General features: G+C 69.0%; 49 protein-coding genes and 4 pseudogenes (1 of these 53 only partly in view). 23 read left to right on the top strand and 30 right to left on the bottom strand.

Going from position 1 to position 57,671, the window contains the following annotated elements:
- The first annotated feature begins 163 nt into the window (after positions 1-163).
- From IT882_RS02755 to IT882_RS02745, 3 genes are read left to right on the top strand one after another with little or no spacing between them, the layout of a single operon-like run.
- Positions 164-370 (top strand): heavy-metal-associated domain-containing protein, encoded by a 207-nt coding sequence (locus IT882_RS02755; RefSeq protein WP_195693072.1) that lies wholly within the window; start codon positions 164-166, stop codon positions 368-370.
- A 58-nt stretch (positions 371-428) separates the two neighbouring features.
- A complete protein-coding gene (locus IT882_RS02750; protein WP_229382262.1) occupies positions 429-2,744 on the top strand; it encodes a heavy metal translocating P-type ATPase in 2,316 nt (771 codons plus the stop codon).
- A complete protein-coding gene (locus IT882_RS02745; protein WP_195693070.1) occupies positions 2,741-3,097 on the top strand; it encodes a metal-sensitive transcriptional regulator in 357 nt (118 codons plus the stop codon). The genes IT882_RS02750 and IT882_RS02745 overlap by 4 nt, the downstream gene beginning before the upstream one ends.
- A 169-nt stretch (positions 3,098-3,266) precedes the next feature.
- On the opposite strand, the gene rarD is transcribed toward IT882_RS02745, so the two are convergent.
- Complete coding sequence (gene rarD / locus IT882_RS02740) at positions 3,267-4,232, bottom strand: EamA family transporter RarD (protein WP_195694031.1); 966 nt, start codon at positions 4,230-4,232, stop codon at positions 3,267-3,269.
- Between the two features lie 185 nt (positions 4,233-4,417).
- Positions 4,418-4,714, bottom strand: coding sequence for a co-chaperone GroES (groES, locus tag IT882_RS02735; protein WP_195693069.1), 297 nt, complete (start codon positions 4,712-4,714; stop codon positions 4,418-4,420).
- A 328-nt stretch (positions 4,715-5,042) separates the two neighbouring features.
- Here groES and IT882_RS02730 point away from each other — a divergent pair, with 328 nt between their 5' ends.
- Together IT882_RS02730 and IT882_RS02725 are read left to right on the top strand one after the other, a co-directional pair.
- Positions 5,043-6,389 (top strand): PHB depolymerase family esterase, encoded by a 1,347-nt coding sequence (locus IT882_RS02730; RefSeq protein ID WP_195693068.1) that lies wholly within the window; start codon positions 5,043-5,045, stop codon positions 6,387-6,389.
- Between the two features lie 133 nt (positions 6,390-6,522).
- Positions 6,523-7,716: a class I SAM-dependent methyltransferase gene (locus tag IT882_RS02725; RefSeq protein WP_195693067.1), complete on the top strand. Its 1,194-nt coding sequence runs from the start codon at positions 6,523-6,525 to the stop codon at positions 7,714-7,716.
- A gap of 79 nt (positions 7,717-7,795) precedes the next feature.
- On the opposite strand, the gene IT882_RS02720 is transcribed toward IT882_RS02725, so the two are convergent.
- From IT882_RS02720 to coaA, 11 genes and pseudogenes are all read right to left on the bottom strand, one after another.
- Positions 7,796-8,164: a DUF4190 domain-containing protein gene (locus tag IT882_RS02720; protein ID WP_195693066.1), complete on the bottom strand. Its 369-nt coding sequence runs from the start codon at positions 8,162-8,164 to the stop codon at positions 7,796-7,798.
- Positions 8,161-9,264, bottom strand: a complete 1,104-nt coding sequence (gene tsaD / locus IT882_RS02715) for a tRNA (adenosine(37)-N6)-threonylcarbamoyltransferase complex transferase subunit TsaD (protein ID WP_195693065.1) — start codon at positions 9,262-9,264, stop codon at positions 8,161-8,163. The genes IT882_RS02720 and tsaD overlap by 4 nt, the downstream gene beginning before the upstream one ends.
- Before the next feature lie 181 nt (positions 9,265-9,445).
- Positions 9,446-9,772 (bottom strand): annotated as a pseudogene (gene rimI, locus IT882_RS02710) (ribosomal protein S18-alanine N-acetyltransferase); the annotation flags it as partial.
- 38 nt (positions 9,773-9,810) lie between these two features.
- Positions 9,811-10,506 carry a tRNA (adenosine(37)-N6)-threonylcarbamoyltransferase complex dimerization subunit type 1 TsaB gene (gene tsaB, locus IT882_RS02705; protein ID WP_195693064.1) on the bottom strand — a complete coding sequence of 232 codons (696 nt, stop codon included), beginning with the start codon at positions 10,504-10,506 and terminating at the stop codon, positions 9,811-9,813.
- A 360-nt stretch (positions 10,507-10,866) separates the two neighbouring features.
- A pseudogene (tsaE, locus tag IT882_RS02700) lies at positions 10,867-11,318 on the bottom strand (tRNA (adenosine(37)-N6)-threonylcarbamoyltransferase complex ATPase subunit type 1 TsaE).
- A gap of 50 nt (positions 11,319-11,368) precedes the next feature.
- Complete coding sequence (alr, locus tag IT882_RS02695) at positions 11,369-12,508, bottom strand: alanine racemase (RefSeq protein WP_229382261.1); 1,140 nt, start codon at positions 12,506-12,508, stop codon at positions 11,369-11,371.
- Positions 12,509-12,636: 128 nt separating this feature from the next.
- Positions 12,637-12,984 (bottom strand): annotated as a pseudogene (locus tag IT882_RS02690) (holo-ACP synthase); the annotation flags it as partial.
- A gap of 168 nt (positions 12,985-13,152) precedes the next feature.
- Positions 13,153-15,006, bottom strand: coding sequence for a glutamine--fructose-6-phosphate transaminase (isomerizing) (glmS, locus tag IT882_RS02685; protein ID WP_195693061.1), 1,854 nt, complete (start codon positions 15,004-15,006; stop codon positions 13,153-13,155).
- A gap of 121 nt (positions 15,007-15,127) precedes the next feature.
- Positions 15,128-15,781: a hypothetical protein gene (locus IT882_RS02680; protein WP_195693060.1), complete on the bottom strand. Its 654-nt coding sequence runs from the start codon at positions 15,779-15,781 to the stop codon at positions 15,128-15,130.
- The gene (locus tag IT882_RS02675) at positions 15,733-16,452 is read right to left on the bottom strand and encodes an esterase/lipase family protein (protein WP_195693059.1); all 720 of its coding nucleotides are present in this window, start codon (positions 16,450-16,452) and stop codon (positions 15,733-15,735) included. Before IT882_RS02675 ends, IT882_RS02680 begins: the two co-directional genes overlap by 49 nt.
- A gap of 156 nt (positions 16,453-16,608) precedes the next feature.
- The gene (gene coaA, locus IT882_RS02670; RefSeq protein WP_229382260.1) at positions 16,609-17,571 is read right to left on the bottom strand and encodes a type I pantothenate kinase; all 963 of its coding nucleotides are present in this window, start codon (positions 17,569-17,571) and stop codon (positions 16,609-16,611) included.
- 145 nt (positions 17,572-17,716) lie between these two features.
- Here coaA and IT882_RS02665 point away from each other — a divergent pair, with 145 nt between their 5' ends.
- Together IT882_RS02665 and IT882_RS02660 are read left to right on the top strand one after the other, a co-directional pair.
- Positions 17,717-18,292: a YdcF family protein gene (locus tag IT882_RS02665; RefSeq protein WP_195693058.1), complete on the top strand. Its 576-nt coding sequence runs from the start codon at positions 17,717-17,719 to the stop codon at positions 18,290-18,292.
- Between the two features lie 159 nt (positions 18,293-18,451).
- Positions 18,452-19,384 (top strand): Ppx/GppA phosphatase family protein, encoded by a 933-nt coding sequence (locus IT882_RS02660; protein ID WP_195693057.1) that lies wholly within the window; start codon positions 18,452-18,454, stop codon positions 19,382-19,384.
- Between the two features lie 223 nt (positions 19,385-19,607).
- Here the strand turns inward: IT882_RS02660 and glmM are convergent, their stop codons facing one another.
- From glmM to IT882_RS16850, 4 genes and pseudogenes are all read right to left on the bottom strand, one after another.
- Positions 19,608-20,972: a phosphoglucosamine mutase gene (gene glmM, locus IT882_RS02655; protein ID WP_195693056.1), complete on the bottom strand. Its 1,365-nt coding sequence runs from the start codon at positions 20,970-20,972 to the stop codon at positions 19,608-19,610.
- Between the two features lie 20 nt (positions 20,973-20,992).
- Positions 20,993-21,474, bottom strand: a pseudogene (rpsI, locus tag IT882_RS02650) (30S ribosomal protein S9).
- Positions 21,475-21,502: 28 nt separating this feature from the next.
- Complete coding sequence (gene rplM, locus IT882_RS02645) at positions 21,503-21,949, bottom strand: 50S ribosomal protein L13 (protein WP_195693055.1); 447 nt, start codon at positions 21,947-21,949, stop codon at positions 21,503-21,505.
- Positions 21,950-22,093: 144 nt separating this feature from the next.
- Positions 22,094-22,357 carry a helix-turn-helix domain-containing protein gene (locus IT882_RS16850; protein ID WP_195694025.1) on the bottom strand — a complete coding sequence of 88 codons (264 nt, stop codon included), beginning with the start codon at positions 22,355-22,357 and terminating at the stop codon, positions 22,094-22,096.
- 481 nt (positions 22,358-22,838) lie between these two features.
- Between IT882_RS16850 and IT882_RS02635 the strand changes: the two genes are divergently transcribed.
- On the top strand, positions 22,839-24,122 hold the full coding sequence (locus tag IT882_RS02635) for an MFS transporter (RefSeq protein ID WP_195693054.1): 1,284 nt from the start codon (positions 22,839-22,841) through the stop codon (positions 24,120-24,122).
- On the opposite strand, the gene IT882_RS02630 is transcribed toward IT882_RS02635, so the two are convergent.
- Positions 24,036-24,839, bottom strand: a complete 804-nt coding sequence (locus IT882_RS02630; protein ID WP_229382259.1) for a helix-turn-helix transcriptional regulator — start codon at positions 24,837-24,839, stop codon at positions 24,036-24,038. The two genes, IT882_RS02635 and IT882_RS02630, sit on opposite strands and share 87 nt — an antisense overlap.
- A gap of 98 nt (positions 24,840-24,937) precedes the next feature.
- Complete coding sequence (locus IT882_RS02625) at positions 24,938-26,662, bottom strand: hypothetical protein (RefSeq protein ID WP_195693053.1); 1,725 nt, start codon at positions 26,660-26,662, stop codon at positions 24,938-24,940.
- 472 nt (positions 26,663-27,134) lie between these two features.
- Here IT882_RS02625 and IT882_RS02620 point away from each other — a divergent pair, with 472 nt between their 5' ends.
- Complete coding sequence (locus IT882_RS02620; protein ID WP_195693052.1) at positions 27,135-28,604, top strand: helix-turn-helix domain-containing protein; 1,470 nt, start codon at positions 27,135-27,137, stop codon at positions 28,602-28,604.
- A 78-nt stretch (positions 28,605-28,682) separates the two neighbouring features.
- Here IT882_RS02620 and IT882_RS02615 read toward each other — a convergent pair whose 3' ends face one another.
- Positions 28,683-36,647 carry a DUF5979 domain-containing protein gene (locus tag IT882_RS02615; RefSeq protein WP_195693051.1) on the bottom strand — a complete coding sequence of 2,655 codons (7,965 nt, stop codon included), beginning with the start codon at positions 36,645-36,647 and terminating at the stop codon, positions 28,683-28,685.
- A gap of 910 nt (positions 36,648-37,557) precedes the next feature.
- Between IT882_RS02615 and IT882_RS02610 the strand changes: the two genes are divergently transcribed.
- The 3 genes from IT882_RS02610 to IT882_RS02600 all read left to right on the top strand — a co-directional run bounded on the left by IT882_RS02610 (position 37,558) and on the right by IT882_RS02600 (position 41,133).
- A complete protein-coding gene (locus IT882_RS02610) occupies positions 37,558-38,310 on the top strand; it encodes a sigma-70 family RNA polymerase sigma factor (RefSeq protein WP_195693050.1) in 753 nt (250 codons plus the stop codon).
- Complete coding sequence (locus tag IT882_RS02605) at positions 38,307-39,341, top strand: hypothetical protein (RefSeq protein WP_195693049.1); 1,035 nt, start codon at positions 38,307-38,309, stop codon at positions 39,339-39,341. Before IT882_RS02610 ends, IT882_RS02605 begins: the two co-directional genes overlap by 4 nt.
- A gap of 112 nt (positions 39,342-39,453) precedes the next feature.
- Positions 39,454-41,133 (top strand): LuxR C-terminal-related transcriptional regulator, encoded by a 1,680-nt coding sequence (locus IT882_RS02600; RefSeq protein WP_195693048.1) that lies wholly within the window; start codon positions 39,454-39,456, stop codon positions 41,131-41,133.
- Positions 41,134-41,199: 66 nt separating this feature from the next.
- Here IT882_RS02600 and IT882_RS02595 read toward each other — a convergent pair whose 3' ends face one another.
- Positions 41,200-41,844, bottom strand: a complete 645-nt coding sequence (locus IT882_RS02595) for a CPBP family intramembrane glutamic endopeptidase (RefSeq protein ID WP_195693047.1) — start codon at positions 41,842-41,844, stop codon at positions 41,200-41,202.
- A 418-nt stretch (positions 41,845-42,262) separates the two neighbouring features.
- On the opposite strand from IT882_RS02595, the gene IT882_RS02590 reads away from it, so the two are divergent.
- The 6 genes from IT882_RS02590 to IT882_RS02565 all read left to right on the top strand — a co-directional run bounded on the left by IT882_RS02590 (position 42,263) and on the right by IT882_RS02565 (position 46,218).
- On the top strand, positions 42,263-43,105 hold the full coding sequence (locus IT882_RS02590) for a hypothetical protein (protein ID WP_195693046.1): 843 nt from the start codon (positions 42,263-42,265) through the stop codon (positions 43,103-43,105).
- 153 nt (positions 43,106-43,258) lie between these two features.
- A complete protein-coding gene (locus IT882_RS02585) occupies positions 43,259-43,474 on the top strand; it encodes a helix-turn-helix domain-containing protein (RefSeq protein WP_195693045.1) in 216 nt (71 codons plus the stop codon).
- The gene (locus tag IT882_RS02580) at positions 43,471-44,751 is read left to right on the top strand and encodes a type II toxin-antitoxin system HipA family toxin (RefSeq protein ID WP_195693044.1); all 1,281 of its coding nucleotides are present in this window, start codon (positions 43,471-43,473) and stop codon (positions 44,749-44,751) included. The genes IT882_RS02585 and IT882_RS02580 overlap by 4 nt, the downstream gene beginning before the upstream one ends.
- A 42-nt stretch (positions 44,752-44,793) precedes the next feature.
- Entirely contained in the window at positions 44,794-45,399 is a 606-nt protein-coding gene (locus IT882_RS02575; RefSeq protein ID WP_195693043.1) for a low molecular weight phosphatase family protein, read from the top strand.
- Positions 45,400-45,548: 149 nt separating this feature from the next.
- Positions 45,549-45,812, top strand: coding sequence for a type II toxin-antitoxin system prevent-host-death family antitoxin (locus IT882_RS02570; protein ID WP_195693042.1), 264 nt, complete (start codon positions 45,549-45,551; stop codon positions 45,810-45,812).
- 1 nt (position 45,813) lies between these two features.
- A complete protein-coding gene (locus IT882_RS02565) occupies positions 45,814-46,218 on the top strand; it encodes a type II toxin-antitoxin system VapC family toxin (protein WP_195693041.1) in 405 nt (134 codons plus the stop codon).
- A gap of 126 nt (positions 46,219-46,344) precedes the next feature.
- Here IT882_RS02565 and IT882_RS02560 read toward each other — a convergent pair whose 3' ends face one another.
- From IT882_RS02560 to IT882_RS02525, 8 genes are all read right to left on the bottom strand, one after another.
- Complete coding sequence (locus IT882_RS02560; RefSeq protein ID WP_195693040.1) at positions 46,345-49,629, bottom strand: DEAD/DEAH box helicase; 3,285 nt, start codon at positions 49,627-49,629, stop codon at positions 46,345-46,347.
- 148 nt (positions 49,630-49,777) lie between these two features.
- Entirely contained in the window at positions 49,778-50,110 is a 333-nt protein-coding gene (locus IT882_RS02555) for a hypothetical protein (RefSeq protein WP_195693039.1), read from the bottom strand.
- A 163-nt stretch (positions 50,111-50,273) separates the two neighbouring features.
- A complete protein-coding gene (locus IT882_RS02550; protein ID WP_195693038.1) occupies positions 50,274-51,770 on the bottom strand; it encodes a plasmid pRiA4b ORF-3 family protein in 1,497 nt (498 codons plus the stop codon).
- Between the two features lie 222 nt (positions 51,771-51,992).
- Positions 51,993-52,253: a Txe/YoeB family addiction module toxin gene (locus tag IT882_RS02545; protein WP_195693037.1), complete on the bottom strand. Its 261-nt coding sequence runs from the start codon at positions 52,251-52,253 to the stop codon at positions 51,993-51,995.
- Positions 52,250-52,501, bottom strand: a complete 252-nt coding sequence (locus tag IT882_RS02540; RefSeq protein ID WP_229382258.1) for a type II toxin-antitoxin system Phd/YefM family antitoxin — start codon at positions 52,499-52,501, stop codon at positions 52,250-52,252. The genes IT882_RS02545 and IT882_RS02540 overlap by 4 nt, the downstream gene beginning before the upstream one ends.
- Positions 52,502-52,567: 66 nt before the next feature.
- Positions 52,568-52,855, bottom strand: a complete 288-nt coding sequence (locus IT882_RS02535; protein WP_195693035.1) for a hypothetical protein — start codon at positions 52,853-52,855, stop codon at positions 52,568-52,570.
- 149 nt (positions 52,856-53,004) lie between these two features.
- Entirely contained in the window at positions 53,005-53,442 is a 438-nt protein-coding gene (locus IT882_RS02530) for a type II toxin-antitoxin system VapC family toxin (protein WP_195693034.1), read from the bottom strand.
- Complete coding sequence (locus tag IT882_RS02525) at positions 53,439-53,681, bottom strand: CopG family transcriptional regulator (protein WP_195693033.1); 243 nt, start codon at positions 53,679-53,681, stop codon at positions 53,439-53,441. The genes IT882_RS02530 and IT882_RS02525 overlap by 4 nt, the downstream gene beginning before the upstream one ends.
- A gap of 71 nt (positions 53,682-53,752) precedes the next feature.
- Between IT882_RS02525 and IT882_RS02520 the strand changes: the two genes are divergently transcribed.
- The 3 genes from IT882_RS02520 to IT882_RS02510 all read left to right on the top strand — a co-directional run bounded on the left by IT882_RS02520 (position 53,753) and on the right by IT882_RS02510 (position 54,890).
- Positions 53,753-54,007 carry a type II toxin-antitoxin system VapB family antitoxin gene (locus IT882_RS02520; RefSeq protein ID WP_195693032.1) on the top strand — a complete coding sequence of 85 codons (255 nt, stop codon included), beginning with the start codon at positions 53,753-53,755 and terminating at the stop codon, positions 54,005-54,007.
- Positions 54,004-54,402, top strand: a complete 399-nt coding sequence (locus IT882_RS02515; RefSeq protein ID WP_195693031.1) for a type II toxin-antitoxin system VapC family toxin — start codon at positions 54,004-54,006, stop codon at positions 54,400-54,402. Before IT882_RS02520 ends, IT882_RS02515 begins: the two co-directional genes overlap by 4 nt.
- Before the next feature lie 254 nt (positions 54,403-54,656).
- Complete coding sequence (locus tag IT882_RS02510) at positions 54,657-54,890, top strand: hypothetical protein (RefSeq protein WP_229382439.1); 234 nt, start codon at positions 54,657-54,659, stop codon at positions 54,888-54,890.
- 238 nt (positions 54,891-55,128) lie between these two features.
- On the opposite strand, the gene IT882_RS02505 is transcribed toward IT882_RS02510, so the two are convergent.
- Entirely contained in the window at positions 55,129-56,319 is a 1,191-nt protein-coding gene (locus IT882_RS02505) for an ROK family protein (protein ID WP_229382257.1), read from the bottom strand.
- A gap of 173 nt (positions 56,320-56,492) precedes the next feature.
- Between IT882_RS02505 and IT882_RS02500 the strand changes: the two genes are divergently transcribed.
- Together IT882_RS02500 and IT882_RS02495 are read left to right on the top strand one after the other, a co-directional pair.
- A complete protein-coding gene (locus IT882_RS02500) occupies positions 56,493-57,317 on the top strand; it encodes a sugar phosphate isomerase/epimerase family protein (RefSeq protein ID WP_195693029.1) in 825 nt (274 codons plus the stop codon).
- A 122-nt stretch (positions 57,318-57,439) separates the two neighbouring features.
- Positions 57,440-57,671, top strand: the 5' end (the start) of a protein-coding gene (locus IT882_RS02495; RefSeq protein ID WP_195694021.1) for a substrate-binding domain-containing protein. 932 nt of this gene lie beyond the right edge of the window; 232 of the gene's 1,164 nt are visible here — the first part of the coding sequence; its start codon is at positions 57,440-57,442; its stop codon lies beyond the right edge, outside the window.

The following is a 57,671-nucleotide window of genomic DNA, read 5'->3' as shown; positions in this document are numbered from 1 at the left end:
GCGTGTGTTGCGGTGCGTTAACGATGTGTAACGCTGTCGAATCGTTACCTGGCGCCCGGATCCGTCGTGACCGGCGGTGCGGAAGAGCGCGCGTGGGCGTATCGTTGAGGCGTATACCCCTTGGGGGTATAGATTCGGCTCACGCACACGGAGGAGAACCGCCATGGCACACCACGAGTACCTCGTCACCGGAATGACCTGCGGTCACTGCGAGCACGCCGTGCGCGATGAGGTCTCCCGCATCCCCGGTGTCTCTGCCATCGAGGTCAGCGCGTCGACGGGCCTGCTGACCGTCACTGCCGAGAACCTCGACGACGATGCCGTGTTCAGCGCCGTCGACGAGGCCGGCTATCAGGCCGCGCGACGGTGACCACAGCCGCACCGCTCGGGGAAGCCACCCTGCGCCGATCGAGCTCCAGATCGGCGGGATGACGTGCGCCTCCTGCGCCGCGCGCATCGAGAAGCGCCTGAACCGGATGCCGGGAGTGTCGGCATCCGTCAACTACGCCACGGAGAAGGCCGTCGTCCGCATCGATGACGACGCCACGGCAGAGACGACGGGCGGAAGCGGCACCGACGCGGCGGCCCTGATCGCCGAGGTCGAACGCACCGGGTACACGGCTACCGTGCCCGCGCCGCCGGCCGCGGAGCCCGCCGACCCGTCGACGGCCGCTGATCCCGAACTGGCATCGTTGCGGCAGCGACTCATCGGTGCCGCGGTGCTCTCGGTTCCCGTGATCCTGCTCGCGATGATCCCCGCGCTGCAGTTCACCTCCTGGCAGTGGGCATCGCTGGCGCTGGCATCACCCGTCGTGGTGTGGGCGGCGTGGCCGTTCCACCGAGCGACAGCGATCAACCTTCGTCATGGCGCCGTGACGATGGACACTCTCGTATCGATGGGAGTCTCGGCGGCCTACCTCTGGTCGCTGTACGCACTGTTCCTCGGCGGAGCGGGCATGCCGGGCATGACCCACGGCTTCACGTGGATCGCACAGCCGGGCGAGGCCGGGAACACGATCTACCTGGAGGTCGCGGCCGGGGTCACGACGTTCCTGCTGCTCGGGCGCTACCTCGAGGTGCGCGCGAAGCGGCGGGCGAGCCAGGCAGTTCGCTCGCTGCTCGAGGTCGGCGCCAAGGATGCCGCGCTGCTGCGCGATGGCACCGAGCTGCGCGTCCCCGTGTCCCAGCTGCGGGTCGGCGACGAGTTCGTGGTGCGCCCCGGCGAGCGGATCGCAACCGACGGGGTCGTCGTGTCGGGAACGTCAGCGGTCGACACCTCGACGATCACGGGAGAGTCGGTGCCGGTCGAAGTCCGCGAGGGTGACGCAGTCATCGGCGCGACAGTCAACGTCGGCGGCCGCCTCGTCGTGCGCGCCACCCGCGTGGGCGAGCAGACCCAGCTGGCGCAGATGGCGCGTCTGGTCGAGCAGGCCCAGGCGGGCAAGGCCGAGGTGCAGCGGCTCGCCGACCGGGTAGCTGGCGTGTTCGTCCCGATCGTCATCGTCATCGCGGCCGGCACCCTGGTCACGTGGCTGGTGATCGGCGCCGGCACGGCGATGGCGCTGACCGCGGCGATCGCGGTGCTGATCATCGCCTGCCCATGCGCTCTCGGGCTGGCAACACCGACGGCGCTCCTGGTCGGCAGCGGTCGGGGCGCGCAGCTGGGCATCCTCATCAAAGGACCACAGATCCTGGAGTCGACGAGGCGCGTCGACACTGTCGTGCTCGACAAGACCGGCACCGTCACCGAGGGACAGATGACCCTCGTGGACGTCGCCCCGTCGCCGGGCGAGGATGCTGCCGAGGTGCTGCGCCTGGCGGGCGCGGTGGAGTCGGCATCCGAGCACCCCATCGCGCAGGCGATCGCGGCGGCAGCTCGGCGTACCGAGGACGGCACGGATTCCGCCGTCGCGGCCGACGATGCAACGGCCGCGAATCGGCTTCCCGCGGTCGAGTCGTTCTCGTCGGTTGCGGGGCGAGGCGCGACGGGGGTCGCCGGTCGCGCCGTGGTGGTCGGGTCTCTCGGGCTGCTCGCCGACTGGTCGGTGCGCCAGGATGCCGAGATCACGGCAGCCGTCGAGCGCGCCGGCGAAAACGGGATGACCGCGGTCGTCGTGGCGTGGGATGGGCAGGCTCGCGGAGTCCTGACCGTCGCGGATTCGGTGAAGGCATCCAGCGCGGATGCCGTGTCCCGGCTTCGCACGCTCGGACTGGAGCCGATTCTTCTCACCGGCGACCACGAGGCGGTGGCGCGGCGCGTGGGCGATGAAGTCGGCATCCGTGAGGTGATCGCGGGCGTCCTGCCCGCCGAGAAGTCTGCCCAGATCGAGCAACTTCAGGCCCGCGGCCGGGTCGTGGCGATGGTGGGCGATGGTGTCAATGACGCCGCAGCGCTCGCGCAGGCCGACCTCGGAATCGCGATGGGCACGGGCACGGACGCCGCCATCGAGGCCTCGGACCTCACGCTCGTTCGCGGGGATCTGCTGGGCGCGGTGGACGCGATCCGACTGTCGCGGGCGACGCTGCGCACGATCCGTGGGAACCTCTTCTGGGCGTTCGCGTACAACGTCGCGGCGATCCCGCTCGCGGCGCTCGGGCTGCTGAACCCCATGATCGCTGGGGCGGCGATGGCGGCATCCAGCGTCTTCGTCGTCGGTAACAGCCTGCGACTACGCCGCTTTCAGAGCATCGACCCGGCTGTCGTCGGGTCACGCAGAAGCACGAACGAACGGAGCCCGCGATGAGCGACACTCTCGAGACGACCGCGCACGAGGGTGAGGCGACGGATGCCGACCACAGTGCTCACGACCCGGCGGCGCACCACGGGTACATCGGCGACAAGCAGCGGTATCTGAACCGTCTCAAGCGCATCGAGGGGCAGGCGCGCGGCATCCGTTCGATGGTCGAGGACGAGAAGTACTGCATCGACATCCTCACGCAGATCAGTGCCACGACGGCTGCGCTGGAGTCGGTCGCCCTCGGCCTTCTCGAAGATCACCTGCGCCACTGTGTCGTGGATGCCGCGCGCCAGGGCGACGAGCAGGCCGAGGAGAAGATCCGCGAGGCCTCCGCCGCCATCGCCCGCTTCGTGCGCTGACACCCGCCGACGCGCTGCCGGGGCACCGCTTCGGGCCCTTCGACTGTCACAGACTGTCGCTCACCGGCGACGGATGCGGCAGTTTGTGACAGCGGAACGGTGGTGAGGGCGCGCGAGCGGCGCCGCAGCGCACGGAACGGCTGCGAAGCAGTCGGCCGTGGCAGCGGGGTCAGCTGTATTCGGCGACGTCACTGACTCCGCGCGAGCGGCGCGCGAAGACGAGCGAGTCGACGGTGAGGACGGCGAGCGCGACCCAGACCAGCGCGAACCCGACCCAGCGCTCGGGCGGCATCGGTTCACCGAGGATCCATGCGCCCGTGATGAACTGCATGATCGGCGCAATGAACTGCAGCAGCCCGACGACGGTCAGGGGCACCCGTCGCGCTCCGGCGGCGAACAGCAGCAGCGGGACGGCTGTCGCGGCCCCCGCGAGGCTCACCAGCACGGCGTGCCACACACCGTAGGCACCGACAGTGAGACCACTCGTGAGCGACGTGACCACCAGCAGCACGATCGCAAGGGGCGTGAGCCAGGCCGACTCGAGGGTGAGGCCGCTGACGGCATCCACCGACGGGCCGATGCGCTTCTTGATCAGGCCGTAGATGCTGAAGGATGCCGCGAGGGTGAGAGCTACCCACGGCACCGTGCCGTAGCCGACGATCGTGACGATGACGGCGACACCGGCGATCGCGATGGCAACCCATTGCGTCAGGCGAAGTCGCTCGCGCAGCACGAGGACGCCAAGAAGCACCGTCGCGATCGGATTGATGAAGTACCCGAGGCTTGTCTCGATGACATGGCCCGAGAGGGTGGCGAGGATGAAGACCTGCCAGTTGACGTAGATGACCGCCCCCGCCAGGGCGGTCCAGCCGAGCAGCCGCGGTTGGCGCACGATGGCGAGAAACGGCCGCCACGCCCGCATGACGGTGAGCAGGAAGATGCAGAAGACGAGCGAGAGCAGGATGCGCCATCCGACCAGCTCCCAGCCGCTGATCGGGGCGAGCAGGATGAAATACAGCGGCAGGAAGCCCCAGAGGAAATAGGCCGAGAACGCGAAGATGCCGCCGACGAGTCGCTCGCGCGCGGCATCCGCCGGTGCTTCCTGGGCGAGCTGCGCGGCATCCGCTCCCGCGATCTCTGCCGCGCCGGATGCCGGGACATCGCCCGTCGAGGGCGCTGAGCTCCCATCCCCCGGAGCAGATTCGCGCGTCACCCGTTCAGCCTAGGACCAGGCACGGACCCGCGGCGCCAGCGGCCGCACGCACGAAAAGACGGGGCCCGGATGCCGCAGCATCCGAGCCCCGTCGAAGAGTTGTCGACTCAGCGGACGACGACCGCCAGCACGTCGCGAGCCGAGAGCACAATGTACTCCTCGGCGCCGAACTTCACTTCGGTCCCGCCGTACTTGCTGTAGATGACGCGGTCACCGACGGCGACGTCGAGCGGAACGCGGTTGCCGTTGTCATCGATGCGGCCGGGGCCGACCGCGACGACTTCGCCCTCCTGGGGCTTCTCCTTCGCGGTGTCGGGGATGACGAGACCACTCGAGGTGGTCTGCTCGGCCTCGACCTGCTTGATGACGATGCGGTCCTCGAGCGGCTTGATGGAAACCGACACGGGTCTACCTCTGCTTTCCTTGAGATCCAAGACTCGTTAGCAACCTCACACCGAGAGTGCTAACGCAAGTGTATTGAAGCATTGGCACTCATGCAACGCGAGTGCCAATCAGATTCGGATCGTGGGGCGACAACGCCCCCGCGAGATGAGAGTCGTGCCATGTCCTCCGACTTAACCTGGTATATGAATCATCTTTCAGTTACCGTGAGTCGCGTGCGATGACGCACCTCGGCATCCACTCACTGGAGAGGGATGCCCGTGCTCCGACCGGGACGACCGTGCGATGGCGCCCGGGGCAATGGCCGGGGCAGTGACGAAGGGATGACGCATGCTCTCTCGTGTCCGAAATCGCGCTCTGGGCGCGCTCCTGGCGGCAGGTTTGGCGGTGGCGGGTCTCACCGCTGTCGCACCCGCCGCCCAGGCGATCACCTGTCCCCCGGGATTCGAGACGCTCCCCGGCTGCACCAACGGCGGAGGCGGCTCCGGCGGCGGCTCGGGCGGCTCGACCGGTGGCACCGGAACGTGGACGACCGAGACGATCGCCGGGATGTCGGTGCGGCTCTACACGCCGACGACGGAGGCCGCGCTGCCCGCCGGCCGCGCGCTGATGATCTCGCTCCACGGATGCGTACAGAAGGCGTCCGATCTGCAGTCGGCGGGCAACTGGGCGCAGACGGCAGACGAGTACGGCATGATCGTCGCGCTGCCGGATGCCCCGAACGGCGGGGTGATCCTCGGCTGCTGGGACTACTACGACGCGAATCACTCGCGCACGGCGCCGGCCCGTCACGACGACAACCTCCTGTCGCTGGCCTCGACGCTCACGGCGCGCGGCAGCCTGGGGATCGATGCGGATCAGGTCTACGTCTCGGGGCTATCGTCGGGCGGCGGTCAGACGATGGTCATGGGATGCCTCGCGCCCGACGTCTTCGCCGGGATCGGCATCAACGCCGGACCGACAGTGGGCACGACCTCGGGGCAGATCTCCTCGGTCGCCGTCTCCAAGAACCAGGGCGTATCGACGTGCACGAGCTTTGCCGGCGCAGCATCCGGAGCCTTCGACACGCAGCTGACCTCGGTCGTCTACGGCAGCAACGACTCCACTGTTGCGCCCGGGTACAACACGCTCAACGGGCAGATCATGGCCGACATCTACGATGCTGACCAGACCTCGACGTTCGGCCTCTCGGGCCTTGCCGGAACCAACACGTCCGGCTCGGGAACGCTGTACTCGGATGCCGACGGGCCTCGCGTCTCCGTCATCCAGAACACGGGCCTTGGCCACAACTGGCCGGCCGGCGCGGGATCGGGTGGGTCGTACATCAGCGCGAACAGCATCGACTACCCGGCGTATGTGACGGAGTTCTTCTTCGACAACAACCGCCGCGCCGACCGGTCGGGTGAGCCGACACCGACGCCCACCCCGACACCGACCGGAACACCGTCGCCGACGCCCACCCCAACGGGAACGCCGACGCCCACGCCGAGCGACTGTGTCACCGCCACGAACGCGACCCACAAGGCAGCGGGCCGGGCCACGTCCTACGGCGTGAACCCCTACAACCCGTATTACGCGATCGGCACGCAGGACTACCTCGGCCTCGGCGATGCCACCGTGACCAGCCTGCAGCGCCTCTCGGCATCCTCGTGGGATCTCGTGAGCAGCTGCGGCTGACGCGGACCCGCTGACGCTCTCGCGCGTCGGTAACTCCTCAAGAGTCGGGCATCAGGACCGCAAAACCCGCCCGCGGGCCTCACTCCGCGGGCGGGTTTGAGGAGTTAGCAGCGCCCGCGCCTAGGGTGGATGGATGGACATCGCCGAGGTGCGGGCGCTGCTGACGCCGGCGGGGCTCGACCTTCTGAACAGCCTCGGCCCCATCTCCTCCAGCGATGAGGTCGGGCGCACCGTCTCGCGACTGCGCAGCGCCGGCCACTCCCCCGACCTCGTGTCGGCGGTCGTGACCCAAGCGCGGCTGCGTGAACGGGCGAGGGCGAAGTTCGGTGAGTTCGCGTCACGGATGCTGTTCACCCGCGCCGGCCTGGAGCAGGCGACGCGTCTTCCCGTTGCCGCCCACCACGCGGGGCGGTTCCGTCGCGCCGGACTCGAGCACGTCGCCGACCTCGGATGCGGAATCGGCGGAGATGCGCTGGCTCTTGCCAGTCTCGGCATCCGTGTCGACGCTGTCGATGCCGACGAGGTCACGGCGGCACTCGCGACCGTCAACCTCGCCCCGTTCGGCGCGTCCGTCACGGTGCGCCACGGCCTCGCGGAGGATCAGGACCTGAGCGGGGTTGACGCCGTCTGGCTGGACCCGGCACGACGCGAGACGGGCGAAACGGGCCGTGCGCGCACCGACGACTGGTCGCCGTCTCTGGAGTGGGTGTTCGAGCTCATCGGGCGGATGCCGGGCGGTGTGAAGCTCGGTCCGGGACTCGACCGCGATCGGATCCCCGACGGATGCGAGGCGCAGTGGGTCAGCGCCGACGGATCCACGATCGAGCTGGTGCTATGGTCTGGTCCACTCGCCCGCGAGGGGGTGACGCGATCGGCGCTCGTGCTGCGCGGGCAACACGCGGCCGAGCTCACCGCACCCGCCGACAGCGAGGACGAACCGGTGCGCGCGCTCGGGCAGTTCATCCACGAGCCCGACGGCGCCGTCATCCGTGCCCGGCTCATCGGGCAGGTCGCCCGGTCGCTGCACGCGGGGATGCTGTCGGAGAAGATCGCGTATCTCACCGGCGACAAGCCCGTCACGAGCCCGTTCGTGCAGAGCTTCCGCGTGCGCGAGGTGCTCCCTTCCGACACGAAGAAGCTCGCGCGGGCCCTGCGCGAGCGCGGTATCGGCATCCTCGAGATCAAGAAGCGCGGCGTGGATGTCGACCCCGCGGCGCTCCGTCAGACTCTCAAGCTGAAGGGCGACGAGTCCGCGACCCTCATCATGACCAGGATCGCCGGCACCCGCGTCGCGATCCTCGCCGACCGCGTTCCGCCCGCTCCCTGACGCGCACCGCGTTCCCGTACAGCCCCGCCGATCCCCGCATCCGTCGCCCGAAAGCGCCGGCGCGGCAACCGGCGACGGGTCAGGTCAGAACGGTCCAGGCGTAGAGGAGCCAGCCCGCGCTGTAGAGGATCGACACCGCGCCGAGCACGATCGCCCAGACCGCGACGCGGCGGCTGTCTCGCGGATGCCGCAGCGCCATGATGCCCGACACGATCGCGACGACGCCGATGACAAAGCCCCATCCGACGAACAGCGAGACGGCCAGGCCCACGATCCCGAAGCCGAGCGCCCAGCCTGCGAACCCGCGGTCGAAGCTTGCGGTTTCGACGGGTCCGGCATCCGGTTCCCAGCCGGGGCGGTCCGGCGACGGGTCGGGGCCGCTGAGGGTCGTCGGCACGTCCACCGGGGCGGTGGGAAAGCGCGAGAACCCTCGAGCACGATCAGTCACTGTGCCTCCCCCGCGACCTGGATGTCGGTGATCGGCAGCGTCGAGTCGGCGCCGAACGCCATCGTCGAGGGGCCGTGCCCGGCCATGATCAGTTCCGAGGCGAGGGCCGCGATCATGGCCCCATTATCGGTGCACAGCGACAGCGGCGGAATGCGAACCGTGACACCCGCCGCTGCAGCACGCTCGAGCGCGACCTCGCGCAGCCGCCGGTTGGCGATCACCCCTCCGCCCAGCAGCAGGCGCGGCACGCCGAAGTCCGCGCACGCCGCGAGCGCCTTGGTCACGAGGACGTCGACGACAGCTTCTCGGAAGGATGCCGCGACATCCGCGGTCGAAACCGGATTGCCCGCGGCATCCTGCTGCTCGACCCAGCGCGCGACGGCCGTCTTGAGCCCCGAGAACGAGAAGTCGTAGCGGTGCTCGGCCATGTCGCTGGCGCGGGAGAGGCCGCGCGGAAAGCGGATCGCGTTCGGGTCGCCGGCGCGGGTCCCGCCCAGTCCGTCCGATCCGGATGCCGCGGCGCGGTCGATCTCGGGACCTCCCGGATAGGGCAGGCCCAGGATGCGAGCGATCTTGTCGAAGGCCTCTCCGGCGGCGTCATCCACGGTCTCGCCGAGGAGGTCGACGTCGCCCGTGAGGTCGCGGACGAGCAGGAGGGATGTGTGACCGCCCGAGACCAGTAGCGCGATCGTCGGGTACTCCAGGGGCGGCGCGTCAGCGTCGAGAAGGTCGGCGGCGATGTGGCCGACGAGGTGGTTGACGGCATAGAGCGGTTTGTCGAGCGCGACCGCGAGCGCCTTCGCGGCGCCGACGCCGACCATGAGCGCACCCGCGAGCCCGGGGCCCGACGTGACGGCGACGGCGTCGATATCCGCGAGCTCGACCTGCGCCTCGGCGAGCGCGGCCTCGATCGTTGGCTGCAACGCTTCGAGGTGCGCGCGGGCGGCGACCTCGGGCACGACCCCGCCGTAGCGGGCGTGTTCGTCCATGCTCGAGGCGATCGTGTTCGACAGCAGCGTGCGGCCGCGCACGATGCCGATGCCGGTCTCGTCGCAGCTGGTCTCGATCCCGAGGACGAGGGGTTCGCGGGCGGCGCTCATGTGCACACTCCCCCGATGCCACGGCAGTTCCTCGCGTCCCGCCCGAGGGTTGTTCCGCCGCGAGCGCCGCGTCGCCGCCGACCTCGCGCCGCGCGGCATCCCATCCGACAAGGTCGAGCTGCATGATGATCGCGTCGACGTCGTCGGGCTGGTAATAGCGCGGGCGCCGGCCGGTCTCGAGGAAGCCTTCGCGCTGGTACAGGTTTCGGGCGACCGCGTTGTCGTCGCGGACCTCGAGGAACATGGTCCTTGCCCCGGCCTCGCGGGCGTGCTCGAGAAGCGCGGCGAGCAGTATCCGTCCCCGGCCCGTTCCTCGGGCGGCCGTCTCGAGCGCGATGGTCTGGATGTCGGCATCCGCCGCCCCGCGCACCGCGCGCACTCCGCCGTATCCGACGATGCGCCCCGCCTCCTCGACGACGACGTACGAACCGTGGGGCGACGCAAGCTCGGCGGCCATCATCGTCTCTGACCACGCGTCGGTCGGAAACGACGCCCGCTCGATCGCCATGATCGCGGCGAGGTCGTCGGCGGTCGCGAGGCGGATGCTCATGTTCCCACCTTCTTCGGCCCGGCCGAGAGAGTCACATCCGGCGAGCGCAGGTACAGCGCGTCCCGCGGACCGACCTCACGCCCCGCCGCCACTGCCCGCGCCGCGACCAGCGCCACCATGGCCGCCGAGATGGCAGTCGTGTCGTGCCGACGGGCGTCGAGCTCGGTCAGCACCGCATCGATGTCATCGCGGGGGCTTAGCGCGGGTTCAGCGACACGGATCGGCAGGCCGTCGTCATCCATCCCCTCGTACACCGTGTAGGCGAACTCGCGGCGGCGGGCATCCGTGACGATGGCAAACCGCTCCGGATCGGCATCCGTCTCACCGGCGAGCGCCTCGTCGAGCAGGATGCCGAGCGCTGCAGCATCGTGGCTGACCACCGGGACCACGGGGATGCCGCGCCCCAGCGCGAAGGTTCGGGCGGCAGCGATGCCGACGCGCAGTCCGGTGAACGGCCCAGGACCCATGCCCGCGGCAACCGCAGTGATCTCCGCGGGCGCTCCCGGCGTACCGGCGCCGGCGTGACCGAGGGGGGCGTCGGTGCGCGCCGTGCCGAGCACGGTCTGCAGCAGGTCACCGATGACTTCGGCGTGACCGAGCGGATTCGCGCTCGACGCTTCGGCGAGCACCACGCCGTCGGTCTCGACGACCGCAGCCGCGGTGCCAAGCGACGTGTCGATGCCGAGAATCACCTTCCCAGGGTATCCGCGGCGGGGCCCGGGAACACCTGCCGTGTGCCGATTGCAGGCTCAGCCGCCAGTGCAGGCACGTTCGGCGGTGCTGGCACCCGATTCATCCTGCGTTCGGCCCGGGCACCACCCGCCCAGCCCTCGGCCAGCGGCCCCAGCCCCCGGCCAGCGGCCCCTGCCAGCGACCCGCCGCCGGCCAGCGTCCTCACCGCCGCCCACCCGTCGCGGCCGGACCGAACGCAGGATCATCCACGCTCCACCCCGCCGCCACGCCGCCCAGGCACGCATCCATCCTGCATTCGGCACAGCTCACGCGCCCCGACCACCGTTCCAGACCCCGGGCCCCACCGGCTCCGGCGCAAGTCAGGACGGTTCGCGACGGATGCTGACCACGCGCGGCGCGTCGGCTTCGAGTTCCGCGGCTGCCGGTCCGTAGGTGCCGCAGGCGGTATCGACGCCGGTGCCGTGCCATTCCTGCTGCAGTTCGACGTCCCACCAGTGGTCGCGCAGGCCAGCCACCATTCCGCGCCCCCACTCGACGACGACGACAGATCCGTCGTAGTCGATGTCGAGGTCGTCGAGTTCGGCTGGCGAGCCCAGTCGGTAGGCATCCACGTGCACGAGCGGCGCACCACCGACGAGAGACGGATGCGTCCGCGCCAGCACGAAGGTCGGGCTCTGGATGGGTCCGCGCACGCCGAGTCCCTCACCGATCCCGCGGGTGAGGGTCGTCTTGCCGGCCCCGAGCACCCCGGTGAGCACGACGAGATCGCCCGGACGCAGCATCCTCCCCATCTGCACCCGAGAGCGTGCATATCGGCGGGGCTCGTGACCTCGCGCTCGCCGATCAGTTCGTCGAGCCCGCTCACGACGAGACCTGCCGACGCGGCACGCGAGGACCGATGCGGGTCACGATCTCGTAGTTGATCGTGCCGGCGGCGCGGGCCCAGTCATCGGCTGACGGGACGCCGAGCGTGGGGTCGCCGAACAGCACTGCCTCGTCGCCGACCGCGACCGGGTGGTCGCCGACGTCGACGACGAACTGGTCCATCGCGATGCGGCCGGCGACGGCGAAGGGCTTGCCGCCGATCCAGACCGGCCCGCGACCGGAGGCGTTTCGCGGCACACCGTCGGCGTACCCGATCGGGATGAGCGCGAGGGTGCTCTCGCGCTCGGTGCGGTGCTGGTACCCATACGAGACGCCGTGTCCGGCATCCACGCGACGTACCGCCGCCACCGCCGCGCGCAGCGTCATGGCAGGGCGCAGGCCCAGGTCCGCGGAGCTGCGGTCGTCGAACGGCGACAGGCCGTAGATCCCGATCCCCACCCGTACGCAGCCGAGCCGCGTCTCGGGCAGGGCGATCGCGGCGTGGGTGGCGGCGAGGTGCCGAAGCGGCGGCGCGAGACCGAGCGCGGCGGCTGAGCCCGCGGCATCCAGGAACACCCGCAGCGCCGCGCGATCGTCGTCGGGGCTCGTGTTGGAGAGGTGGCTGAACAGCCCGATGACGCGGAGTTTGCCGATGCGTTCGAGGCGTGCGGCTTCGGCGAAGACGACGCCGTAGTCGGCGGGTGCGATGCCGTTGCGCGCGAGTCCGGTTTCGAGTTTGAGGTGCACGCCGACGGGCCTGTCGACGGATGCCGCGGCGGCGGCCTGCTGCAACTGGTCGAAGCTCGAGATGCCGAGCTCGATGCCGGCGTGGGCAGCCTCGCGGAACGAGGCTCCGGGCGCATGCAGCCACGCGAGGACCGGAGCCGTGATGCCCGCGCGGCGCAACGCGAGGGCCTCGGTGATGTCCGAGACACCGATCCGTGTCGCGCCGCCTGCGAGTGCGGCGACGGCGGACCGGGTCGCGCCGTGTCCGTAGCCGTCGGCCTTCACGACGGCGATGACCTCGGAGTTCGTCATCCGCCGCAGGTGCTGCACGTTCGCCGCGATCGCAGCGACATCAACGGATGCCTCCCGCAGCATCCCCTCCGGCAACCGGGATCCGGGCATGACGCTCATCGTTCCTGCACTCCCTGCTCGGCCCCTATCGCCGAACCCACATCATCCGCGCCAGCCCACACCTTTCCCGCGCCGGATGCTGTGGGCTCGGCGCCGTCCGTGTGGGTTCGCGCCCCGGGTTCCGGAGAGGACTCGGCGATCACATAGGCCGTCGCGAGGTGCGCGTCGTGCGACATCGACAGGTGCAGGGTCGTGATGGCCCGGGCAGCGACGACGTCGGCAGTCGATCCGGTGAGGGTGAACCACGGGCGACCGGATGCCTCGGGCGTCACCTCGATCTCGGTCCAGTGCACTCCGTCGGATCCGCCGAGCGCCTTGATGAGCGCTTCCTTCGCGGCGTAGCGGGCCGCCAGGGATCGCGGTTTCAGCATCCGTTCGGCCGGGGAGAACAGCCGCGCGAGCAGCTTCGGCGTGCGCGCGATCGTCCGCTCGAACCGCTCGATGTCGACCAGGTCGACGCCGATCCCGACGATCATGCGCACTCCTCAGCGGCGGCGGTGACGGATGCCGCAGCATCCGCCACCCTACCGCCGCCGCACCCCCGCGACGCGGACCGATCGCAGGATGAACGGCCGCAGATCCTGCGTGCGCGGCACGTCGCGGCCTGTCATCCTGCGTTCGGGCCGCCTCAAGGCAACCGACCCCTACTCGACGGTGACGGACTTCGCGAGGTTGCGCGGCTGGTCGACATCCAAGCCCTTGGCCGTGGCCAGGCCCATCGCGAAGATATGGAGCGGCACGACGGCCAGCAGCGGCTCGAACAGCGGGTCGGCCAGTGGGATGCGCAGCACCTCATCGGCGTAGGGCAGCACGGCGGCATCCCCCTCTTCGGCAACCGCGATAATGCGGGCACCGCGGGCGCGGATCTCCTGGATGTTAGAGACGACCTTCGAGTGCAGCAGCGGCGAATGCCGCGGCGAGGGCACGATCACGAAGACCGGCTGCCCGGGCTCGATGAGGGCGATCGGGCCGTGCTTGAGCTCACCGGCGGCGAACCCCTCGGCGTGGATGTAGGAGATCTCCTTGAGCTTGAGAGCTCCCTCCAGGGCGATGGGGTAGCCGACGTGCCGACCGAGGAACAGCACCGACTGGGTGTCGCCCATCCACCGGGCGAACTGCTCGATGTGAGCCTGCTCGTCCTCGAGCACCCGCGCGATCTTGTCGGGCACGGCCTCGAGCTCGAGCACCTGCTGGCGAACCTCAGTATCGCTGAGCGTCCCGCGCACGTGGGAGATGTGCAGCGCGAGCAGGTAGAGGGCCGTGATCTGCGCGACGAAGGCCTTCGTCGAGGCGACCGCGACCTCGGGACCGGCGTGCGTGTAGACGATGGCATCGGATTCGCGCGGGATCGTCGCACCCTGTGTGTTGCAGATCGAGAGCGTCTTCGCACCCCGCTCGCGGGCGTACTTGACCGCCATGAGGGTGTCCATCGTCTCGCCGGACTGGCTGATCGAGACGACGAGCGTGTCGGCCCCGATCACCGGGTCGCGATAGCGGAACTCGTGCGCCAGCTCGACATCCGCCGGCACCCGCGCCCACTGCTCGATGGCGTACTTGCCGACCATGCCGGCATAGGCTGCAGTGCCGCAGGCGACGACGATGATGCGATTGATCCCCGCGAAGAGCTCGTCGAGCCCGTCGAGCTCGGGGATCGACACGAGCCCGTCACGGATGCGGCCGCGCACCGTGTTCGCGATGGCCTCGGGTTCCTCCGAGACCTCTTTGGCCATGAACGATGACCACCCGCCCTTGTCGGCGGCAGCGGCATCCCACAGCACTTCGAACGGCTCGACGCCGACCGGGTTGCCGTCGAAGTCGGTGACCTCGACGCCGCCGGGAGTGATGGCGACGATCTCGTCCTGACCGATCGCGAGCGCCTGACGGGTGTGCTCGACGAAGGCGGCGACATCGGACGCGAGGAAGTTCTCGCCCTCGCCGAGCCCGATCACGAGCGGCGAGTTGCGGCGCGCCCCGACCACGAGGCCGGGGTTGTCGCGGTGCATCGCGAGGAGCGTGAAGGCACCGTCCAGGCGACGGACCACGGAACGGAACGCCGCGACGAGGTCGCCATCGTGCGCGCGATACTCGCGGCCGAGCAGCACCGCTGCGACCTCGGTGTCGGTCTCGCTGCGGAACTCGTATCCCTCTTCCCGCAGCTCGTTCTTGATCGCGGCGAAGTTCTCGATGATGCCGTTGTGGATCAGCGCGAGCTTGTCGTCGTCGGCGAGGTGCGGGTGCGCGTTCGCGTCGGTAGGTCCGCCGTGGGTAGCCCAGCGGGTGTGCCCGATCCCCGTCGTTCCGGCCGGCAGCGGATGCTCGGCGAGGTCGTCGCGCAGCACCCCGAGCTTGCCGGCGCGCTTGCGCATCCCCAGGTGCCCGTCGCCGTCGATAACGGCAATACCCGCCGAGTCGTAGCCGCGGTATTCCAGACGCGACAGTCCGGCGATGAGGATGGGCTGACTCTCACGCGGCCCGACATATCCGACGATTCCACACATTCCACACATGCTACGGGGCCGGGACGCGCTCATCCTGCGTCGCCGCCGGGAATACGCGCGCCACGTCGCCCAGGCGCCACGACGGTGCTACCCGCGGGACGCCCCGAGCGTCGCGACAGCGCTACCCGCGGGACGCCCCGAGCGTCGCGACGATATCCCGGGCAACGTCGTCGTTCTCGAACAGCCGGTCGTGCGCACACGGCCCCGCCAGCGGCGGGATGCCGCCGAACTGATCGCTGAGATCACCGAACTGCGCCGATCCGTCCGTCGTCGTGAGGTCGACGGACACCTCGCAGCGCGCAACGAAGCTCGAGTCGGCATCGGCGGTCGCAGAACTCACGCCGACGATCCCGTCGCCCGCCTCGATCGTCTCGTCGATCGCGGGGCGCAGATCCATCCCGAACACCCCTGCGGCGTCGCGGAACGCCGTGAAGACCTCCGGCGGAACGATCCCCGCCGTCAGTCGGATGCGGTAATCGCCCGCGATTGCGTGCACGTTCAGGCTGCTCGGCCACTCGGGCACACTCGAGAGCTCGGCGGAGCCGGCCCGCAGCGCCTGTCCGCCGTCGCCGGCGACCGCGAAAACGGTGCGTACGCTGGGCGGAATGTCGCATCCGACCCGGGCATCCGATTCCATCTCGCGGTTGCAGATGCCGACGACCGCGGGCAGCGCGAGCTGAACAAGGACGGATGCTGACGAGAACAGGGTTTCCGTCGCGTCCCCGATCACCGACACGGCTGAGGCGACCTCCGACCCCTCGTTCGGCGTCGCCACCGTGATGACCTGACCGACATGAGCGGCCACTCCCTCGTTCGACCCCCGAGGGCGTAGCGAAGTGCGAGGCCGCCCATCGAATGCGCAACGATGTCGACCGTGTCGCCGGACTCCTGCGCGAGGCACTCGATGGCTCCGGCCAGGGCGGGTGCGGTGGCGGTGTGACCCACCCACAGCGCCGCCATCGACGAGTAGTCGAACGCGAAAACCGAGGTGTCGGGGAGCTCCGAGAGCCGCTGCTGCAGCGAGCGCAGATCGACCGCCGGGTCGCCATCCGATGACCACTCGACAGGCCGGGAGAAGGGCGAATTGGCGATGCCGGTGCTCGTCGTGACCGGTCGGGGACCCGCCTCGGACTCGGGCATCGCGGTGCTGAGCCACCCGTGCACCAGCAGAACGGGGTTTCGCACGGGATCGCCGTCTGATCCGGTGAGGCGCACGAGGTGCGACGACATGTCAGCCAGGCAGGATGCCGGGTCCGCCGCACCGTCAACGGCACCGGGGAGCGGTTCAGTGGCCGAGATAGCAGAGATGGATGTCACCGAATCGAGCACGTACGCGGGTGCCGCCGAGGCTACCGCGGGTACGCCAATCAACGCCCCTGCCGCTATCGCTGACAGGAACGTCACGCCGAAGAAGCGCCCACGCCCGTTAGGGAGCAGAGCTTTCATACGGCCCCCGATGACCACCCCGCATGAAACATCTTTACCATGACGATCGGCGTGTCGCGACATCGGTGCGCCGACGGCCATCCTGGGACCGCTCCCACGATATTCCCGTTGGAGAATCCCACCGATCCGAGCCGATCTGGGGCTCCGGCGCGCGGTCTACACCTTGCGCAGCAGCACCCGGTCGACGGCGTGGTCGGCAGCTTTTTGCAGCACGAGGGTCGCCCGATGTTTGGTGGGGAGCACGTTCTCGATCAGGTTGGGCAGGTTGATCTCGTTCCAAAATCCCAGGGCGGTTTCGACAGCCGTCTCATCGGTCAAGTCCGAGAAGACGTTGAAGAACGATCCGGGGTCGGCGAACGCGCCATGTTTGAGGGCGAGGAATCGGTCCACGAACCACTGCGTGATGTGTTCGGGGTCGGCATCGACGTAGATGGAGAAGTCGAACAGGTCGCTGACGGCAACCTCGTTCGGTGACGGCGGCGGCTGCAGAACGTTCAGCCCTTCGACGATGACGACATCCGGCCGGCGGACCGTGATGACGGCATCGGGAATGATGTCGTACTTCATGTGGGAGTAGAAGGGGGCGCGGACCTCGGCGGCTCCGCTCTTCACGTCGGTGAGGAACTGCACGAGCGCGCGACGGTCATACGACTCCGGGAAGCCCTTGCGGTGCATGATCCCGCGACGCTCGAGTTCTGCGTTGGGGTAGAGAAAGCCATCCGTGGTCACGAGCTCGACGCGAGGGGTATCGGGCCAGCGGCTCATGAGTTCTCGCAGGAGACGGGCGATCGTCGACTTGCCGACGGCGACCGAGCCTGCGACACCCACAACGAAGGGCGTCGTCGAGTCGGTCTCGTGCAAGAAGGAGCTCGTCTCGGCACCGATCCGCCGGGTGGAACCCGCGTACAGGCTCAGCAGTCGGCTGAGCGGGAGGTACACCTCGCGCACTTCGTCGAGGTCCAGGCGATCTCCGAGACCGCGAAGCGACACGATCTCGGTTTCGGTGAGCGGCTGGCGCATGTCAGCTGCGAGTCGCGCCCAGTCGGGGCGCAGGATCTCGCGGTACAGCTGCGGGTTCAGTTGCTCGCGGGCGTCAAGGGCTGCGGCATCGCTGGGCACGGGGCCATCGTAGCCCTGCGCGCCGCGCCACCCCACACCTGACGGGTCACCGCGTGACAACGCGCGTCGAAACGCCCCGTACACTGTGGCTCGTCAGAGCACGTCGACGCCGTGGTCGCCGCATGAAGAGACGGAGGATGCACGCGTGGACGACGAGTCGATCATCACTCGCGCGCGGTGGGCCCGTCGCGGTGCTCTCGGCATCCTGACGGTGATCGCCCTCATCGCCGTCATCGGGCTTCCGCTGTACGTCTTTCCGGCGGTTCCCGCCCCGCCGCAGGCCGATCTGATCTATGTCATCGGGCCACCCACCGCGACCCGCATCGCAGACGCCGAGAGCCTCCGCGATCAGGGCATCGCCGACAGGGTCCTCGTGTCTGTGCCGCGGTCGGGGAACGACTCGGCCGAGAAACTGAGCTACTGCTGGCGCTCCTACGTGACCTGCCGCACCCCCGACCCGTTCACGACCCGGGGCGAGGCCGCCCTGCTGTCGGCCTACGCCTCAGGCGGCGACACCGTCGTTGTGCTGACCTACACACCGCACGTGCTGCGCACACGCTACATCTTCGACACGTGCGCGAAGGCCGCAGTCACGGTGGTTCCCGTCGATGAGCGCCTGAACCTGACGCGCTGGGTCTACAACTACGCCTATCAGACCGCCGCGTTCGTGAAGGCCGGGTTCGTTGGCTGCGCTGATCCGCCCGCCGACGCCCTCCCCTGACGCCCTCCTCTGACGCCCCGAGCCGAACGCCCGAGCCGAACGCAGGAGCAATCCATCGTTCTGGGGGCGGCGGACCGACTGACCCGGCGTTTATCCTGCAATCGGCACAGCGAAGACCGTGCGCGGAGGCTCGTCCGTGCCACCGATAGGCTGTCCCCCGTGCGTCTGGGCGTCCTCGACATCGGCTCCAACACTGTCCACCTTCTCGTCGCCGACGCTCACCCCGGAGGTCGACCGCTGGCTTCCACGAGCCACCGCTCAGTGCTGCGCCTCATGACGTACCTGACGCCCGAGGGCGCGATCAGTGAAGAGGGGATCGCGGCGCTCGTGAACGCCGTCACCGAAGCCCGCACGGTTGCCGAGCGCGAGAACGTCGACGAGTTTCTCGCGACGGCGACCTCCGCGGTACGCGAGGCGACCAACGGCCCCGACGTCATCTCGCGCATCGAAGCTGCACTGGGCCAGCAACTGCAGGTGCTCGGGGGCGTCTCCGAAGCGCGCTTCACCTTCCTCGCCGTGCGGCGCTGGTTCGGCTGGTCCGCGGGCCAGATCCTGCTCTTCGACATCGGCGGCGGGTCGCTCGAGATCGCGGCCGGCGCCGACGAGCTGCCGGATGAAGCGGCATCCGTTCCTCTCGGTGCCGGCCGGATGACCCTCGCCTACCTGCCCGAGGACCCGCCCGGCGAGGAGGCCGTCGATCGCCTCCGGGCACACGCCCGCCAGACTCTCAAGCCACTCGCGAAGTCCTTCGGCGCACTCCCCCGACCGGATCACACCGTCGGCTCCTCCAAGGCGATCCGGTCGCTGGCCAGACTCGTCGGCTACCCGCTCGCGGGCTGGTCGGGCAGCGAGCGGATGATGCTCCCCCGCGCCTCGCTCGCGTCCTGGATCCCGCGCCTCGCACGCATCCCGGCATCCGCCCGTCAGGAGCTCCCCGGCATCACCGCCGACCGCACCTTCCAGATCGTGGCCGGCGCGGTCGTGCTGCACGAGGCGATGCGGGCGCTGGATGTCGACGAACTCGAGGTCAGCCCCTGGGCCCTGCGTGAGGGTGTGCTCCTGCGCTACATCGAGTCGATGGGCTGGGGCTGAATCACGCGACCGACCGGAACCTCGATCACCGCTGAGGCCGGATTCCGCACACGGCACACGGCCGCCCGCGGGCCGTCGCTAACTCCTCAAGATCGATGGCTCGCGTGCCACTCGGCGGTGCCGACACCAGGATTCCGTGCGGCAATGCGGAGTTAGCCACGCGCGGTTCCGTCCGGTGCTGCCGGAAGCGCGAGGCCGAGGGCGGATGCCGCGGACCGGCGCCTCAGGCGGGGAGGCTGAGGCGTTCGCGGACGACGTCGGCGATCGCTTCGGCGTGCGCGTTGGCGGTGTCGGCGTCAGCGGCTTCGACCATGACCCGCACGAGCGGCTCGGTTCCCGACGGGCGCAGCAAGACACGACCCGACAGACCCAGGGCCGCGGATGCGCGGGCAACGGCATCCTGCACGGTCTCGTCTGTCGCAACCATCGACCGGTCGACACCCTTCACGTTCACGAGCACCTGCGGGTACACCGTCATGACCGAGGCGAGCTCGGCGAGCGTGCGGCCGGTACGGGCCATCTCCGACATGAGGTGTAGTCCCGTGAGCAGCCCGTCGCCGGTGGTGGCGAACCGCGACATGATGACGTGGCCCGACTGCTCGCCGCCGAGCGCGAAGCCGCCCTCGTTCATGCGCTCAAGCACGTATCGGTCGCCGACGGCGGTCTGTTCGACATGGATGCCCTGTGCGGCCATCGCGCGGTGCAGGCCGAGGTTACTCATGACGGTCGCGACGAGCGTGTCGTCAACGAGCTCGCCACGTTCCTTGAGCGAGACGGCGAGGATCGCCATGATCTGGTCGCCGTCGATGACCTGACCCGCAGCATCCACGGCCAGGCACCGGTCGGCGTCGCCATCGTGGGCGATACCGAGGTTGGCGCCGTGGGCGATGACTGCCGCAGCGAGCTGGTCGAGGTGCGTCGAGCCGACGCCGTCGTTGATGTTCAGGCCGTCGGGGTCGGCGCCGATGACGGTCACGCGGGCCCCGGCATCCGAGAAGGTCTGCGGGGAGACGCCGGATGCCGCGCCGTGCGCGCAGTCAAGCACGACGTGCAAGCCCTCGAGCCGGTGCGGCAGCGACTGCAGCAGGTGCAGCACGTACCGGTCCTCGGCGTCCGAGAATCGAGCGATCCTCCCGACGCCGGCGCCGGTGGGCTGCAGCTTCTCACCGCTCATGGCGGCCTCGATGCGGGCCTCGACAACGTCGGGCAGCTTCACGCCGCCGCGAGCGAAGATCTTGATCCCGTTGTCGGGTGCGGGGTTGTGGGATGCCGAGACCATGACGCCGAAGTCCGCGTCGTGGTCGCCGATGAGATAGGCCAGCGCCGGGGTCGGCAGCACGCCGGCGTCCAGGACGTCTACGCCCGAGGATGCCAAGCCCGCCGAGACCGCGGCGACCAGAAACTCCCCCGACACACGCGGGTCACGGGCGACGACGGCGGTGAGCCGCTTGCCCGCGGCGCGGCGAGCGTCGGCGGTGCGTCCCTGGCCCAGGACGACAGCCGTCGCCTGAGCCAGGGATAGAGCGAGATCGGCGGTAAGGGTGCCGTTGGCAAGCCCTCGAACGCCGTCCGTGCCGAACAGCGGCATGGTGCGGGTGCGCGAAGCGATTAACGCTTCGAGTACTGCGGAGCCTTGCGCGCCTTCTTGAGACCGGCCTTCTTGCGCTCCTTGACGCGCGCGTCGCGCGAGAGGAAGCCGGCCTTCTTCAGGGCGGGGCGGTTGTTCTCGGCGTCGATCTCGTTGAGTGCGCGAGCGATGCCCAGGCGCAGGGCGCCTGCCTGGCCCGAGGGCCACCACCCTGGATGCGGGCGATGACGTCGTACGCGCCGGTGAGGTTGAGCAGCGTGAAGGGGTCGGTCACGAGCTGCTGGTGCAGCTTGTTCGGGAAGTAGTCCTCGAACGTGCGGCCGTTGACGGTGATGGTGCCGGTGCCGGGGACCAGGCGCACGCGTGCGATGGCCTCCTTGCGGCGGCCGACTGCCGCGCCGGGAACGTTGAGGACGGGGCGCGCAGCCTCGACAGCCTCGACGTCGACGGAGGATTCGGTGGTGTAGCTGGTGGGCTCGGTTGCGGTGGTGTCGTTCGCCACGAGTATGTCCTTCTGGTCTGTCCGGCGCTTACTGGGCGACCTGGTCGAGCGTGTATGTCTTGGGCTGCTGAGCGGCGTGCGGGTGCTCGGCACCGGCATAGACCTTCAGCTTGGACAGCTGCTGGCGACCCAGGCTGTTCTTGGGGAGCATGCCGCGGATGGCCTTCTCGACGGCGCGGGCCGGGTTCTTCTCGAGCAGCTCGCCGTACGCGACAGCCTTGAGGCCGCCCGGGTAACCGGAGTGGCGGTAAGCCATCTTCTTCTCGAGCTTCTGGCCGGTGAGGGCGACCTTTTCGGCGTTGATGATGATGACGTGGTCACCGGTGTCAACGTGGGGGGCGAAGGTCGCCTTGTGCTTGCCGCGCAGGAGCGCTGCGGCGTGGGAGGCGAGACGGCCGAGAACGACGTCGGTGGCGTCGATCACGAGCCATTCGCGCTGGATTTCGCCAGCCTTGGGGGTGAATGTGCGCGTCACGATAGTGCTGCTTTCTGGTTCGAACGGAGGAGTTCGTGAATCCCGCTCCGGGGTGGTTCTCCGGCCGATGGCCGTCGAACACGCCAGTGGAGGGCTCACGTTCGCGGTGATCTGCCGCAGTGAGGCAGGCACCAAAGATCTAGACTACGGCATTGGGGCGCTTGCCGCCACCGGCGAGGGGTCGCCGACACCGTCCCAGCCGGCGAGGGCGCGGATCGCGCCGGCCCGGCTGGTCACGCCGAGCTTGCGGTACACGCTGCGCAGCTGCGATTTGACGGTGTTCGGCGAGACGTTCAACGCGGCGGCGAGAGCGGCGATGGACTCGTGCCGCGCCAGTTCCCGGGCAACCGCACGTTCGCGCGGCGAGAGCGCGACAGTGGCACAGGGCCGCGGCTGCCAGCGCGGCAGCCTCGGCGGCGATGCGGAGCGTGCGCGAGAAGTCCTGGGCGTGCAGGAGCCTCAACGCACCCGCGGCATCCCCCGCGGCAAGGCAGATGCGCGCCCGGCTGAGCGCGACGGCGGGGTCGCCGAGCAGTTCACGGGAGAGCTCGTCGGCCGACGAGAGCTGGCTGCGGGAGAGACGGGGCACCCCGTGCAGGCTCATGTCACGCTCTCCAGGTCGCGATCGGGTCCGCGAGAATGCGTCGCGAGCGCGGCGCATTCCCATGATGGCGGATCGCCCACCCGGGGAGAAGGGGCGACCCGCCATCCGGGGGCCCGCAGCGAGCCGCTGCCGGAGGTTCCGGAGCGAGTGTATGAGGCGACTGCGTGTCCCGTCGGAGCGGATGCAGAACTTCACCTCGGTCATCACCCGAGCGGTGGTTGATGCCCGACCGACGACCGCTCTGCCGTCGCCGTGATCGGACGATCACCGCATACCCTGACCCTCATGCCCCCGCGTTCCCCTCGTCCACTCGGCCGCCGGGCGCTCGTGCCCTCGGCGCTGAACCTGGTGGCGATCGGCGCAATGACGGCTCCGGCCATCGCCGGCCTGCCCGTCGCGGTGGATCAGCTGGTTCCGGCTGACGCGCGCACCGGCACGCTCGGGCTGGCGATCACCCTCGGTGCTGTCGCCGCGACGGTCGCCAACCCGCTCTTCGGCGCTCTGTCGGATCGCACCCGCTCCCGCTGGGGGCGACGCCACCCCTGGACTGTCGGCGGGGCAGCGCTCGGGTTGGTCGCCACCGTGGTTCTGCTGCTCGCTCCGTCTGTGGGCGTCTTGATCGCCGCGTGGGTGGCCGTGCAGATCTCCTACAACGCCATGCTCGCCGCGGCGGCGGGGTTGCTCTCGGATGCGGTTGCCGATGCTGAACGCTCGGCGGCCTCCGGCGCCTTCGCGGCGGCGGCGTTCCTGGGCACCGTGCCACCGCTGCTGCTGTCGTCCCTGCTGCCTGACCACCTGGACGCGGTGACCCTCACGATGTGCATCGTGGCCGTCGGTATCTCGCTGGGTGCTGCCGTGTGGCTCCCCGAGCGTGGCGGGCCTGCGGCAGAAGCGCTGACGGTCGGACACCGCGGCGCGTCGGTGCGGCGCTTCGCACCGGTCTGGATCGGCCGCTTCATCCAGTCGGTGGCCTTCGGACTGCTGACCTCGTTCATGCTGTATCTCGTGGCAGACCGCATCACGGGATCGGCCGCGTCGGCCACCTCGCTCACGTCCGTATCGACGCTGGCCGGGGGTGCAGCACTCGTTGGCGCCGCACTCTTCGGCGGCTGGCTCGCGGCGCGGGTCGATCGACGCATCCTGCTGGGGGCCTCGGCGATCGTGCTGGCGCTGGCTGCCTTCCTCCGCGCGGCCAGCACGGATGCCGCCCTCCTCGTGGTCAGCGCCGTCACGGCGGGCCTGGCCATGGGGGTCTTCTTCACTGTCAATCTCGCTGTCGCACTCCGCCGGATTCCGCCGGGAGCCGGCGGCCGCTATCTCGGCGCCCTGAATGTCGCCGACACGCTGCCGCAGATCCTTGTGCCGGTGGTGGCAGCGTGGCTGCTCACGCTCGGCGGCCCCGACCCCATCTCGAGCGCCGCAGACAACTTCACGACGCTCTGCGTCGCGGCGGCCGTCGTGAGCCTGCTGGGACTGGTCGCTCTACCCTTCCTCGGTGCGACTGTCCCGCCGACCGAGGTCGATGTCGGCATCGCTGTGGAGGATTCCCCACGCCGAGAGCACCCGTAGAGCATCCGAGCGGTTACCGACGCCGAGCTTTCGATACAGGCCCTTGAGCTGGGACTTGACCGTGTTCGGCGAGACGGTCAGGGCAGCCGCGATCTCTGCGACCGCGGCGTGACGGGCAAGCTCACGGGCCACAGCCCGCTCGCGTGCGGTCAGCCGGGGCACCGATCCCGGCGAGGCGATCATCGCCCAGCTTCGTGCTCGCTCCGCGCGGGCAGCAAAGCCCGGGAGCGCGAGGCGTTCCGCCGCGGCGGCGAGCGCGGCGAGCGCCGTGTCGGGCACGAGGGCCAGCGCGAGCGACTGGTCGCTTTCTGCCAGGACAGCCTCGAGACGTTCGATCGCCGAGCGCGCCGCAGCGTCCTCGCGACCGAGCAGCGCGACAGCCGCGACCGAGAGCGAGAGGTACTCGGCGCGCACGCGACGGGAGGTCTCCGGCGCGACGACTCCGCTGAGCATCCGCAGCGCCTGTTCCGGATCGTTCCCGGCGAGCGCTACCCGGGCTCGGCCCACGGCGCTTCTGATGTCTTCGGCCTTCCCGAGGACGCGTGCGGCGGCGGGGAGGTCGCCGGCGGCGAGCGTCGCAAGCGCCGTCGTGTGCCGCAGCCTGCCGCTGACGAACGGCGATATCGCCCGGCGGGAGCGCTGCGCCATGACGACGGTACGGATGCGTTCTCGGGCGATATCGGGACGGTGACGTCGGAGCTCGATCAAGACGTCCACGTGCAGCAGCGGCGCCCAGTGCTCGATCGTCTCGCGGTGCTCGTCGAGGGTGTGGAGCCGCTCCGAGGCCGCAGAGACGTCGCCGTCTTCCAGCGCGATCAGCGCGTACGCCAGCTGCAGGTAGCTGCCGGGGTAGCCGGTCTTCCACCGATCGGGCCAGTCGCGCTGCTCTGCCCGGGCCGCGACGGCTCGTGCTTGGGGAAGATCTCCGCTGAGCGCGTGGGTCCCCGCAAGCAGCGCGAGCCCCTGTAGTCCCGCCCGGTAGCCGCCGGCGTCGCTGGCCTCGACCGACCGGCGGAAGCTCGTGATCGCCCGCGCGGTGTCTCCCCGTACAGCAGGCTGGTACCGATCTGGTTGTGGACTGTCGGTTCGTTGCGCCCGAGGCGCGCCCGGTCATCCGGTGTCATCTGGTCGAAGATCTCGAACGCCTCGCGCGCGACGCGCGATCCATCGCGGCCCGAGATCCGCTGCGCGGCCGACTCGATCGCACGCAGCAGCACGCGGTCGGCGGGATCGCGGGTGGCCGATCGCTGACGCGAACCGTACGCGGCAAGCAGGAAGTACTCGACAGCGCGCAGGCGGTGGTCGGGGCGCGCATTGGCGATGATGGCGAGCATCGTGGTCACCAGGGGTTGCCGACCGAGGGTGGTCAGCGGTGTGCCTCGGAACAGGGCGGTGATCTCAGACCCGTACGGCAGCAGTTCATTCCAGTGCCGCCGCACGATCTCTGTGATCAGCGGCCATTCCCGGTACGCAGCCGCGCGGCGCAGCGCCTCGAACGGGCGGCCATTGTCGAGTTCCCACTGGGCGATGACGAGGCTGAGTTCGCGCAGGCGCGAGGGGCGCAGGCTCCGGCGAGCGGATGCCGAGAGGGCGCGCTGAGTAAACGGAGAGGGCTCGAAGAGGGCAGCGCGGCCGCTTCCCTGCGAGCGCCACTGCCCGAGCCCTTCCCGTTCGGCACGGTCGAGCAGGTCCCCGGCATCCTCACGACCGGTCAGCTGCGAAGCCAGCGCAACGTCGACAGCATCCGCGAGGCAGATGGTCTCCAGGAACACGGTGAAGCGCTCGTCCCACGCCGGGCGACGGATGCGCAGAAACGACTCCACGATCTCGGAGATGCGCGACGAGTCGATCTCACGCAGGGTGCGTCGTGTGTGTGCCCCGACCGTCGCACTCTCATCGAGAGTGAGCAGCCGCGCCAAGCCCGGCGCGCCGCCATGGTCGAGAACGTCACGGATGATCGGGGCATCCGGTTCGACATCCAGGACGGCAGCGGCCTCCGCGTCGGTGAGGGCAAGAGCATCCTCTCGCAGCACACGCACACTCAGACTCATCGCCAGCGCTGGTTCGACGAACCCGTTCGGAACCCGCGTGGTCGTGCGCACCGACAGCGTGGCGACGTCGTGAACCAGCCGGATGACTCCGGCGACCGCCTCGTCGTCGAGATTCTCGCTCTCGTCGATCGCGAGCGAGAGCTCGCCGACCATCGCGAGCCCGCGGCGCAGCAGCGTCCAGGGTTCGTCGACGAACTGGAACACGGCCTGCCCGGAGGAGAGCGGGTTGTCTGCGCCGATGAGGCCGTGGTCGTGAAGCGCCAGGGCGAGTTGTCCGGCAAAGACCGCGGGGGTTCCCCCACCGTCGGCGACGCGTACCCAGACGCCACGGCGCGCCGTCCGCGCTGCCCATTGGGCCATGGCGACGGTCTTTCCCATTCCGGCTGGCGAGCTCAGAACGACCAGCGCCGCATCGTCGTCGAGCATCCGCTCTAGTCGCGTCCGGTCCAGCAGTTCGGACGGGAGGCGCGGAACTCCGGAAAGACCCATCTGAACGACCTCCGCGGCGGCGCCGTGCGGTGAGAGATGACGAAGCGCGCCCTCTCAGAGTACGACGAGGTCCCACCGCAGCACGGCCGCCAGGACGAACAAGCCAGTGCCGACGATGAACAGGCTCGCGAGGGCGAGGGCGAGGCGTCGGTTGGTCATGTGGGTGTCTTTCGACTCGGGTCTGCGACCGCGGCGCCAGCGCCGGCAGGTCATCGGATCAGGGCGCGGGGATGGCTCGCCACGCGGGGCTCGAAGCGAGAGTAGGACGCTGCCCGCGTCTGGTCGGCGTCCCGGGGCGAAGTTCACCCCGACCGTCACCCCCTCTCGCACGCGATGGCGGCGAGCGGCTCCGCGGAGGAGCCTCGGGAAGGCGCCGCCCTTTAGAATCGCTCCCACACGCTCGCCGCAGCATGGGGACCACGACTCAGCATCAACGCCCACACCCGGTCGGCGAGGAACGAGGGGGTGACGTGTGGAACCGCAGATAGACATCCCGACGGGTGCCACGCTCCTCGCGGCGCACGCGGCTGGAGACGCCGAGGAGGTCATGGCGATCATCGCGGACTCGCCTCTGGAGGCGTGGTTCTCGGTGCCGCCCGACAAGATGCAGGAGATCCTGCGGACCGTCCCACCCGAGCTCATCACGGGAGGAAGCGCCGCCCGCGCCTTCCGCCTGTACCTGAACGGACCTGTCGTGGCGCAGCCGTCTCCAGCGTTGGATGCCAGCGACGCCGCTGCACTGTTCTTCGACGCCCGCGGACGCGGCAACGCGCGCGAATCGGTCGAGATCGTCCGTCGGGTGTTCGACGACGAGCGCACGAATCCGCTGTTTGACGAGACAGCAGGGATCGCGACGTTCCAGGCCGTGCAGATGGGGCTGTCCCAGATGCTCGCGGGCGACCACGAAGCGGCACTGGCATCCTTCACCGCCGCGCGACGTACCCGGCCGCCCGAGACGCTGACAGCGCTGTTGCGGGACGCGTACGTCAAGGCCGCGCTGGTCCACGCGCTGTACGGCGATCAACACAGCGCGCGCCGCAAGCTCGACCTCGCCGCCGATCTGCCACGCACCTCGAGCTGGGTCGAGCACGTCATCGATTCCCATGCGGCGCTCGCGGAGGCGGTGCTGGTGAGGGATGTCGATCTGGATGCTGCCATCGAACGCGTCGAACGGATCCCGGTGCCGCTCCTGGGCGAGCTCTGGCCATACCGGGTTGAGGCCCTGTTCCGCCTGCATCTGCGGCGAGGGCGCCTCGACGAGGCCTACGCCAGTGTCGAGCGGTTCCGGCCGGCAGCGTCCGGTTTCGTGCCAGGCGAGGGATTGGCGGGGAGCGTGTTCGCTGCCGCAGGAGTAACCGTCGCGCTGCTGCGCGGCGATCTTGCGCTCGCGCGTTCTCTTCTCCGCGAGGTCGACGACAGACCGGCGGCCTTCCGACTGCTGCGGGAGTCGGTCGCTATCGCCTCCGGGGAGTCCGCCGACAGCATCCGTCGGCTCATCGGACTTCACGGCCAGACCGCGCCGCTGCGCCAGCTTGAGTTCTTCCGGGTGTGCCTCCTGAGCGCGGCACTGCTCGGACAGGGCGACACCGACGACGCTGCCGCGGTGCTCCGAGGAGTCATCGAGAGGTACGGCGGGTTGCGCGACGCCGACCGCGTGTACGTCCCGGAGGTCGTGGCGCAGTTCGCGGAGACCACCGTCGACGGCTGGCCCGGGGACTTCGGCAACAACCATCTGCTCGGCCATCAGGTGCCCGTCCTCACGCCCCGGGAGCGCGAGGTGCTCACTCTGTTGGCAACTGACCGCACCCGGGCGCAGATCGCAGAGGCGCTGTTCGTCTCGGAGAACACGGTCAAGTCGCAGCAGCGCACGCTGTTTCGCAAACTCGGCGCCGGCACACGGGTCGAGGCTCTGCTGGCCGCGCAGCGCCTGGGCTTGCTCTAGGCACCCCACCCCGCGCGTCACCGCCGCGGGGCGGCCGGTTCCCCGAGGGATCCCGGCCGCCCCGCGATCAGCTGACGCTCAGTCCCGACCGGGTTCGAAGCGGCGCCACAGCACGAACATGAGTCCGATCACCGTCATCAGGGCTGCGCCGATCGGCACGGTCCAGGCGAAGATCCCGCCGGTCGGCGGCAGCGGTTTGATGAACGTGTTGGTGATCTCGACGAGGTAGTGGTTATCGCTCAAGGTCACCGTGATCGAGGAGTCCGTGACGGTGGTCGAGGCGCCCGGCACACCGCCGGCCCCGGGCAGACCCATGTACGGGGTGCCCGTGATCGAGACGGATGATGCCCCGCCGGTGTCGGTCTCGGTGATCGTGCACGAGCTACCCAGCGGCAGGAAGTCGATCTCCGGCTGCAGGTTGCTCGGCCCGCCGATCTCGACGTTGACATCGCGCACCAGGATGCCCGGGTCAGGGTGCGATGCGTCGATCAGTACACAGCGTACGTTCACGGGGAAGCTACGGGTCACATCGGCAGCTCCCGTGCCGTCGACCTCCTTGCGGATGATCATCGGGGCGACCGGGTACTCGTTCGTGAAGAGCACGGACGTCTGGTCGGCCGCACCCTCGGCCGGAAGCGGCGCGAGGCTCGCCTCGATCCCGTCGACGGCGGGTGCCGTGGCACCGCCCTGCGTGATCTCGTACGTCGTCGACGCGGCGTTGACCGTATCGGTCTCTTCGATCACGCAGTCGGCCCCTTCGGGTAGCCCGGTCCACGTGAAGCTGTCACCGTCGCCGATCGTCTGCGTCATCGGCTCGTTGGCCGTTACCGTCGCGCTCTCCCAGGTGCACTGGAGTGTCACCTCGAACGGCCCGAACGGAATCGGGTCGCCGTTGTTGTCGAGCGCTTCGGTCTCGACGACCTTGCTGACCGACACCTCGGCGTAGGTGAAGGTGTTGCGCACCTGCAGGCTCGGCTGCGGCTGGTCGGCGACGTTCAGGATCGTCGGGTCGGTCACGACCGTGAACGTGTAGCCGTCGGTCGCCGGGTCGACGAGTACGCTGCCTCCGGCATCCAGGATCGCGGTTGCGCCTGCTCCCCCGATGCCGGTCTCGGCGAGGGTGCAGTCAGCGCCCGTGGGCAGGTGGGTCCAGGATGCCGTCGGCGCCGTGGCGTTCACGGTGCGGTCGTTTCCGCCCGGGATGTCGACGTCGACGCCATCTCGCAGGCAGACCAGCTCGAGGTCGAAGTCGGCGGTGCCGTACTGGGTCGCAGCCGCGCCGTCGAAGACCTTCGTGACCTCGAGCGAACCGGTGAGGTACCAGTTGGTGACCGTCACGGTCGCGGTGCCGGTGTCGGGCAGCGTGATCTCACCGGTGGTGGTGTCGCTGCCGTCGTTCGGGGTGATGACGACGGCATCCGCGCCCTCGAGGTCGGGTTCGGTGATGACGCAGTCCGATCCCGCGATGAGGCCGGTCAGCGATGCGGTCCAGGCGTTGCCGGCGCTCAGCTCGACCGACGTGTCGACGAGGGTCTCTCCCGCGAAGGTGCAGACGACGTCGACCGTGAAGGTCTGGTTCGCGCCGAACTGCGCCGCGCCTTCGCCCTCGAGGTCCTTCGTGATCGTCAGCGCCACGAGGTCGTAGCTGTTGACATACGAGACCGTGTTCTGCGTGTCACCGCCGGCCGAGTCGGGGCTCAACTCGGGGATCGTCGCCTGGCGCGCGGGCTGGTCGATCGTCGGGGGGACCGTCGGGTCGATGACCGTGACGCTTGTCACGGTGCTGTCGGCATCACGGGGGTCGGTTTCGGTGACCACGCACTCCGAGCGAGCCGGCAGGTCCTCGAAGAGGCGGGTGTCACCGTCATCGAGCAGGAACGTCTCGTTGAGCACCGTCGCGCCGTTGAAGGTACAGACCGCGGTGAACGCGAAGTCAGTGGGTACCGGGTAGGTCGTGCCCGGAGGGGTGGGAACTTCCACGGTCTTCTCGACCAGCAGGCTCGCGTAGTCGTACGTGTTGGTGACGCTCTGCACCTCGATGGCCGTCGGGTCGTTGCTCACGGTCACCGTGGACGGTGACAGCGTGACATCCGAGCCCGCGTCGGTCTCGACGAACGTGCACTCGGCACCCCACGGGAGGCCACCGACCGTGACGGTGGTGCCATCGGTCAGGGTCGGCACGGTCGGGATCGCCGCGGTGGGCACGGCGACGCCTGCCGAGGTGCACGAGAGTGTGCCGTCGAACGAGGTGGGGACCCACCCGGCGCCGGATGCATCACCGTCGACGGTCTTGGTCAGCTGGAGGCTTCCGCTGGCCAGCGACGCGCCCACGACGGGCACTTCGAACGGCGGAAGGGTGCGCTGGCTGCCGCCGGTCGTGTACTTCCCGCCGGTCTTGGCCGAGTTCCACGTGATCGGGTCGTTCCCGGGGTTGAACGCGGCGGGCGGAGCCGTGGTCTCGAACGCGAGTTGGAACTTCTCGCCTGGCTGCAGCAGGTCGCCACCCCCGGCGAAGTCGACCACGACGTACAGCGCGGTCACGGTGGTCAGGTCGACCGACGCGTCCAGGGGCTGCCAATACCCGGGCGGGCAGGTGCCACCGTCGGTGAGGACGTCGTCGCACAGCGAGGTTCCGGGGGACTCGGTGCTGTAGTAGACCGTGCGGGCCGCGGTCGGGGTGTCGTCGGCGCGCAGGCCGGGACCGGTCGCGGAAGCGAGCACGGGCCGCCACAGGCTGTCGACGGTCGGGATGTCGATACCGCTCTGACCAGCGTTGGGCAGGTAGATGATCGTCGAGATCTCATCGAGCGGGTAGCTTCCCCAGTTCTCGTAGTTCAGCCGCCATTCGTTGTTCTGGCCGGGCTTGGTCACGGGAGCACACGGGTCGACGAAGAAGCCGTCAGGGTCAGCGTCGGCCATGGTGCACGTTGCTGCGGTGCTGGAGATGACGCCGAGCGCCGGGTCCAGCGCGCGGACCTGCTGGAACATCCCGAACGTCGCGAGGGGCTGCGTCGTGACGGTCGCGGTCGTCGAGCAGATGTCGGTGGTGCCGGCCACGCCGTTGCACGAGTCGAAGTCGCGGTCGCCGGTGATCTCGTACTCGTTGGTGAACGGCTGGTTCGCGACCGCACCGGAGCGCAGGCGCATGTCCCACGAGATGCGGTAGACCTGTCCGAGTCCGAGCGCGGAATCCGCGGGGAACTCGAAGCGGATCGCGACCGGCTCCGGATCGACACCGGACGAGGACGTCACGACGACGTTGACGTCGGCGGGATCGATCGGCAGTTCCGTCCAGGGAGCACCGGGGGCGCTGCCTGAACTCAGCGCGAACGTGTAGTTCGCGGGATCGGTCGGGTCGATCCCGTCCGGGAACACGTAGTCGGGTAGCCCGGCCGCGACGGTCCCCACCGGCAGGTTGTCGGTGATCACCGGGTTGAGGATCGGGTAGCCCCCGTTGTTGGTCGTGGTGAGCGCGACCTCGAAGTTGGTCCCGGGCGCGACCTGACCGGTCGGGGTCTTGACGACCGTCGCCGCGGTGGGCAGGTGGCGGAACGTGAAGTTCGCGTCGGCATCGTCGGTGGCCGGCGATCCGTTTCCGGGGATGCCGGTCGCATCGGCGACCACGGTGTTGGGGAAGACGCCCGCCGAGGTCGTACCGGGTGAGGCGGTGTTGCCCGACAAGGTCGTGGGCACGTCGCCGCCGGTCAGCAGCGCGTCACGCCGCTGCACGAACAGGTTCCCGGTCAACGTCGGGTTGGCGGGGTTCTCGAACAGGAGGAGCGGCGCGCTCGGGTCGGCGATCGAGCCGCTGGCCACGCGCTGGTAGGTGAAACGGATGCCTTGCACCTCGCCGTACGTCACGGTGCCGCCGCCGAGGATCGACGCTGTCGCTGTCGCTGCACCGGGCGCAAGGGCGGAGCGGGCCTGCGTAGCCGTCATCCACTGGTCGCCCGAGCCGTTCACGACCGCGTTCCAGGTGCCGCCGCTGACGGTGATGGAGTTGTCGACCTCGACCGTGTAGGTCGCGCCGGTGAGCAGCTCGATCTGCACCCGGTTGGCGGGGCTGGCGATCGCGAACTGGCTCGGGTTGGCGTTTACGAGTCCGGCGAAGCCGTAGGCGTTCCAGAACCCCGGGGTCGTGTCGGTGAGCACGAGCTGGTTGCTGCGGGCGTTGCCGCCGGGCTGGCCCGACAGCAGCATCCGGATGCGGTCATTGGTGTTCTCGTACTCGTTGGTGGGCGAGAAGCTCTTGCCTGCCAGAACGGTGCGATCCTGCGTGTCGCTGAGCGAAATACTCGCGTTGTTGCACGAGACGACCGTGTTGGGGTCGGCGGTCACGGGCGGGTTCGAGACCGCGCACGATCCGGAGGTTTCGACCGAGGGGTCGCCGATGGATCCGAAAATCGTGTTGTCTACCGAGCCGGCGCTCACCCGCGTCATGGGGTCGCTGCGCAGGGTCTCCCGAAGCTGCGCATCGAGCTGGATCTGGAGGCGTCCATTGTTGTTCCCCGAGGACGTGTACGAGATGCGTCCGCTCGCATAGGCGCGCACGCCGACCACGTCATCAAGCTGGCCCGGGGTCAGCGCGGTAGCGGCCGAGATCGTGAGCGGGCCGAGCTCGCCGCCGCCCGCGAGGTCGAGATAGACCGCGACGTCGGCGTTGCCTCCGGAGCCATCGGAGTCCTTGGGCGGGGTGATGCTCACGATGTTGGTGAGCGTGAACACATCCCACGCCGTGCCCTCGAAAGCGACATTGGGCGCCGGGTCCGTGAGGTCGAGGGTGTCGACCTTCTGCGGGCCGTTGTTCACGACGCTGAGGGTCATGCGGGTCGTCGGGTAGTCAGCCGCGGGGGTGCCCGTCGGCGGGATTCCGAGGGCGCCGCCGCCCGAGACACCGGTCGACCAGGACTTGGTGGTCGTGATGTTCGCGGTGCCGTTGAGGATCGTGACGGTGTCGCTGTCGTTGGTCGAGTAACCGTCGGCGCAGGCATCCGCGACGAAGGCGACGAGGCAGGCCTGTGCGTTCACGGTGTTGGTCACAACGCTCAGGTCGCCGGCGGTGTTGTAGGCCTCGCCAAAGAGCACGGGGCTGCCGTCGGAGCGTCGGTCATCGCGCAGCTGGAAGTTGACCGTGATGGGTCGGCGGTCGGTGGATGCCGCGACGCCGCTGCCCACCGCGGGCTGGGTGAGGTTGCCGGGTGTGAGCGCGGATGCGCGGTTCGGGCTCTCAGCGAACGTGTAGCGCACACCGGTTGTGGTGGCCTGCTCGGCGTCGGTCAGGGTGTAGCCGGGGAACACGATGGTGCCCGAGGTCGGTCCGTCCCACGGGGCGCCGGAAATCGGTACCCAGGCTCCCGCGCCGCCGGCGGCGGTGTAGTCAAACAGCTCGACCGAGACCAGCTGGTCGTAGGCGATCAGCGGATCCGTGGTCTTCGTGATCGGCGCCAACCGGATCACGTCGAAGGCGTTGAGGAACGAGCTGTCGAGGTTCGCGCTGGTGGCGGGAGCGTAGGAGGTCGATCCGGTCTCGGTGACGCGCATCTGGGTCACGCCGGTGAGGCCACCGGTCGACCAGCCGAGGGTGCCGTTCGTGCCGGCCTGCGAGCGCTCCACGACAGTGACGGGCGTGACGTCCTTGTCGACGAGGTCGGGGCCGACCCCGCTGCCGCCGTTGATCGGGATAAGGGTCGAGATCGGGCACGGCGAGGTGTTCGCCGTGGCCGCCGACATGGCGGGCGAGGCTACCGAGGCGTCGGCGGTCGCGCAGTTGGCCACCTGGACGACGTCGATCGTGCCGCTGGGGGTGGACGGGTCGGGGATCGTCCCGGTGGTCGGGACATCCTCGATATCGACGATCGGGGCGTTTCGGGTCTGCTCACGCGTCGTGAAGGTGATGTTGGGCTGGAAGGTCGAGCCCGGGTCGAAGGACTCGCCGGAGACCGCGTCGTAGACGAAGCGCAGGCCGATGATCGTGTCCGACAGCGCCGGGTCGATCGTCACGGTCTGGTACGCCGGGGGCGAGCTGAGCCCGACCGCGCCGGGGAGGTTTGTCCAGCTGCTGCCGTCGGTCGTGTATTGCACGGTGAGGGTCGCGTTGCTCGGGATGCCGAGAGAAGGCAGTTCGGTGGCGTTGTAGATGTTCCACCAGTCCGGGCTCAGCACGGCGGCGTCGTCGACGATGACCTGCGTCGGGTTGACGGTCGTGGCTGGGAAGGAGGAGATCACAGCGGGGATCTGGGCGACGGTCTGCTGTCCGGGCACGAGCCAGCTCTGGCTGGGCTGGATGCTCTTGCTGACCTCGACAGCCATCCGGTCGCCGTAGATCTCCAGCTCGTCGGTGGCGGTGTCGGAGTCAGTGAGGGTGATGTCGGTGAAGGCCTTCGCGACGGCGTCGACGTCGTTGGGGACGGTCGTCAGGTCGGGCGGGGTGCCGACACGTTGCGTCGACACGACGAACGGGGTCTTGGCCTCGGCGCCCGAAACGATCGGGGCGCCCGTGAAGGTGATGTCGAATCCGACGACCCGCAGCGCGGACGGCGAGTCGGGGATGGTGCCGCTGACGGAGGTCGACAGCGGAGCCGACGAGGTGTTGTCGTCGTAGTGGTAGACGATCGTGGCTTCGGTTGCGCCCGAGGGCCACTGGATGCCGTTGCCGGCGCCGCCGGAGACGGTGCCGAACCCTGCGAAGGTGAGATCGCCGGAGAGCGATCCGGGGGTACCGGCGCCGGGCTCGCTGATGACCAGTTCTGCCAGCGTCGCCGTCCCGCTGTTGACGGCGCCGATGTTGACGGTCGTGGATTCGCCAGCCTTGATCTGGTCGGGGCTGAAGGTCTTGGAGGCCGAAACCTGCAGGCCGAACGGGATGATCTGGTACGGCTTGGTGACGACGGGGGACGAGACGGTGTCGCTGCCGAGGCTCACCGTGCTCTGAACCGTGTTGTCGACCGTCGTGGCGACCGAGAGGCTCTCGACCGCGGCGCGCTGGGTCAGCGCGACCTCCGCGGAGCCGGTGGCGGAAACGTCGATCCTGCCGCCGCCCGTGTCGGCGTAGGTGAATCGGATGCCGTAGATGTCGGTCTTGTCAGGGATACCCGGGCCTGCGGCGGGGTAGACGGGCGGGCCGGCGCCGACATAGACGGTGTGCCACGCGCTGTCGGCGATCGAATAGACCTCGGCGGTGACCTGCTCAGCCCCGGCGGGGAGGGTCATGGCGCCGAAGTCGGTGAACTCGAGGTAGTGGAAGGGGCTGGTGTCGTCGGCCGGGAGCGGGGTGGCACCGGCGGGGTCCTGCACGGTCAGGGTGTCGACGCCGCCGTTGGTGGTGTTGGTGCCCGAGAGCGTGAGCCGGGTCGTCTCACCGGCCATGTTGTAGTTGCTGCTCGGGTCGAACGACTTGTCGGTCGTCGTGGCGAGGTTGACGGGCACCGCCGCCTCGATGGGTGCGCTGTCGCTCTGGGGCACGGCGTTGTCAGCGGTGATATCGGCGGTGTTGATGATCGTGGTGCCGTCGATCTCCCACGGTGCGTCGTCGGCGAGCTTGACCTGGATGGTCATCTGGAAGGTGCCGAGCGGGAGGCCGGTGGTCGCACCCGGGGTGTTCACGGGGGAGGTGAATGCGAGGGTGACCTGGTCGCGGCCTCCGACGTCGGTGACGGTCGAGGTGCCCGGCGCCGACACGGGGAACGAGCTGACGCTGACGAACTCGATCCATTCGGGGAGGAGGTCGGTGATCGTGGCGTTCTTACAGCCGCTGACGCTGCCGACGGACGTGCCGCAGCTGAAGAGAAGGTCGTATTCGAAGGTCTCGCCGGGAGAGACGACGCCGGTGGGGGTGATCGGGTCATCGGTTGACTTGGTGATCGCGAGCGTCGCATTGATGTCGTCCGCGTACGCGGGCATCGTGCCGACGGCCACCGCGCCAGAGACGACGAGCAGCGTCGAGAGTGCGACGGCAGTGAGGGGGCGGATGCGGTGCACAAGCCGCCGCCACGGGGATCGACGCGAGCGCCGTGTGTTGCCAGTCCCGTGTGAACGCTGTGTCATCGTCTCCCCGTTTCGTCTCTGTCGCAGGCGCGACAAACTGCCCATCGCGCTGCCCTGACGGCGCGCGCGTTCTCGCTCTCGGCCGAGTGCGAGCCCAGGTCAGCGAACCGGACTGAGTTCCGATTACGCGGTGTGGCCTCTGACTCGCTCGCGTGGAGCGCACGTTCGGGCGTGCTGTGGCCGCACCTCGAAGACGCGGCCTGGGAAACGGTAACTGCCGACAGGAGGTCAAGACAGGCGGATCAGCCCAGATTCACCCGCGCTCTCACCCTCTCGCGGCTGGATGCCTCGGCCGGTGCCGCCCCGCTTATCCGCCGCGGCGCCGAGAAATCCAGATGCGTCTACGAAACCGCGTCACGAAAGGCACCGACCGGCATCTGTTCAGGTGTGAACACGAATTCCCGATGGCCTCACTCGGCGCCCCGGGCGCCGAGTGCGTTGAGCCTGCCGCCGATGTCGGTCCGGTTCCGAGCGGGCCGGTGGCGCCTGCTTCTCACCCCGTCGCGCACCGGGGTTCCGCGACTGCGCGAGGTGACGCTCGCGGGCCCATGGCTTGTCCTGCGCAGTGGATCGAGGACCTGGCGCTGGGGCCGAGGCGCCGCGGACGTCACCTGCGTGTCTCCGCCACGCTCGGCATGGGCTCGCGCGTTGCCGACTCGGATGCTTCTGGTCACGCCCCGCGCACCCGAGGTGGGCGACGGCGCTGCTGCGACGCCGGAGCCGGGGGGATCGCGCGGACTGGTCTTCGACTGCTCTGTACTCTCGGCATCCGATTTCGCTCAGCTGCGCCGACACGTGGACCTGTTCACAGAGTGTGCATTGTTGCGCGCAGCCGTACTTCGGCCCAGTCTGGGTGTGGGCCGTTTGTGGGAGCGGCCTTCCCTGCTTCTTCCCGAAAGCTGAAGTGACCGTGCCTCGAACTGGTCTATCGGCGCTCTCTGACGACGAACTTGTCACCCTGTCGCGCCGCGATACCTCGGCCGCATATGCCGAGCTGTGGCTGCGCCACAGCTCCGCGGCGTTGGCTGTCGCGCGCGCTTTCACGACGTTGGATGCCGACGATGTCGTCTCGGAGGCCTTCACGCGGGTCTTTGCGCGAATCCGAAGCGGGGGCGGCCCGACGATGGGCTTTCGCGCGTACCTGCTGACCGCTGTCAAGAACGTGGCGCGCGAGTGGGGCGCGCGGGCGGGCGATCTCAGCACCGCGGACGTCGCAGAGCTGCCCGCCGACACCGACACCGCCCGAGCCGCCGAGGCGGCGCTCGAATCCGGCGCGACGGTCTCGGCGTTCCGGTCCCTGCCGACCCGCTGGCAGGAGGCGCTCTGGTACAGCGACGTCGAGGGTCTCAAGCCCCGCCAGTTCGCACCGTTGCTCGGGCTTGCCGCCAACGCCGCATCCGCACTCGTGGTGCGGGCCCGCCGCGGGTTCCGCGACGCATGGGTGAGCGCGCAGTTGCGCACTGCCGACAACGACGAGTGCCGCGGTGTGCTCTCGATGCTCGGCACGCACACCCGCGGGGGCCTCAGCGCCCGGGACACCCGCACCGCCCAGGCACACCTCGCGACCTGTGAACGATGCGCCGTGGCCTGGGAAGAGGCGCAGCACGTCTCGAGCCGACTCGCGCTGGCTCTGCTTCCGGTTGTCGTGGGGGCGCGGCTGTGACGTCCTATGCGGCGTGGCTGCAGTCGAGTTCTGCCGCGACCGTCGCGACCATCGCGGCGGGGCCGACCGGTTCCGTGGCGCCCCGGCCCCGCACGTCGCGGCTGAGCAGGTCGGCGCAGGTCGCCGCCGTGGCTGCCGGGGTCGTCGCCGTCGTCGCGATCGGTGCGGGCGTGTGGGCAGCCGTGGGCACCGCCCTGAGCCCCAGCGAGACCGGCGCGCCGGTGGCCGAGGCGGCCGAGAATGCTCCACCGGTCACGCCCCGGCACGATGAGGAGATCCTCGCTCCTGCCGATCCCGCGGCGACACCGACCCCTGCCCCCACGCCCCCTCCCGGCGCGCAGACCCGGCCGCGAGAGCCGCGCCCTGCCCCTGCCGTCCAGCTGCCCAGTCCCACCCCCACGGCAAGCCCCACCCCCGAACCGGTGGTGACGCCCGTCCCGACGATCGAGCCGCTTCCGGCACCGGGTGTGGTCGTCGATGCGAGCGCGGGAACGGCCGTGTACCCGCAGATCTCGGGCACGGATGCCGAACCCGGCGCGACCGTCGAGGTCGTCGACGAGAACGAGGTCGTGCGGGCGACAACCGTCGCCGACGGCTCCGGCGCGTGGGAGGTCAGCGATCTCTCCGGCGGTGCGTGCGCGACCACGGCGTCGTCGTACCTGCCGGCCGGCGATCACTCGCTGTCGGCGCGGCAGGTTCTCGGCGAGCGCACCTCGCCCCTGTCGACCGGGATCGACGTCTCGGTCGCGGCGCCACCGGTGTTCCTCTCCCCCACCGAGGGAGAGGTCGTCTCGCGGTCGGGCTTCCAGCTCTCGATCACCGGCGAGCCGCTGGCATCCGTCCAACGCATCAAGCTCCCCGATCCGTCGCCGTGTCGCCCGACGCCGATGGTGCTGGATGCCTCGGGGGCATACTCGTCACAGTTCACGCTGCCCGGCTCCGACACGGTTGTGACGATCGGCATCCGTTACATCGATCCGGCCACCGGCCGCCACGGCCCGGCGTCCTTCGTGACCTTCACGGGCCAGTAGGGCACGGGCCAGTAGCGCGGGCAGCGGACGCCGCCGAGAAATCTTCGGCGCTTCGCGTCACGATCTGGGTTTCCGTCCATCTGTGGTGATGACGGGAAGGAACCAGATGTTCATGCCGAAGCCACAGCAACCGGATCCCACACCATCCGCCACCCAAACACCCGAGACGCCGAGCGCCGTCGACCACGCGACGCCACGGTCATTGCCGTCCATGGGGGGCGTTGCTGCGAGCGTCATCCCACCGGCGCCGGGCGCGCTGACGCAGGCGACCGCGCCCGAGGTACTGACGGCCCTGATCGAACAGGTGGACACCGCGTGGGAACGCGGCGACGCGGCCACCGCGATCCGGTTGCTGAGCGTCGGGCTGTGGCCGCTGTTCCTCGATCGCCCGCGAGACCTGCGCCGGCTGCTGGCGCCCGTCCCCGAAGAGGCTGCGCCGCCGGCGCTGCTTCTGGCCAAACGCTTCGCTCTTCCCGTGCTCGACACCCCCGAGCGCATCCGGCTGCTGACGACCCGTCCGTTGGATGCCGCCGTGGGATCCGAACTGGACACTCCTCTCGACCAGGGCTGGCGTATCGCGCAGCGGATGCTGGCCCATCGCCTGCGCGGCGAGCTCAGCGAGGCTCGTGACGTTGCCCAGCGCCTGACCAGCCACATCGAGGGCGTGTCCACGCACGAGCCCGCCCAACTCCCCCAGTTCCTTGCCGCCGCCTACTCGCAGCTCGGAACGACCGAACTGCTCGCCGGTGACCCGTCCGCCGCGCTCGAGCACTTCCGACGCGCGCTCGCAGCGACGGAGGGCGACACCGAACTCGGCATCCGTCGCGACGCTCTGGTCAAGCAGGCCTGCGTGCTCGCCATGGAGGGCTACCTCCGCGAGGCTGAGCGGCTGCTCACGCGCGCCGAGGCCGAACGCCAACCCAGCAACGCCTCTGCCGACCGCATTCGTGCGCGCACCCGGTTGACGTGGGCGCTCATCGCTGTCGAACGGATGGATGCGGGTGCACCGGAGTTGCTTGCCGGCCTTGATCGCGATCTGCTCTTCGAGTACTGGCCGCTCGTGCTGCTTGCTGAGGGCCGGTGGCGCCTCGCGACAGGGAACCCTGCGGCGGTTCTCGACCTGGTTGACTCCGCGACCGAGAACCGTCCGCTGCAAGAGGGGACCCTCGGCCTGTGTGTCGCGCACTTCCTGCGCGAGAAGGCCGGCGAGATGCTGGGGATGCCCCCGACCCACACCGTCCGCGATCGGGGCTCCCTTCCCGGGCTCTGCGCCCTCGGGGCCGTGCGCGGGCTCATCCTCCGAGCCGACCCGCTGGCTGCGGTCCACGCCGCCCGCACTCTCGCGCAGCGGCGCGGGATCGGCCCGTCGGTGCGCCTGGAGGCTCTGCTCCTGACCTCGCTCGCTCTGCAGCGCGCAGGCCTTCCCGCCGACGAGCGCATCACCACCGCGGCAGCGAACCTCGCTCAGGATGAGGGGCTGTGGCGCCCACTGTCGGTGGTGCCGGCATCCGTGCGGGATGAACTTCCCGTGACCGCGCCGGCGCACGTGCGCCTCGCGGTGATGGCAAGTCCGCCGCCGGCTGTCACGCTGACCCCGCGGGAACGGGAGGTTCTCGCGGCGCTTGCGAGCGACCAGTCGCTCGCCCAGATCGCGGGGCGCCTGCACGTGTCGGTGAACACGGTGAAGTCGCAGGTGCGCTCGCTCTACCGCCGCATGGGCGTCACCTCGCGTCACGAAGCCGTTGCCGAAGCGACGCGCCTGGGCCTGGTCTCGAGGTCGTCCACGCTCTAGCAGTGCGCTATGCCACGCTCGAGCGCGGCGCGAGGTTCGCGAACGGAGCTGCGACCGGGATTCGGCCTACGCGCCCAGCGTTCCGACAAGGAGCATCCCGACGAGGATGCCGTTGAAGACGATGTGTGTCAGCACGGCGCCCCAGATGCGGGATGTCGCGACGACCAGCCCCGCACACACGAGTCCGACCAGGCCGAGTGCGACAACCGACCACCACGTGTAGGTGTCGAACACGAGGTGCAGGCCGGCGAACAGCAGCGTCGTCGCGACGATGGCCGCAAATCCTGCCCAGACGCGCGAATCCGTCATCCGCCGCACCGCCGTGAAGATCGCGACGAGCAGCACAGCACGGAAGAAGAACTCCTCGAGCAGGGGCGCGATCACGACCGGCGCGAGTACCCCGTCGAACCAGAAGGATGCCGGGAGCGACCCGTCCAGGGTCCCGGCCGCCGGCCAGGAGGCCGTGCTGGTGCCGGCGATCTCGAGAAAGCCCTGCGCGATGCGCAGCAGGATGCCGAGCGCAAGGCCATAGATCAGATCGAACGGGTGGAAGCGCAGCAGCATCCGTGGCCGCGAGCGCACGAACGCGAGGATGATGGCGGCGAGCATCCCTCCCCACAGGGCGGCGAGCGAGAGCGCGGAACCGAGCGTGCCGCCCACGAGCCGGTCGGCGAGGGTCGAGAGAAGGATGCCGGCGCCGAGCAGCAGCACGGCCCATCCGACCAGTTCCCAGTCCCAGCGGGCGACGGTTGATCCGCCCGAGCGCCAGGTGTGACTGGCGCGTTCGCGCCGACCCGACTCCCGAGACGAGCCCCGGGACGAACTCGAGTCCCGGGACGAACTCGAACCTCGGGACGCGCCTGAGCCCCGTGTGGAGCTCGGCGAAGAGCTCCGTTCCCGCGAACGTAGGGTACCCGCGCTAGACTCCGTCATAGGCGCCAGGGTACCTGTCGGGGGACGACCTCGCCGGTTCGGCGCCAGAACCACACGCTTCTATCCGCATCGCGTCCGCGAGCGGATACTGTTCCGCCCGCCGCACACCAGCCGACACGCGAGGACCGCCGTGGCCTACCGCTCGAGCACGTCAAGACGCCGCTCCCGGGGCGCTGTGCCCGCGTGGGTGTCTGTCGTGATCGTCGCGGTCCTGATCCTCGCGGTGGGCGGGCTGAGCTGGCTCGCGATCAACCGCGCCCAGACTCCTCCCCCGACCGAGGCGCCGCGGGTGACGCCGACGATGGGCGCTACGACTCCGACCGCGGCGCCGACACCGACGCCGACCGTGTCGGTCGCGGCAGCGACGGGCGCCGATGAACGATTCCTCGCGGCATCCGAGGGCGTGCTGTGGCGCGCGACGGCGGGCACGTGCGGGTCGGTCGAGCCGCTGCTGGAGCGCTCGAGCGATGCCGGCGCGACGTGGTCGGACGTCACTCCGCGGTATCTCGGAATCGGCCAGATTCTGTCGCTGTCTCCGTACACGACCGATCAGGCGCAGATGGTGGCGCTGATGGGCGCGGACTGCACGCTCCAGGGCATGCGGACCTTCACCGACGGCGAGTTCTGGGAGCCGAACGACGAGATCCTCGCGTCGTCGACCTATCTGGATCCTGCGAACCCCGCGGTCGTCGTGACGCCGGCCGGCGCGCTCGATGCTCCGTGCGTCACCCCGGCGGGTGCGCGAGCGGGTGGCGGCACGACGGCGGTGATCTGCGGATCAGAGGCATCGCAGACGACGGATGCTGCGTCCTGGGCACCCCTGGACCAGGCGGGCGTCCTCGCGCTGACGGTTGCGGGCGATGGCCAGATCACGACGGCTCGGGAGGATGCCGCATCCTGCGACGGCATGCTCGTGGCAGAGCCGGACGCCGCGACCTGCGTCCCGAGCATTCCAACGGATGCCCCGGTCGCCGTGACCCTGGATGGCCAGGGCGTGCCCTGGCTCTGGGCCGGCGACACCTTCACCGCCACCCGCTAACCCCGTTCGTCGAGCGAGCGAAGCGAGTCGAAACGCCCCTTCGTCCCTTGTGCAGCCGTACGGCGACATCCTAGAATGTTGCCGTACGGCGACATATCCAGAAAGAGCCGTACGGCGACATCCACCAAGCGAGGGGAGCTCCGGGTGCTGACAATGCGCGACGCGTCGGCCGTTGTGCGGGAGCTGCGCGCACAACGGGGCTGGACACAGCAGGACCTCGCTACACGCGCACGGTTGTCACGATCCTTCGTCGCCGATGTCGAGTCGGGCAAGCCGACGGTCGAGTCCGCGAAGCTCTTCGATCTCTTCCAGGCACTCGGCTACGAGGTCGCGCTGCGGGATCTCACGACGGGGCACGTGCTGCGGTGACGGCATCCGAGTTGGCGGTCTACCTGGACGGCATCCCGACAGGAATTCTCACCCAGTCGGCGTCTGGAAACGTCACCTTCACCTATGACGCTGCCTACCGAGACCGTAACGATGCGACTCCCCTGTCGCTGGCGATGCCGTTGAGCGCGACGACACACCGAAAGCGAGTCGTGCTCCCCTGGCTCCAGGGACTGCTCCCCGACAACGACGAGGCGCTGCGGGCGATCGGACGCCGCTTCGGGGTGTCGCCCGCGAATCCGTTCGCGCTTCTCGAGCACATCGGGGCAGATGCGGCGGGCGCGGTGCAGATCCTTCCACCCGGGGAGCTGGCAAGCGACGCGCTCGCCGAGCAGAGCGCGCGGCCGGTCACCGACGAAGAGGTGGCCCTGATGCTCGATCAGGTGGTCACCGAGTACACCGACGGCGTGGCTGTCGGTGAGGGCGCTGGGCGCTTCAGCATCGCCGGTGCGCAACCGAAGATCGCGCTGTTCCGGATGCCGGATGGCCACTGGGCAGTACCCGAGGGAAGCCAGCCGACCACACACATCCTCAAGCCGGTCGTCGGCAGGTTCCGCCGTATCGACGTGGTAGAGCAGCTCACCTTGCGCGCGGCAGCGCAACTCGGGTGTTCCGTCGCCAGCGCCCAGCTCGGCCGTATCGGTGACTGGAACGTCCTGATCAGCGAGAGGTATGACCGCCACTGGGCCGATGGTCGCTGGCATCGGCTTCACCAAGAGGACATGTGTCAAGCACTCAGTGTCGCGCCGTCGAAGAAGTACCAGTGGCGCGACGGCGGGCCGGGCGTGGCGAGCATCGCTCAGCTGATCGGCTCCCTGCCACTCGTCGCGGATCGCGAGACGACCGGCGCCGCGTTCTTTCGCGCGTTCGTCTTCAACGTCGTCGCGGGGTGCACGGATGCTCACGCGAAGAATTACTCCCTCATGCTGCACGGTCGCTCCGTGCGTCTCGCCCCTCTCTACGATCTGCTGACCTACGCCGCATATTGGGACGGCTCCGCGAGCATCAGGAGCGCGATGAGCGTGGAAGGCGAGTACGCGCTCGACCAGATCTCTCTCGAGAGCCTCATCCACATCGGAGCACGGTTCGGTGTTCGCCCCGACGAGGCATCTTCGGTGGTCCAAGGAGTCAGATCTGGCGTGGTGGGTGCGTTCGAGGCTGCCCGTGCTGGCATGACGGATTTCGGCTCCGATGCTGTCGCGGTGATGGATGCCGTGATGCGGGGCATTCCGCGCCTCCCCCTCGTCTCCGGTCGTTGAGCGAGCGAAGCGAGTCGAAACGCACCCAGGTATCCTCGCCTCATGCCGATCGAGATCCTCACCGTCTGCACCGGCAACATCGTCCGCTCCCCGCTGTCGGAGTTGTACTTGCGGCTCCTTCTGGCTGATCTTCCGGTCGAGGTCGGCAGCGCGGGCACAAAGCCGCGGCCTGGTGAAGAGATGACGGAACAGGCCTGTGAGATTGCGGCCGAGCTCGGCATCCCGGCGGCAGAGATCAAAGCCCACGGTGCGCAGCGCCTCACGGAGCCGCTCGTGACCGGTCGCGACCTCGTGCTGGCGATGACCCGGGCGCACCGCAAGGCCGTGGTCGAGCTGGATCCGACCCTGCTGCGCAAGGCGTTCACGATCCTCGAGTTCGCTCGTCTGTCGCGGCACGTGACGGATGCCGAACTCCACGAGGCCGGGGCGGATGCCGGCGACGACCCCCGGGCCCGCTTCCGCGCCGTTCTCGACCGCATCATCGCGGTTCGCGGTACGGTCGACGCTCCGGGCGACCCGTCCGAGGATGACGTCCTCGACCCGGCGGGCCGCAGCTGGAACACCTACGAGGCCTCGATGAGCCAGCTCCTTCCCGCGGTCGAAGAGGTAGCTCGGGTGATTCGCGCGGCCGTCTCCCCCGCTCGGTGAGCGGGCGAAGCGAGACGAAACGCCCCTCTCACTCCCGCTCGTTGAGCGAGCAAAGCGAGACGAAACGCCTTCACCGCCCCGCTCGTTGAGCGAGCAAAGCGAGACGAAACGCCCCAGCAGACTCGCCGCCATGTTCTACAATGAAGCACATGGATGAGGTGGGCATACGAGCGTTGAAGCAGAACGCGTCGAGCGTCGTGGCTGCCGCGGCCGCCGGAGAGACTCTCTGGATCACTGATCGCGGCCGCCGTGTGGCCCAGCTCTCACCGATCTCGCAGTCGGGGCTCGATCGCCTGATCACCGCGGGGCGCGCGCGGCCCCCGCGTCGCGCAATCGCCGACCTGATGCCGCCCGCACCCGGCGACCCGCTGTCGACGGAGCTGCACGCGCTGCGCGACGACGAGCGTTTCTGAGATGGCGGTCTATCTCGACACTTCGGCGCTCGTGAAGCTCGTCGTTGACGAGCCGGAGTCGGCGGCGCTTCTGGACTGGCTGAAGGAGCCGGGCCGGATGCCGGTATCAAGCGACCTCGCGCGCACCGAGCTGTTGCGCGCGACCCGTCGCGCGGCACCCTCGCGCATGGTGCGGGCGCGAGAAGTGCTCGACTCGCTCGTGCTCCTCCAGCTGAGCACGGCAACCTTCGAGCGAGCGGCGACGCTCGACCCGCTGTCACTGCGGTCAATGGATGCCGTGCATGTGGCATCTGCCGTCGAGCTCGGCGACGATCTCGACAGCTTCGTGACGTACGACGACCGCCAGGCCGAGGCGCTCACCGTTCTCGGCATACCCGTCATGCAGCCCGCCGCCCAGCCTGAATGACGAACAGCCGTATATCCGCGAGACAGCACACGAGAGCGGGGTCGGCGACCCCCAGCAGCACCTCTACGCGACCGATAGCAGCACTTTCACGCTACCAAACGCAGGATTCTGCACCCGATCGGCGGTTCAGTCGACGAGGCTGCGGATGTCGTCGGCAGAGAGCCCGCCGCCGATGGCGTCGCCGTCGGTGTCGAGCACGCGGTCGAACAGTTGGGCTTTGGTGGTCTTGAGTGCCATGACTTTTTCTTCGATGGTTCCCTTCGAGACGAGCCGGTAGACGATGACGGGCCGGGTCTGACCGATTCGGTGGGCGCGGTCGATGGCCTGCGCCTCGACGGCCGGGTTCCACCACGGGTCGAGCAGGATGACGTAATCGGCCTCGACGAGGTTGAGCCCGACACCGCCCGCCTTGAGCGAGACAAAGAACGCTGGCGCGTCGCCAGTGCGGAACTGGTCGATGACGGCAGCGCGGTTGGTCGTTGAGCCGTCGAGGTAGAGCGAGGCGATCCCGGCATCCGTCGCAGCATCCCGCGCGCGGCCGAGGAAGCGGGTGAATTGGCTGAGCACGAGGGCGCGGTGTCCTTCGGCGGCTGCTTCGCGAAGCAGCTCGATGAGGGCGTCGAGCTTCGCCGAGGGCGCTTCGCCTTCGTCGACCAGGTCGGGCGAGAGCGAGAGTTGGCGAAGCAGGGTGAGCGAGCGGAAGATCTGGAACCGGTTCGCGTCGACGTCGTCGACCAGACCGAGCACCTTCTGGCGCTCACGCGCGAGCCTGCGGTCGTAGAGCCGCCGGTGGGTCGGGTGCAGATCGAGCACAAGTTGCTGCTCTTGCTTGGGCGGCAGTTCCGATGCGACAAGCTCTTTGGTGCGGCGCAGCAGGAAGGGGCGGATGCGGCGCTGCAGCGTCCGCAGCCGTTCGTTGTCGCGTTCTCGTTCGATGGGTGTGCGGTAGTACTCGGTGAAGCTGCGGCGCCCTCCCAGCAAACCCGGGCACGCGAGCGAGACGAGCGCCCACAGCTCGAGCAGGTTGTTCTCGAGCGGAGTGCCGGTGATGACGAGCGTGAAGGGGGCGTCCAGCATCCGGGCGCATTTGTAGCCCTGCGACGACGGGTTCTTGATCTGTTGAGCCTCGTCGAGAATGAGCCCCTGCCAGTCCAGGGTCGCGTAAGCGTCGAACTCGAGACGGAACAGCGCGTAGCTGGTCACGACGGCGTGCGCCCCGGCGACCTCGTCGGCCAGTGCCGTGCCGCGCTTGTTTCCCATTGCGCTGATCGCAGCGACGCGCAGCTCGGGCGCGAATCGCGCGCACTCGGCAGCCCAGTTGCCGACGACGCTGGTGGGGGCGACGATGAGAAACGGCGGATGCTGCTGGTCGCCCGTCTCAAGCGCATCGAGTCGTGCTTTCTCGATCATCGCGATGGTCTGCAGGGTCTTACCCAGGCCCATGTCGTCGGCGAGCACCCCGCCGAGTTGGTGAGTGCGCAGGAAGTGCAGCCAGGAGTACCCTGTGCGCTGGTAGTCGCGCAGCTCGGCGCGCAGCGTCGGTGGCGCATCAATGGGGGTGAGCTGATCGTGGTCGCTGAGCCCACGCACCCGCATCCACCATTCGATCTCCTGGCGCGCGACGACGCCCAGCTCGACGAGCTCTTCCCAGAGGTCGGCTTGGTAGCGACTGACCTGCACCGAGGTGACGGGGCGGTCCGAGAGGGCACTGGCTTCGGCGATGATCTCGCGCAGGCGCTGCAGCTCGGGCGTATCGAGCGAGAAGTAGGTGCCGCTCGGCAGGACGAGGATCGGCTCGTTCTCGCTGAGTGCCCGGAACAGGGCAGCGAAGTCGACGTCCTCACCCTCGATGCGCACCTGCACGCTCAGGTCGAACCAGTCGTTGGTTCCGGGCTGGGCGGTGACCGAGACATCCGGCGCCTGGGATGCGGCACGGAAGCTGGGGGCCTCGACGTCTTCGACGACCCGCACGGTCTCGAGCGAGCGCAGGCCGGGCAGCACTTCGGCGACGAAAAGCACAGCAGCCGCGCCGCGCAGGGTTTGGTCGGGCGGCACCATCGCAGCATCCGGCCGCTCCCCCGGCAGGACGATGGAGGCGTGAGCACCTGCAGTGCTGCGAACGGAATCGAGGATGCCGGCCTCGCGATCCCGGTCGGGACGGATGCTGCCGCCGAGCCGGTCCCATCGCCAGGTGAGGTGGGCAAGCCCGTCGCCGTGGTCGACGCGCACTTCGAGCACGGTGCTCGGCGGTGCCGGCACCGTGTAGCTGGCATCGGGCGATACGACCGGCGCGATCGCCTGCAGCCGTGGCAGATAGTCGCTCTCGAAGCGCTCCCTGCTCGCCGTGTCGACCGAGATGGGCTTGTCGGCGGCGATCAGGTCGCGCATCGGCCCGGTGAGCGGCGGATCGAGGGGGTGCAGCACGATGCGTTCTTCGGCGGTGCCGGCTGCGGTGACCCGACCCACGGCGATCGGAGGATTACCGACGGTCACGAGCGGCTCCGACGCTTCACTTTCCCCGTCGGCGCCGGCGTCGGCGTCCCCGGCATCGGCATCCTCGTCGTCTCGCACCGGCACCAGCTCGCCGCGCACCGCGAGTCGCTTGCGGTTCTCGGTGACCGAGATCCGCGGGGTCAGCGGCTCCCCGTCGAGCCGCACCGGATGCTGCGCCTTGCCCGGTGAGACGAGCGCGACCCCCGCCGCCTCGAGATCGGTCAACAGCGACCAGAGCGTTCGCGAGGGCAGCCGGTCGAGCTGCATCCATTCGTCGTCGCGATAGGTGTAGCCCCACGAGTTCGCGGCAGGGTCGAGAACGTCGAGTTCGATCAGCAGCGCGAGCGCCGCGGGATCCGCCTGCAGCCCGTCGAGGTGCCCCCAGCGGGCCTTGCCCTTGATCCATGCGCCTCGCGCGCCGCGCATCCCGGGCCGGGCCGCGAGCCTCGGCTGCTGCGGGACCCTGCTCCAGCGCGTCGCGCGCGGTGTCTGCAGGGTGATGAACAGGCACAGTTCCACGGCGGCTGCATCGGATGCCGGCAGCAGCCCATCGAGCGAGCGTTGCCACGGTGGAGTGCTGTCTCGCGGCGGGAATGACTGGCCTTTCGGCCCTCTCGCGCCCGAGTCCGTCCCGGCATCCGAGACGGCGAGCAGCACGGCAGCGACGTGCGCGCAGTGCGGGGCATGCTCGCAACTGCAGTAGGCGCTCATCGACCCGCGCGCAGGCTCGATGACGACCGAGACCACCATGACGTCATCGCCCCCGTGGCCGCGATCGCGCACGACGGCATCGACCGACGTGCGCGTGTTGTCGGCATCCAGGTCGACGATCGTGACCCGCCCTGCCGCGTTCAGCGCCCATGCGCGGTCGTAGTTCGCGCCCCCGAGAGATTGGGCAACCTCATGCCAGTAGTCCACGAAACCATCGTTGCAGCCGCCGCCGACATCTCGCACTCGGTCGACGCCGGTCCAACGGCAGCCGAGTTCTTCGGCGCGCTGTGGAGGAACCGCTCCTCATCGTCCTGCGTGCAGCACAGCGGATGCCGTACGCCAGCGTGTCGCGAGTCTAGGAGTCCAGCGCGCGCTTGATGAGAGCCGACACGTCGCGGTCGAGGTTGTCGATCCGGTGCTCGAGCGCGCTGAAGCGCACGTCGACCGCCGCGAACCGCGCATTCATCTCCCCCTGCAGCCCGTCGATACGCCCGCTCAGCGCGTCGATTCGCCCGTTGACCTCACCGCCCAGTGCGTCGATCCGCCCAGAGAGCTCGCCCCGCAACCCGTGGATCGCGGCAGTCGTCGTGCGATTGGTGAGTGTGACGATCACCGTCGTGCCTCCCAGCATGACGGTCGTGAGCGCGGCGATGTAGAGCCAGTTCTGTGGGTCCACGAGCGAGATCACCCCTTCATTGTGCGACGGATGCGGCAAGCCTGCCACCTCGTGGGCCTCAGCGCGCACGTTTCCTTATGGGCGTGGAGACCCGCGCCGTTCGCACGAATGGGGAGGCGGATCGAGGCGGATCACTCGTCGCGAGAGGTATCACCTGACGTGGTCGCGGTCGCGGCTAGACCAACGATGCCGAACCACGCCTGAGCACCTCACGCGCGAACTGCCGCGCGACGTCGCTCATCTCGCCGCGATCGGCGCGTTCCCGGGGCCCGTCCCAGAGGTTCTCGAGCACGGTTCGCACACCCTCTTCGTACAGCTCGGATGCCTCGACCGGCCCATCGCCGCGACGCCATCCGAGCGCCGTGAGCCACGCCGCGACATCGTCCAGGCGGAGTGTCCGCTCTCTCCCGACCTCACGGCGACCCTCGAGCACCCGGGCATTGAAGCGCCCTCCGCCCGCGACCATGAGCAAGAGGCAGATCGTCGCATCGCGGCTGTAATCCGCACTGAGCGCGCCGTGGCGCCCGCGCATGGCGTGTGTCCCGTCAACAACTCCCCCGAATCGGGTGATCAAGGCATCCCAGATCTTCTGCGCCTCCCGCACCCCGGCGCGGCCTTGGCGCGTCACGAGAAGTCTTCCTCTGGACTTGCGCAAGAACCCGTCGCGCACGAGCGCCTCACGAAAGTGCAGCAGCGGCCCGCTCTGCGCCTCGCGGTTGTGTGCGCCGATCCACGCCCCCATCGCTGGCACGACGACGCTGGCCTCGACGACGTCGGCCGGGCGCAGATAGCCGGCGGCAGTCAGCTCGATCCCCTCGCCTCCCGCCCGACGCAGGAACCACGTCCAGGCCTGCAGCGCGGCATCCACCTCCCCGTCCGCGATATCGGTCGGCGGATCGACGAGTGTCCGCGCGACTTCTTCGACGCGATCACCGCCGGGCAGGTACCGCAGCCGGTCGATGACAGAGATCACGGATGCCGCGACTCCCGCCTCCCGCAGCGCAAACCGCAGATCCGCCAGCGCCTCGTTGACCTCGCTGGGGTCGAACCAGGCGGGATCACCCTGGATCTCGAGCAGCTCTGCGCCTCCGAGGCCGCGGCTGTCTTCGGGCGGGGCTGCCCGGCGTCCGTCGACGCACACCGCCAGCGGCACGGGTTCGCCCATGCCACGCACATCCTCGACCCGCAGCACGACCTGCCAGTTGTCGCCGTAGTCGTAGAGGTAGTGCAGGGTGTCACCGGATTCGGCGACGACCTCATCGAGCCGCACCTCCGACGCGGGAACGCCCTCGTCTTCGCCTTCGTCGACGTCGTAGGGGCACAGGAACAGCTGCGCGTTGCGATCCCACCCGTCGCCCCCAATCGAGAAGCGATGAAGATGCGAATCGGTCCACCCGAACGCGGCCTGCAGCACCTCGTGCAGGACGTCGAGGGTCATCGACGATCGCAGGTCGAGGCGCCGCCAGACCGGCGGTTTCGCCCCAACGAGGTCGGCACGCACGCGGAAGCACACGGTGTCGGGGCGCGGCGGATGCCGCAGCTCTGGCCGACCTCGCTCTAGGTAGTCGGCGACACGGGCACGCCTGATCTGCTCCATGACGCCTCGAAGGTCGGCGATCGTCATCCCGCCGGCGATCTCGGCGAAGCGGCGCCGCACTTCCTCGTCATTCATCGGAGATCACGCTACCGGCCTCGACACAGCGAGATGCCGCGAATCCGCGAGGTATAGGCCGCAAATCCACGAGTTATGTGTCGCGAAACGACGAGTTGAGCTAGCTACGTGCTCGGCACGGCTCAGCAGAGCGCTGCGTTCGGCGACCGGCTGGGGGGCCTGCCGGTCTCGTCTCTGTGGGAACGTGCCCCCACCCTCTGACGCGTGATCCGAGCGGTGACGTCAGTAATGGTCTCGTGCTTGGAGGATCACGATGTGGTCGTCGGTGACGTAATAGACAAGTCGATTCTTCTCGTCGATCCGCCGAGACCAGGAGCCCGACAGCACGTGGCGGAGCTGCTCGGGTTTGCCGACGCCGTCGAACGGATCGCGAAGGACTGCGGCGATGAGCGTGTTGATCCGCTTCAGCGTCTTGCGATCCTGCGTCTGCCAGTACAAGTAGTCTTCCCACCCGTTCGGGTCGAAGACAAGCGCGCGTGTCACGGATCGACGAGGTCGTGCTGCTCGAATTCGCCGCGACGCGCGCGCTCGACCGCCTCGAGCAGCCGCTCGGCGTTAGCGGGATTTCGAAGAAGATACGCGGTTTCAGTGAGAGCGTCGTAATCGTCCTTGGACATGATCACGGCGTTGCCCCGGCGGGAGACGACCTCCACCGTCGTGTGATCATCGTTGACCTGCTGGATGAGTCCGAACAGGCTCTTTCGCGCTTCGGTCGCGGTGATGGCGGACACAGGGACACCTCCGGATGAGTGGTACATAAAACGGTACCACTCCGACGATTGATCTGACCTTGCGGTCTACTCGTCGCGCGGAGCCTCGCGGGCGGGCGCGAGGCGGGGCGCGAGGCCTGCCGCGAGTGCGTAGACGCGGTCATCAAGCCGAGACACCCGGTCGTCAAGCCGAGACACCCGGTCGTCAAGCTGCGAAAGTCGGTCGTCGAGGCGAGAGATCTCCGTCGCGAACTCGGCCTTCAGCTCGCCGCGAGTGCGTCGCGCAGACGCCGTCACGGTCGTCGCCAGCCCGACGATGCCCACAGCGAGCGCAACGAGCACGGCGAGTGTGTCCATCCCCACGACGACCTCCATGTTCTCCAGTGTGCGCCGGATCAATGCGCATATCCAGAACCGTACGCGCGCAAGAGCACTCGGGCTGCACGATCTGCCCCCGTGCGCAAGTCAGGTTCGCTGCCGGCCCTGGGGAGGAACGGCAGCAAACGTCGAGCCTTGCGGATCTCTCAGCCGATGCCGAGCGCGGCGAGGAACCCAGCCGATGCCGGGTCGTGGTGCGTGAGCCCGCGGACACTGGCGAACGCGCCATCGGCAGACACCAGCCCCTCCATGCCGTCACGACGCATCGCGACCGACGCGAGTACGGCGTCGGTCGCCCGGAGCGCATCGTGCGCACGGTAAAGGTCTAGCCCGGCCGCAAGGTCGACGGCGTCGACCGTGACGAGCGGAGACAGCAGCGCCGCGAACTGGGAGGTAAGCACCGCGGCGTCGTCTCGCCCGCGCCGCCGCGCGCGGACGTGGGTGAACTCCTGCAGCACCTCGACGGTGGTGGTCGCCGCAATCCGCCCGTCACCAATCGCCGAGATCAGTGCCCGGCATGGCTCGCGCAGTGCATGCTCGGACCCGACCGCGTAGACGAGCACCGTCGTGTCGAGCAGGATCACGCGCGGCCCCGGATGAGGTCGAGTTCGGCGCGCAGATCGTCGGGATCAGGAACGTCCATGGGCGCGGCAGCAAGGATGCCGGCAGCAATCGCGGCCTTCTGTTCGAGGCCCGAGGGGTAAGCGACATCGATCGCTCGACGTACGAGGGAGGCAACCGACACGCCACGGCGAGCGGCGACCCGCTCAAGCCGTTCACGCTGCTCGGTGTCGATCAGCACCTGGAGCCGCTCGGTCTTCATGCTCATACTGTAGCAGGAGCATGTTTCTTCCTATTGTTATTCCTTTCTTCCTTAAGAGGTAGGCTTCCACCATGGCTCTCAATATCAAAGACCCCGAAGCGGATCGCCTGGTGCGGGCTCTCGCTGACGCAACGGGCGAGAGCATCACGGTTGCCGCGCGGAGGGCATTCGCCGAGCGCCTCGACCGTGTCAGGGCACAGGCCACGGCGCCCGATGTGCAGAGTGACCTCGAGGCGATCATCTCCCGAGGGCGCGATCGGGCGACCCTGGATGCGCGGTCGGCCGACGAGATCATCGGCTACGACGAGCACGGCCTGCCCCGATGACGATCGCCCTCGACACGTCAGCGTTGATGGCCATCGTCCTTGGCGAAGCGGATGCGTCGCGTTTCGCCCGCGTGATCGCCGAGAACGTTGGCGACCTTCACGTGAGCGCTGCGACGCTCGTGGAAGCGACGATCGTGGCCGATGCGCGTCAGGGACCGGCGGCTACGCAGGATCTCGAGGCCCTCATCTCTCGCGCTCGCGTCACGGTCGCGCCCTTCGACGCCGCTCAAGCGTCGATCGCAACCGCAGCGTGGCGCCGATTCGGTAAGGGTCGTCACGCAGCATCACTGAACATGGGTGACTGCTACTCGTATGCGCTCGCCCGCAGCCTGGGCGCTGCACTGCTCTTCAAGGGCGACGACTTCGCGCAGACCGACATCGCCGCTGCGATCTGAGCGGTGCATTGCGACGCCTTGCCGCTGGCGCACACGCCGCTCCTTCCCGCTGTCGAAAAGATGGCAGCGGAATCAGCGCTGCTGTGACGTGACTCCCCATCCCGGACCCGCGGGCGGTAGCGAGCGAACGCGCTTCACGCAGGGCCCTCGGGGCGAGGCCGACCGACCTCATACTGTCGCGATCAGCGGCCCGGCGAGATCGGATGGGAGACGGCAGTGGGTGGTGATCGCTATGTGGAGGCCTCGAGTACCAGATCGAGCATCACGTCTTCCCTCGGGCGCCGCGTCCGAACCTTCCCGCCCTGCAGAAACTGGTGCGAGCGCACTGCGCCGAGCACGGCATCCCTTACACAGAGACAACCCTCGGTGAGGCGTTCCGAACGATCATCGCCTACCTCAACCAGGTCGGGCTCAAGAATCGCGACCCGTACACCCCCTCGTCCGGCAGTACCGAGGCTGAGCCGCGCCACACCCAGGAGAGCCCATGAAGGTCATGATCAACCCGACCACGTGCAGCGCGTCCGGCACCTGTGGGCGTCTGGCGCCGAGCGTGTTCGCGAACCGCGACGAGGACGGCGGATTCGTCAGCGTTCTCGACGAGATCCCCCGAAGTCCGAATGGGCCGCCGCGCGGGAGACCGAAGAGCTGTGCCCGTCCGCGACGATCCGGCTCCAGGACGACTGAACCCCGGACGACGCGTCGTCCGGGCGGCACTGGCCCGGATCGTTACCGCGACTTCGATGACTCCCGTTGCCCGGACGACGAACGCCCGACGAGGTCGGCAACCATTCGGTCGATGGCTTCGGGTGAGAGGAGTTCGTCGATGACCATGAGCGCTGCTCCGCGGACGCCGGCATCGATGCCGCCGCGAGCCGGCACAATGTTCAGGTATTGGGTGGCCAGGGGGATAGACCGCTTGTACACGACTTCCCGCACGCCGGCGATGATCTCTTGCACGAGCACGCCGAGGCGACCGCCGACGACGACCGTCGAGGGGTTGAGCAGGCTCACACACATGGCCGCGACCTCCCCGATGGCTCGCCCCGCGTCTCGGGCCGCGGCGATGGCGACGGGGTCCCCGATCCGGATGCGCTCCGCGACGGCGCCCGGCGGCACCCTCTCGCCGGAGGCAGCTGAAAGCTCCTGCGCGATCGCGGGGGCGCTGGCGATCGCTTCAAGATCACGTTCGTCCAGCGAGTAGTGCGGAACCTGCACGTGACCGATGTCTCCCGCCGATCCCTGCGCTCCACGCTGCAGACTGCCACCCGAGATCACGCCCGCTCCGATGCCCGTGGACACCTTGATGAACAGCAGGTCGTCAACGTCGGGCCAGGATGTCGCCCGTTCACCGATCGCGAGGACGTTCACGTCGTTGTCCACGAACGTCGGCACATCGATCCGCTCCCGAACGAATGCCGGGATGTCGAATCCATCCCACCCCGGCATGATGGGCGGACGGATCGGCCTGCCTGTCGAGTGCTGCACCGGACCCGGCACCCCGATCCCGACGCCGAGTACCGTGCTCGGGTCGACATCGAGATCGGCGAGCAGTCGTTGGGCAGCCTCGATCACCCAGTCGAGCGTGGCCTGGGGGCCAGCGGCGATATCGAGCTCGCGGCGCTCGGTGATGCGCACCTCCCCGCGAAGATCGGTGATTCCGACGACACCATGGGTAGCGCCGAGGTCGACCGCGACGACCGTGCGCGCCGATGCGTCGAACGCGACGCGGGACGCGGGTCTTCCGCCTGACGACGCTGCGTTTCCGAGCGATGAGACCAGGCCGATCTCCTGCAGCGCCGCGAGACGGACAACGACGCTCGTGCGCGCGAGTCCCGTCTCGTCGACGAGCTCCCCCCGGGTGCGGGGGCTCCCATCGCGGAGGATCCGAAAGAGGTCGCCGGCCCCGACCGTACCCATCTCCGCTCCCTTGTCTCTTCGATGCCGCATCAGAGAATGCAGAAATCATGTCATTACGTCTTGAGAAGGTCAAAGTGCGGAACCTTATAGCTTCTACGGTTTCTACTATTGACTTGAAAAAGTCATAAGTGCTAGCGTCGCTGCGACGATCCCCTACGAGGAGGTAGACAGCCATGAAGCTCGCGTTCGAGATGAATGCCTGGGGCGGTGTGGTCGGCACTCCCGGCGCCGTGACCGACATCGGGTCCGGTTTCTATGTGACTCCGGGCGATGTGACGGTGGGTCTCGACGCGGCGGCTGCCGCCGGTTTCGCCGGCTTCGAACTGTTCGACGGCAACCTGCTCCCCTTCGAGGACGACATGCAGACGCTTCGCGCGGCTGCGGCCGACCGCGGGCTCACCCCCGTAGGCGTGTACTCGGGCGGGCACTTCATCTACCGCGACGCGCACGCCGACGAGTTGGCGCGGTTCACGCGTTCGATCGCGCTCGCCTCGTCGCTGGGCGCCCGGCACTTCGTGCTCGGCGGCGGCGCGATCCGTCACACCGGCCGCCAGGAGGCCGACTACGAGATCATGGCCTCGCTGCTCGACGAGGTCGCTCGCCGGGCCGAGGATGCCGGGCTCATCCCCAGCTACCACCCGCACCTGGGCAGCATCGCCGAGAGTCCCGATCAGATCGATGCGCTGTTCGCGGCGAGCTCGATCGGGCTGTGCGCCGACGTCGCGCACATCGCAGGAGGGGGCGGCGATGCCGTTGCGGTCATCCAGCGCTATGCCGACCGCCTCGTCAACGTCCACCTAAAAGACCTCGACGCCGAGGCGGGCGGCTTCATGCCCCTCGGCGAGGGCGACCTGCCGATGAGCGCGATCATCCGGGCGGTCGTGGATGCCGGGTATGACGACTGGATCACGGTCGAGCTCGACGGCTACGCCGGCGACGCGAGCGCGGCCGCGAAGCGAAGCTTCGAGTTCCTCTCCTCCGAGGGGCTCGTTTCCTGATCCGTCGGGTCGGGGACGTCTCGGAACGCGAGGGACGAGACGGATTCCGGAGCCAAGGCGGTTCCGGAGGAGGGGACGAAGCACCATTCGTCCCTCAATCACACGCAAGGGAGCACGTGACCATGCACATCAAGAAGTCACTCGTGGCGGCCATGGCCGTCGTGGGCGTCCTCGCCTTCGCCGGATGCACGCCGGCCGGCGGCGGGGACTCGGGCTCGGACGTCGATCCTGCGATCGCCGCAGAGATCGATGCCGCGCTGCAGGAGATCACGGGCCAGGTGCTGAGCACCGGCCCCAACGGCGAGGAGCCGGCACCGGCGTCCGAGGCTGTCGTCACCGACGAGCAGGCGGCCC

This window comes from Microbacterium schleiferi, assembly GCF_015565955.1.
GTDB lineage: Bacteria > Actinomycetota > Actinomycetes > Actinomycetales > Microbacteriaceae > Microbacterium > Microbacterium schleiferi_A.
Note: the sequence above shows the minus strand (reverse complement) of the source record. Positions and strands in the feature narration are given on the sequence as shown.

Excerpts from the sequence above, each read along its gene's own strand:
- alr (WP_229382261.1), bottom strand. The coding sequence starts at position 12,508 with ATGAGCGTCATGCCCGGATCCCGGTTGCCGGAGGGGATGCTGCGGGAG.
- glmM (WP_195693056.1), bottom strand. The coding sequence starts at position 20,972 with ATGCCGCTGTTCGGCACGGACGGCGTTCGAGGGCTTGCCAACGGCACC.
- IT882_RS02505 (WP_229382257.1), bottom strand. The coding sequence starts at position 56,319 with ATGGGTACGGTCGGGGCCGGCGACCTCTTTCGGATCCTCCGCGATGGG.
- IT882_RS02565 (WP_195693041.1), top strand. The coding sequence starts at position 45,814 with ATGGCGGTCTATCTCGACACTTCGGCGCTCGTGAAGCTCGTCGTTGAC.
- IT882_RS02515 (WP_195693031.1), top strand. The coding sequence starts at position 54,004 with ATGACGATCGCCCTCGACACGTCAGCGTTGATGGCCATCGTCCTTGGC.
- IT882_RS02625 (WP_195693053.1), bottom strand. The coding sequence starts at position 26,662 with ATGGGTCTTTCCGGAGTTCCGCGCCTCCCGTCCGAACTGCTGGACCGG.
- IT882_RS02570 (WP_195693042.1), top strand. The coding sequence starts at position 45,549 with ATGGATGAGGTGGGCATACGAGCGTTGAAGCAGAACGCGTCGAGCGTC.
- IT882_RS02535 (WP_195693035.1), bottom strand. The coding sequence starts at position 52,855 with ATGGAGGTCGTCGTGGGGATGGACACACTCGCCGTGCTCGTTGCGCTC.
- IT882_RS02525 (WP_195693033.1), bottom strand. The coding sequence starts at position 53,681 with ATGAAGACCGAGCGGCTCCAGGTGCTGATCGACACCGAGCAGCGTGAA.
- IT882_RS02600 (WP_195693048.1), top strand. The coding sequence starts at position 39,454 with ATGCCGAAGCCACAGCAACCGGATCCCACACCATCCGCCACCCAAACA.
- IT882_RS02615 (WP_195693051.1), bottom strand. The coding sequence starts at position 36,647 with ATGACACAGCGTTCACACGGGACTGGCAACACACGGCGCTCGCGTCGA.
- IT882_RS02745 (WP_195693070.1), top strand. The coding sequence starts at position 2,741 with ATGAGCGACACTCTCGAGACGACCGCGCACGAGGGTGAGGCGACGGAT.
- IT882_RS02520 (WP_195693032.1), top strand. The coding sequence starts at position 53,753 with ATGGCTCTCAATATCAAAGACCCCGAAGCGGATCGCCTGGTGCGGGCT.
- IT882_RS02575 (WP_195693043.1), top strand. The coding sequence starts at position 44,794 with ATGCCGATCGAGATCCTCACCGTCTGCACCGGCAACATCGTCCGCTCC.
- IT882_RS02635 (WP_195693054.1), top strand. The coding sequence starts at position 22,839 with ATGCCCCCGCGTTCCCCTCGTCCACTCGGCCGCCGGGCGCTCGTGCCC.
- IT882_RS02730 (WP_195693068.1), top strand. The coding sequence starts at position 5,043 with ATGCTCTCTCGTGTCCGAAATCGCGCTCTGGGCGCGCTCCTGGCGGCA.
- IT882_RS02755 (WP_195693072.1), top strand. The coding sequence starts at position 164 with ATGGCACACCACGAGTACCTCGTCACCGGAATGACCTGCGGTCACTGC.
- IT882_RS02725 (WP_195693067.1), top strand. The coding sequence starts at position 6,523 with ATGGACATCGCCGAGGTGCGGGCGCTGCTGACGCCGGCGGGGCTCGAC.
- IT882_RS02550 (WP_195693038.1), bottom strand. The coding sequence starts at position 51,770 with ATGAATGACGAGGAAGTGCGGCGCCGCTTCGCCGAGATCGCCGGCGGG.
- IT882_RS02750 (WP_229382262.1), top strand. The coding sequence starts at position 429 with ATGACGTGCGCCTCCTGCGCCGCGCGCATCGAGAAGCGCCTGAACCGG.
- IT882_RS02585 (WP_195693045.1), top strand. The coding sequence starts at position 43,259 with ATGCGCGACGCGTCGGCCGTTGTGCGGGAGCTGCGCGCACAACGGGGC.
- tsaD (WP_195693065.1), bottom strand. The coding sequence starts at position 9,264 with ATGAGCGCCGCCCGCGAACCCCTCGTCCTCGGGATCGAGACCAGCTGC.
- IT882_RS02500 (WP_195693029.1), top strand. The coding sequence starts at position 56,493 with ATGAAGCTCGCGTTCGAGATGAATGCCTGGGGCGGTGTGGTCGGCACT.
- glmS (WP_195693061.1), bottom strand. The coding sequence starts at position 15,006 with ATGTGTGGAATCGTCGGATATGTCGGGCCGCGTGAGAGTCAGCCCATC.
- IT882_RS02675 (WP_195693059.1), bottom strand. The coding sequence starts at position 16,452 with ATGAAAGCTCTGCTCCCTAACGGGCGTGGGCGCTTCTTCGGCGTGACG.